We start from the raw sequence: 53,638 nt of genomic DNA, 5'->3' as shown, positions 1-53,638 counted from the left end.
GACGGATCAGATTGTAGGCAATCAGAGCTCCCCAGATTTCCTGATAGACGCCTTCGACTGTGCGGCTACGCAGGGTTAGTTCCATCCCCAGCATCGACTGCTTGAGTTCTCGGTAGCTGGTTTCAATCTGCCAGCGGCGCTCGTAACAGGCGACGATATCGGCCGGTTTGAAGCGTCGGCGATCGCTCAACGAGGTCAGCAATACGCGTTCGCGCCCGCGCGCATCGATGGTGCGAATTGCGCGCGCCTGCCAGAACTCAGGCAGTGCTGGACACTTCTTGCGCGCCGGAGCGGAGACGCGCATGCGCACGGTCGCATCCTCAGCGGTGCCCGCGATAACGTCCCAGCGAGTATTGGACTTGGCCGGAATCAGAAAGTGACGATTGCGGCCGTTCATCGCCAGGCCACACAAGATCTCAGCGGCCAAAAAGCCCTTGTCGAACACAGTGAGTGAATCGTCCGGCACCTGCGGCAGCAGGCTCTTGGCATACACCATTTCGTTGGTGTCGTAGCGGCCAAAGTTCATATCCGCGACCAGGTGGGTCGGAATGGAGGTCAGCGTGACCGCCCGGACCTGAGGATAGCTGGCGACCTTGCCGCTGGCATAGCCCTGGGCGCCAAAGTGCTCGCGGTTGGCAGGGCTGTCGGCAATACGCAGCGTAGTGCCATCCATCGCCCACAAGCTCAATCCTTTGAACCCGTGGTGGCCCACATCCTGCGTGCACCAGGCGCGCGCCGTGCGCTCAAATAGCCATGCGAGCGGCGCCTCGCCGATGCGCTGGCGCGCCTGCGCCACCGCGCTCTTGCTCACAAACGGACTTGCGTGGTCAGGCAGCGCCAAATCCAGGTTATCCAAGACCTCGCTGATCGACCAGTGCCGATACATCGCTAGCGCTATCACCAGCCATACCACCTGTTCGGCCGGCAGCCGGCGACGCCGAATGCTCGCTACACCAGTGGCCTGGACCGCCCGCTCGATCCACTCATACGGCAAATGCTCGGCTAGCCGGCTCGGATCGGCCGGCCGCTGCGCTTCGAGTAGAAAAGTCAGGTGGCTGGAAAGCATCGCGCCGTCAAGTTAACAGCGTGGCGCGTGGTTTACAACCACTTCTTACCGCTCAAAAACAAAAATGCCGTCCAGTCTTAACTGAACGGCATTAGCCGCCGAGCGGGGTTTTTGTTTGGCGCGGGTTTTAGAGTGTTTGCACTGCTGAAGTCGTGTGCTTTCCTGACCTCGCTTGACAATATGTAGTTGTCGGCGGCGATGACGGCCGCGAAACAAAAATTACTGACCGCGAGGCATGCATGAAACGAGTAACGATAACCGACAGGCGCGGCATATATCCGACGTACGATCAGATCGTCGAGGACGACGCGAACCCGTACATGCTGATCGACGAACACGTTGTCGCGAACGGCGGCAAGCCCTACAAGGTCGGCATGTCGATGTCGGCATACTACGGCCGTTTTTGGGTCGTGCAAAAAACCATCACCGAATAACGAGGAACCTCAGATGAAAACGCTGCTTACCGCAATCATCGCCGCCGCTACTATCGTCGCCGCCGCGCCCGTTCATGCCGGTCCGGTCTGTTATACGGAAGGCCGATATGCGGCGCTAGTGACACAAGGGCGCGATATTGGCATGCCCGAGCAAGAGGCTCACGACACTGCAAAAGATAAGTCCGCGCTAATCGCGATGATCTATCACGATGCGCAGTTGAAGAACTTCAGCCCGAGTGACACGCAGCTGATCGTCCAAAATCAGTGCGTTAAGAAACACGGCGCGAATTGGTGATCGACATGAAAACCGGTACTGCAAAAATCGTCACCGATTTGCGCGCTGAACTTCTCGAGATGAAGCGAATCGGGATGGACGTTCCCGGTAACGCGAACTGGTTCATCAGCGGGAATTGGCAAGAGTTGGAAGTGATGCGCGAAACGATGACGCTGTCTGAAGTCGCCGACTATGTCTGTGCGACGGCTCGAACGCTGCAACGCCCTAACTCGTAGAGTGTTTGCACTGCAGATAAGCCTGTCTCAGCAAGCGTAGTCACAGCAATATGAACTTGTCGGCGACGATCGCCGCTAAACAAACACACTTAGGAACCCTACCATGTCTAACCTGAACCTGAACGACGTCACGCTGAACGCAATCCGCTCGATCGTCGCCGAAGAAATCCGGCGCTATGCAGAAGAACAAGCCGCCGCGAAAGCTGCGCGTCCGAAGCAAAGCTTGAGGTTGACCGCCGAGGAAGCTGCGCAATATATGACCATCGATGAAGTCGCGGCGGTCACGGGCTACGGCGTGCCGTCGCTGCGCTCGATGGCGTCGAAGAAGATGACGCCGACGGCGTTCTCGATTCTGCCGGTCAAGGTCGGTACGCGCAGCCTGTACAACCGTGCAGACGTGCTCGCATCGCCGAAGGCGCAACAGTTCGGCGGCTTCATCGCGACGCCTAAGGAACTGCCGCCGACGCAAACGATGCTCGTCGATGGCAAGGGCGACGCGATCGGCGCGATCGGCGCATCGATTCAGAACGCGATCGACGCAGCCGTTAAAAAACCCACCGCGAAGAAAGCGGCGGCAACGAAGACCGTAGCGACGAAGTCGGCACCGGCAGCGAAGAAAGCCGCGCCTGTCGCGAAGAAAGCGCCCGCTAAGAAAGCAGCACCGGCCGCGAAGAAAGCGCCGGCGCGTAAGAAGGCCGCGTAAGCGGCACGGTATCGAACTTCAACTGTGAATGATGGATATGAAGATGAACAAGCTCTATGAGGTGAAGTGATCGCCATGAATCAACAAGTCGTTGCAACCAAAGTGCCCGACGATCGTCGGCTTGCCTTCCTGCCCGAAGCGTTCACGCCGCGCACGATGATGCGCGCCGAAGGGCTCGTCTACCATCAAGCGTGTCTGCTATCGAAGCAATACACCGGCGGCTATTGGGAGTTCTTCACGCTGTCGAACGGCGGGTTCTATCTGCGTCCGACCGGTCGCGAGCGCTTCGATGTGGCGATCGGTGGTAACGGCTACGAAGGCAGCGTTAGCGCCGACGCATTCGGCGTGATCGTCACGCTGTTCGTCTACGGCGCGCTCGTATGGATCGACGACGAAGCGCTGCGCGAGAAGTTCTCGAATCACTATCATCAGCTGCGCGCGTTTGCGATCGATCACGCCGAGCGTGAAGCGATACTGAGCGCGATCGACTAAGGACAAGTAATGGGCCGGATTTTTTTTGAGGGCCGCGCGCATGAGGTGCGCGGCGGTCTGGTCTACATGCGAAAGCTCGGCAAGTCGGGGGAATGGCATTGGGCGCGCGCGCCGCACACTTACCATCGCATAATCGCGGCCGTGCTCGATCTGCATCAGCAGCGTGAACCGGAAGGGGGTTGTGATGAAGCGAATCGCGATGAAACTTGCAGCGCGGCAAGCGGCGCGTCGACCGGCGCGCGAATCGCGCAAGCTCGTAAAGCAACTGATTGCAACGGCGCTTGAGGGGAACATCGAGGATGCGCTCGCGGCGCGGCGTGCGCTCGCCGGCGCGCCGCTCGACAGCAAGGCAGAACGGAAAATTTGAAAACTGACCAGAACACGCTACAGCCGATTCGCGGCCGCGCCGGTGCTAAACCGTCGCGGCCTTTTTGTTCGTCGCGCCAGCGGCGATTCCGGCGCGTTTTTGCGCTACTCGTCGTCTCTCTGGATATCGTCGCTACCGTCGCCTTCGCGTAGCTCGATCACGCCTTCGTCCTCGGACTCGAATACGTCCGACGCGCCCGCATCCAGAATCGTTTCATTGACGTTGTCGTAATCGACGATGACGCGGATAGGTTCATCGTTCTGATTCTCGATTTTCACTTTCATGGTCGCTCCATAGGTTGCACGGGTTGAGCGCGACCCAAATCGTCGATCGTCACGGTGTGTTGCTTGACCGACCCAGCCAACTCGTTCTCGACGGATGCGCGCGTCTCAAGTGTCTTGATGCGCTCGCCTATGCCGTCGATGCCGGCTACCAACCGGTTCAGGCGATCGCCCAGGGCCTCGATTCCGTCCTGCAGACGGTCGATCGAGCGCCGATCCTCGACGACCTGCCGGCCGTGTTCTTGGAGAGCGCGACCCAAATCGTCGATGGTCGCGGTGTGTTGCTTGACCGACCCAGCCAACTCGTTCTCGACGGATGCGCGCGTCTCAAGTGTCTTGACGCGCTCGCCTATGCCGTCGATGCCGGCTACCAACCGGTTCAGGCGATCGCCCAGGGCCTCGATTCCGTCCTGCAGACGGTCGATCGAGCGCCGATCCTCGACGACCTGCCGGCCGTGTTCTTGGAGAGCGCGACCCAAATCGTCGATGGTCGCGGTGTGTTGCTTGACCGACACAACCAACTCGTTCTCGACGGATGTGCGCGTCTCAAGTGTCTTGACGCGCTCGCCTATGCCGTCGATGCCGGCGACCAACCGGTCTAGCGCGCGGCGATCCTCGGCCGACTGTCGGTCTAGTGCCTCCTGCGTGCGGCGCAGACTATCAATGGACTCGGTATGGTCCTTCACAGGAAAACTCGTCACATTCACGACGGGTTCGCGCGCGCCGACCCTTTCGAGCGTATCGATGCGCGCGACGAGCGACGCACAACAGCTGTGGACGTGCAGTCGGATCGCGCGCGCGATGACCGCCAGCAGTTCATCGGGGATTCGGGTCGTGTCACGCATGGTCATTGTCTCCGTCGGTCATGCCGGCGAGGAGCTTGTCGAGCCAACGGGCCGCGCGTTGCTGGTCGGTTTCCGCTGTGGCTTCGTCGTCCTCGGCCTCGTTCCCGCTCTCGCTCGTGCTCGCGGGCTGACCGGCCACGGGTGCGGGATCGGGTTTCGCAAACGGCTTATTGCGATCGCGTTCGTCGAGCGCGGCGAGCGAGTAGTTCTGCTGCTGCATATAGGGCGTGTCACCGCCTTTCATCGGCCGCAGGTTCAGCTTCTTGCGCGCCTCGTTCGGCGCTGCGATGCCGCCGCCGACCGCATCGGACAGCGTCTTGACCATCGTTGCCGTATCCATGCGCAAGAGGCCGTCGAGGTCGAGTTCGGTGCGATACTCGGGCGGCAGCGCGAGACCTTCATCCATGCACAGTTCGAACGATTCGATCAGGGATTGAAGGCACTGCGAATAGTAGTTTTGCGACAGCGCTTCGATGTTGTTATAGGTCGGGGCCGCGCCAACGCCCACCATGTAGCCGGGAACGTGAAACACCGAGCACACGATTTCGCTCGTCATACGAAGCTGATCGACCAGCTGTGCATCGACCGCGGTCATCGTCAGCGGTTCGTATTTCAGGTTGTCGCCCAGGACTGCGATGCGGCCGCGATTGGATCCGCCATAGTTCTGTTCCCATCTATCTTTCAGGCGCTTGGCGGTCTCGTCGCTGATCGCGCCGGGTGCAACGAGAATGCCGCCCGGTTCCGCGCCGTTCTCGAAGAACGCGGCCGAGTCGTTGAGGATCGCCAGCCCTTGACGCGCGGCGAGCGCGCACGCGAACAGCGGCGACGTGCCAACAAGCGGATGAAACAGGCAGTTCATGCGGTCGTGAATGATTTCGCTGGCTGCCACGATGACCTGCTGATCGTTACGTTCTGGCACGATGCCCGCGAGTTGATCCACGTCCAGTTGATAGTAGATCGCGCCATCGTCGGTTACGAGCGGACGGCAGCGGCTCGCATCGAGCACGTACATCGCGACCACGACGCCGCGCGCGTCGCGCTCCTTCAGCACATAGGTGTTGCCGCGCGTCAGCTTGGACATGATCCAGTTTTCAATGAACTGGATATGGTTCTGGTAGCGGTTCGGTTTGCGCAGCACCGGCGAGAACGCGCTCGATTGGCCGCCGACCCAGATTTCGCCATCGGCTTTCATCAGGCGCACAGCCAGCTTGCCGATATCGGCGCTGATAAGCGTGATACACGCATAAACCGCGTGATAGGCCAATATCGTTTCGGGACGCAGTTCGACGTTGCTCTGCCACGCGCCGCCGAACGACTCGCGCACTATCAGCGGCCACCAGCCGCCAGAACCGAACGGACCTAGCGCGCCACTTCCCACGGTCTGACCATCCATCGGCACGGGCTTGACGCGCGACGCCCGCGTAACCGCGATATCGAAGCCCAGGAGTCGCATCGGTCATTCTCCGGTGTCGCCCGCGTCGTCGCCGCGGTCTTCGGTCGCGCGCACGTCGCGCCGTTTGTAGCCGCCGCTTTTGGACGTCTTTTTTCCGCTTTTCGTCTCTTTCGCTTCGTCGGCGGCGCTGTCGTCTTTCGGCGGCGGTTCGTTCGTCTCAGCGGGCGCGTTTTTAGCGCTTCTCGCGTCGCCGGACGTCTCTGCCTTTGTGCTAGGCTTCGCCGCCGCGCCGGCGCCGCCTGCGCGCTTCCGGCTCGTTTTCGCGCTCGGCGCGTCGGAGGGTTCCGGGATCGTGATCCGGCCAGCCGCGGCCAATAGCTTCGCGTCCTTGTCGGGCATGTCGATATCGTCGTCCGGGAAGTAAATTCTTTTCCCGTAGTTGAAGCGCATCTTCGCCTTGACTTTCATCGCGTCGTCTCCTGTCGCGTGATCGAAAAAAAGACACGGGGGAGGATTTGCCTCGCCCGTGTCTTTCAGGGTTGCGAGCTTCAGACTCAGCTGCGCGTGTTCGTCACCAGTCCATCATCCCGGTTGCGGTCCGTTTCATCTTCCGTGCCATCTTGAAGCGGAGCCGGAATGACAACGCCGCCATAGCGCGCGCCCGAGATATAGGCGACGGCCTGCGCACGCCGGCGTTGCCAGTTTATGAAACGCTCGGCGCGCAGCGCGATCATGTTGTTCTGCCAGAGGCTGACAAGCTGCGTGGCTCCCGCGACCGGCGCGCTATCGAGTTGCAGACTCGCTTCGCGCGACGCATCGAGCGCGACGCCGCCATCATCGGCCAGCAGGATTTCGCTCGGCAGCATCAGCACGATCATGGTCGTGGCCGGGTCGGCGACAGGATCGGCGCCGGCCGGATGATGCGGCACGTTCGAGGACACGACCACGGGCAGACCGAAGAACGTCCCGCCGTTCATGTTGATGGTCGGATACTCAGCCTGTCCAAGCGCGTTCGTCATCATGCCGATCGCCATAGCCATGATCGGGTCCATGATCCAGTACGCGCCGCGCACGCTCATGTTCGCCTGCACGAACATCGCGAACAGCGTCAGCACATCGGTGCGCAGATCATCGGCGGTGATGCCGCTCGCGGGAATATTCGGTGCGCCGTTCGTGATCGAGGCCGGATGGATGCCGACCACCGCCGCGATCGCCGGATCGATGAACTGGATATCAAGGAACTGCGCGATAGTCGCGATCATGTCGCGCTGAACGATCGCTTCCGCGGACGGGTTCGAGAAACGCACGAGTTCATCGGTCATCACGACGATACCGGCCGCCTTGCTGAAGCCGAGGGTGACGGTATTGAACGCAAGCGCGCTGACAGGCTTCGGCGCACCTTCGCCAACCCAGCTCGCCGACGAGCCGCTAACCTGCGCGGGCATCTTGATATTGAACGGCACGCGCCGGAAGCCGTTGATCTGGCCCATGATGGTTTCCGGGCGCAGCAGTTCGATGAACTCGCCGGTCATGTTCGCGTAATCGACGAGTGGCGCGGCCCAAGCGGGATCGGTCGTCGTGCCCGCGGCGACAGCAGCGCGCAGCACGGTTTCGACTTCCGGCGTCGAGTCATGCCAGCCGCGCGCGACTTCGACCGCCTGCATGAGATTGCCTTGCGAGCGCATCAGCGCGATCGCGTAGCGCGTGAACGCCGTACCTTTCGGCAGGTTGCGCTGGACCTGTACGCTACGCGCGGGACCGACCTGTACGCCACCGCCGCGCACCGCGCTCGCGCTGTTCGGATCGGTCACGATGATGGGCGTGGCCGAGCGCAGCGTTTGCGACTCGATCGACTTCAGCCGCTGGATATGACCGTCGATCGCCTTCAGATCATCTTGCAGCCCGTCGAATTCCTCTTGCTCGGCCGTGTCAAGCGTCGCGCCTTTCTCGGCCGATGCTTCCATGATTTCCACCATGCGCGCGCTCGCGGTGGCGCGGCGCGCTTCATAGGCCGCGATCTGTTCCTGAATTGAAAATTTCATTTCACGCTCCGGTGAATGGTTTGAATAACGAAGGGTTCGCGAGCGCGCGAGAGTGAATCATCGTGCAAGCGCACGATACGGGACGCAGGGCGTTCGATCGTCGAGGAGCCGTGGCCGGACGCGGCCCGTTCCGTGGCGTCGATGCTGCGCACTACGTTGATGGTGGCTTCGCCATTGGCGGGGATCGTGACGAGCGACAGTTCGAGCCATTCCCATGACAGGAACCGCAGGCCGCCGCCGTCGATATGCGAATATTCGAGCGGACGAAAGCCGATCGAGACCGCGCGAATCAGACCGAGCTTGACGGACTGCCATGCTTCGTCCAGGCGGTCTTTCAACGAGCCGGGCTCGTCGGTCTTCAGAATGCGCGCCTTGAACGGGATGCCGTCGGCTTGGGTCTTGGCAAACTCGACGTGTCCAACCGGCGCGTCGCTGCGGTGTTGCCAGAGCAGCGGCATCGGCAGCGCGTATTTCGCGCCGAGCGGTTCGACAATGTCTTCGTAGCGGTCGGGCGTCGGCGTGCTGGCGATGCCTTCGATATGCCGCGCGTCGTCGTCGATGCCTCGCACTTCGAGCAATGTAAAGGCGCGTTCCAGTTTCATGACGTTACCTCTCACAGAAAAAACATTTGATACTCAGGCTCGCGCTCGGTCTTGCCTTCGAGCAGCAAGGCGACAGCCATCGTCAGCGCCACCAGCCCGTCAATCCGACCGGCCGCCTTGCGCTTGTTGAAGATGCGGTTATTTTTCGCGTCGGTGTCGGTCACGGTCGACAACACGTTCCATCTCAGGCACGGGTTGAAAGCGACCCGCAGCTTGCGTTCGAAGATCAACTGTTCGAGCTGCTCGATCGAGCGCGGCATCCACAGCCCCGATTCGGCCGCTCTGAAAAAGCCCTGTCCATGCGGCACCAGCTTGATTGACAGGTTTTCGTCGTCGAGATCGCGTTCGAAGTACTTGATGCGGTACGGATCGAACGCGATCCCGCCGATGGCGAGTTCCGCATCGAGCGCCGCCAGCCGCCGAACCACATCGCAGTAATCGACCGCGCGACCCTTGCACGCGTGCAGCAAGCCCGCTTTTTCCCATGCCTCATACGGCACGCGGTCATGGTTGGCGCGTTCGCGCAGCGTGTCTTTCGGCGTCCAGAATTCGACGAGCGCATCGACACTGCCATCGTCCTGCTCGCACGCGATCGCGAGCGCGGTCAGATCGCGTGTTCCCGACAGGTCGAGCCCGCCCGCGATGCGCCGGCCCTTCATGCGTTCGACGAGCGCTTCGCGTTCGCGCGCGGCCGCGATGACCACATCGTTCCAACGCGAACCGCCGTCCTGTTCGCTGGTGGGCTGCGCGAGCGGCGGCGCACCGACCTCGCACTTGCACCACAAATCGGCGCTGATCCACGGGTCGGCGGCATCGACCCACTGACAGAAGTTCAGCCGGCGCACGGTCGATTCAAGCGACGGCATGCCGCGCGCCTGTCTAACCTGTTCGCGCAGGTAGTTATGTTCGATGGTGCTGCCAAGCGACGGATTCGCCTTGATCCAGCACGACTCGTCATCGAACGGTTCCTCGCCTTCGTCCAGGGCGCAGACATAAGCGAAGTACGCGTCGTCCTCGATCACGCCCGACGAGACGCGCGCGCCATACTCGTGCTGCTCATAGCAGACGGACGTGCGATCGAATCCCGAGTTCGTAATCATCAGGATCAGCGGCTGGCGACGTCCTTTCTTGCCGGCCCGCATAATGTTGATGACAGTCGGGCTCTTATGCTCGTGAACCTCGTCGATCAGCCCGCAATGCGGGCGCGGTCCGCTCTGGCCGCTCTCGTCCGAGGCGATCGGCCGAAAAAACGAACCGGTCTTGATGTAGGCGATATTCCAGACACGGTCATCGCGGCCGGACAGCGTCGTGCGCGATGCGAGCGCGGGCGACAGCTGCACCATCGCGACGGCATCGCGAAACAGCACCATCGCCTGATCGCGACGCGTGGCGGCCGCATAGACCTCGGCGCGCGCCTCGCCATCGGCCACCAGCATGTAGAGCCCGATCCCGGCCGCGAGCGGCGACTTCCCGCAACCCTTGCCGCCCTCGATGTAGACCTCGCGAAAGCGGCGGGTGCCGTCCTCGCGCTTCCAGCCGAATATCGAGCCCACGACGAACTGCTGCCACGGCAACAGATTGAACGGCTTGCCCTCGAACTCGCCGCCGTTCAAGTTCAGCACGTCATGAAAGAACGCGATCACGCGCTGCGCGGCCGCTCGATCCCACTTCAGACCGCGCGCGCGTGCGTACTTCAGATCGTTGATATGTCGCCGGCACGCGTCGCGAACGTGCGGACCCGCGACAGTCTTACCCGACACCACCGAGCGCGCGTAATCGCGCACCGTGTCAGAAGTACGTGTCGGCTTTGGTCCGGTGCTCTGGGTCATGCAGATCGACTTCGATCCGGGCGCGCGCGGCCGGCGTCATGCCGAACTCGTTGGCGAACCGATGCAGCAGCATCATCGAACGGTTGGCGACACCGACCAGCGGATTCTGGATCGCGTTGCCGTTCTTCGTCTTTATCATCAAGCCGGTGGTCAGCTTGTCGCGCGCCTTCATGCGGGCGAGCGCTTCTTCCGCCTCGCGCCAGCGCTGATAGGCCATGCAGTAGGCGGCCAGCACCGCGCCGTCGATCATCGTCAACACGCCTGACATGTGCAGTTCCGGCGTGATACGTTCCCACTCCTCGAGCGCGTAGCCGACGATATGCGGCGGCGGTTGCGGGATGCCGCGCCGCGGCTTGGGTTCTTTCTTCGGTAGCGGCCGTTTCTCGCGGTTGCCTTCAATGATGCGCAGCGCGGTCGGCTTACGGGGTTGCGGCATGGTGAACCTCGACTTCATCAAACATCGTCGCGTGTTCGAGCAGACCCCGGACGTGCAGCGCGATCGCCCGCATGAACAGCGGCGGGACGCAATTGCCAATCGCCGCCCATCGTTCCTCGAACGTGCCGCGCAGCACGAACTGATCGGGAAACGATGCGAGTCGCTTGGCTTCCGCAATCGTTATGCGCCGATGTTCGGTCGGATGGCAAGCCTCACATGCGCCGCCTGCGCCGCCGTTGCGCAGAATCGTCGGGCTCGGCTTGTCCGGATGAAGCCGATGCAGCCCGTAAAGCTGTTTGTTCGGGTGGTACTGATCGCCCGATTCGCCCGGCTTCATGTAGAACAGCAGCCGGTGCACGATCCGGTTCACGCCGAAACGCGCGAGCGCGCATTCGTCGGCCGAGTTGACGAGCCCGTGCCACGCCTCGCGCACGGTCGGCGCGATCGCGCACGGCGGCGGATGGCCGGCGACGACACCGCGCTCGATCGCCAGATCGTTGCGCACGCCGATGATAATCATGCGCGGGCGCATCTGCGGCACGCCGTAATGTCCCGCGACCAGAATGCGCGCGCTGGTCGTGTAGCCCGACTCTTTCAGTTCCTTGAGGATATCGGCGAAGATCAGGCGCATCTTGCCGATGACCATCCCGCGTACGTTTTCCATCACGAACGTCTTAGGCGCGAACGCGCGTAAGAGCCGCACGAACTCCTGAAAGAGTTGGTTGCGCCCGTCACCGAACACGCGCGCGCCCGCCGTCGAGAAACCTTGGCACGGTGGCGAGCCGTCGAAGACGTCGAGTTCGCCCGGCGCCAGACGTGCGATGCGTAGCGCGTCCTCGCTCGACAGCGCCGCGATATCGCCCAGGTACAGCGGCACGTGCGGGAAGTTCTCGCGGAACGACGCCGCCTGTTTCTCGTTCCATTCGACCGCGAGCCTTTCTTCAAAGCCCGCCATCGAATAGCCGAGCGACGAGCCGCCGCAACCCGCGAACGTCGAGACGACCGTCGGCGCGTTCGGCGCCCGCGGCGCGAGGTGCGCTTGCCATGCCTCGTTCAATCGGTCGGGATAAGCCATAGCCGTTACCTCGGGAACTCATACCCGCATTCCGGGCATTTGATGAAAGTGACCTTGCCGGCCGCCGACTCGTCGTATTCGACGCCCAGATCGGGCAGTTCACCGACCGTCATCGCGTCGATTTCGCCTACGGTGAAGCCGGTCAGCGAGAGGTCGAACTGGTCGCGCAACTCGGTCAACTCCACGCCCAACATTTCGCGATCCCACGATGCGTTCTCGGCCAGCCGGTTATCCGCGATCACGTACGCGCGGATCTTCGCTTCCGACCAGCCGCGCGCAACCATCACGGGAGCCTCTTCGAGACCTAGCCGCATACCGGCCATGACGCGGCCGTGACCGGCGATGATCGTGTCGTTCTCGCTGATCAGAATCGGCTGCGTCCAGCCCCACTCGGCCATCGAAGCCATGATCTGGCTGATCTGCGCGTCGGAATGCAGACGCGCGTTCCGCGCGTACGGGACGAGCAGCGCGAGCGGGCGACGTTCGATAGCGGCCGCGGGCCAAGGGACTGATTGTGGCGATTCTGGTGCGTCTGAAGGCGATTCCATCGCAGTTCCTTGCGCGTTGTCGGCGCGCCGCGCAATGCGCTGTGTCATTTGACCCCCTGTGTCGTGAAAAGCGGTCATAAAAATAAACCATCGCGCTAGGTGTCCGGCGGGCCTCGAAAAAGTTACGAAAGCGCCCCCGGGTCTAGTCTCCCGAGTGAACGCGCGTGCGGTTCGTCAGCGCTTTGTCGTCGGCGGCGAGACGGGCACGCCGTTGAGGTCGCAGCCCAGGGCGCGCAGCCCAAGATCGTCACGGGTCTTGGCCTCGTGACACGGCGAACAGAGCGATCGCAGGTTGGTCGGGTGGTCTGAGCCGCCTTTGAAAAGCGGAACGATGTGGTCGACCTCGTCGGCCTGCGTGACCAGACCCGCTTCGAGACACATCGCGCAGAGCGGATGCGACTGCAGCTGACGTGTGCGTATGCGCTGCCACGCACGGCCACGCGTGCGGGCCTGCTGGCGTTTGTCGAGCATCTCTGTCATCGCGTCACGGGTACCGCTAAAGAAATGCGCGCGAGCGCCGTTAACCGCGATAGCCGTAAGGCGCCCATCAATCGAGAGTCAAGACCAATATGAAAAAACTCGCCGTGTCGCTCGTCGTTGTTCTGGCCGCTTGCGACAGTGCTCCGCGGAGCGTTGCTCGTGGCCCTGATGGAGGTCGCACCTATTTCATCAACGAGGCTTCTCAGACGATCGCATTCAACAAAGCTGCGTCGGTTTGCCCTCAGGGTTATCACTTGGTCGGAAACCCGGAACGAACCAGCAGTCGATACCGCATGACGGTCGAATGCAAAGCTAGGAGCTAAAACCGCATGCTTAAGAATCTGGTTGCCTTCACCGCACTGGCGTGTGCGACCGGCAGCGCGTTCGCCGAAAACTGGGTGACTGTCGATCCAACCCCGAATCGCACGATCAGCGTCGACCTCGATACGATCGCGAGCGATGGGGTCTATCGGAAAGTGTGGGTGCGTTCCGACTGGCCCAACGGAGTCCCGAACGTACGGGGCGGCGAACGTGTTGGGCGAACAGTGATTCGCTATACCCTCAGATGCTCGGATCACGAGTTTTCGTCCGGTCAAATGGCCGTCTATGACCACAGCTTCAGGTTGATAGATACAGTCGAAGGCGCACCGAACAAGTTTGAAGAACCTGTACCGGGTTCATTCGCTGAAAAGATGATTAACGCGCACTGCGCAAGCAAGTAAATCGTCGTCTTCCGGACGCTAGTCATCGGGCACCTTTAAATCACTGTTTCGCTAGGAGGCGCTGGCTGGGGTAGCCCGCTGTGCTACTACGTCCGACCCTGTTCCAGCGTCTTCTAGCGGCGCGGTGACGAACTGACGTAACGATGCGCGTGCTTCATCTGTCATCTGCGACTTGATCCAGAAGCCGGCGTCGTTTTTGACCATGCCGGTCATACGCATCTCGCTTAGCGTCAGACAGCGGCGGGCGTCGGGACCCTCACGTACACCGACCGTGCCGACACGATGCTTCTCGAATGCGCCGTTGCTGTTGAACAGTTCGCCGCATTCGGTACATTGGTTCCGATCACCCGTCAGGGTTATCCCTTGCCGCATGTCACGCGCTTGCTGGATCGTCAGCATGTTTCCTCCTTAGCCACCGATCGGCCGGGCAAACGGGCGGTCAGCGGGATTGACGACACGGATCACATCGAAGCGAGTGTCATCGCCGATCATCACGGCGCAGTTCACCGTGGACGGCAGACGTTCTTTCAGCACATCGGCGATATGCAGCGCCTGATCGTGGGGCGCGTGCTCGGGAAGCTGAACGATCAGCAGATCGCCGGGATGCAGACTTGCGATCTGGATAGCGCTGACGGACGGATAGCCGAGCATCCTGTGCAACCACAGACCGAACGCCATATCCGCACCTCGAAAAAAAAAGTCCGCTGCCCTATAAAAGGAAGCGGACTCATTGCCGGAGCAGGCGCACGACACCTACTCTGCGCAAAGAGTAGGCAATTTGTCCCAGCAACGCAAGTGTGCGCGCTGGATACCGCACGCGTGGCGATTGCGGGCTGGACGCTGCGATCGCGCCGAGGCTTGCCGTAATTCCCGACAGCTTCCTCCCAAATCGCTCTTTCGCTTGACAAATTTTGCCGGACCTGAATGCCCCTGGTATATGCAAACTTTTTTCCCGCATCCTGACGTCCAAGCCTCAAGTTTCTTGTGCACGTGCCGATGTCCTATTGCACGTCGCTACCGGCGACATTTGAAGCCGCTAACAAGAGGATGGACGGATGGACGTATCTGCCGCAATTATCGATCAGCGCGTAACCGCTCTAATGGAGAAGGTCCGAGAGCCAGCACGCGAGCAACTCAACATGTACGAAGACGCAAAACTGAAGTCCTTGAGCTTCGTCTTCATGTGTGTGCAAACGTTGCTTCTTTTGGACGATGACGAAGCCTTCGACTGTCTGACCGAGGGCGGCAACGATTTTGGGGCCGACGCGCTGTATGCCAGCGAAGAGCAGGACGGCGAGTTCGTCGTGACCTTGTTCCAGGGCAAATACAAGCAAAATCTAGATGGCGATAGCGCATTCCCCGAGAATGGAGTCAAAGCTGCAATCAATGCGGTCCGCTACCTCTTCGACCCTGCCGCTGAGATCACGGTTAATAAAAGGCTGCTTGCAAAAGTCGAAGGTGTACGTTCGCGGATACGCGACGGTTTCATCCCGCAAATTCGAGTGATCCTGTGTAACAACGGTGTGACTTGGTCGAAAGAGGCACAAAGTCAGATAGATTTGCTCGGCGCCAGTGGCCAGGTGACGTGGGAACATGTCAACCACGATCGCTTGCTTTCTATCATGCAGGCGTCAAAGCCAGTAAACGATTCCCTTAAATTCACGGGCAAGGCTCTCGTCGAGGACTTCGACTTCAATCGGGTTCTGGTTGGCAAGGTGGCCGTAAGCGAAATCGCAGCACTGGTCGAACGACATGGCGACCGTCTTCTCGAAAGAAACATTCGTCGCTATCTAGGGCTGACGGGAAATCGTGTCAACGAGGGAATTAGGAATACTCTGACTCGCGACGATGACCGCTCCAATTTCTATTTTTACAACAACGGCATAACGTTGACCTGCTCGAAGTTCGAGTACAACGCGCTTCAGCAGAGCGATTACCAAGTGCGAATCGAGAACCTCCAGATTATCAATGGGGGGCAGACGTCCAACACTATCTTCCGGGCGATTCGCGCGATGAGTGAGCAGGAGCGCCAAGGAATCGAGAAAGCGACGGTCCTTGTGCGTCTGTATCAATTATCAGAAGCGCAAGCGGATTTCGTACAAAACATTACTTATGCGACCAACAGCCAGAATCCGGTTGACCTTCGCGACCTGAAATCGAACGACGCTACCCAGCTTCGGCTTGAGACAGACATAGCGCAGCTCGGATACTCGTATCGGCGCAAACGTAATGAAGCGTCAACTAGGCCCGACGATATTACGATTGGTACAGCTGCGGAAGCCGTTCTATCCGTTTGGTTGCGACGACCGCATCAGGCGAAGTTTTTCAGCCGTGAGCATTTCGGCAAGTTATATGACACCATCTTCTGCGGCGAACTGACCGGCGCGGAGGTCATCGTTTCGACATTGATTTATCGGATCGCTGAAAACAAGCGCAAGCGACCCGCACCCGATGCGCCGGACTTCGTACCCTACGCGTCATGCTTTCTAGCAATGAGAATGGGACAATACCTGCGGGTGCTCGTTGGTATCGGCGCCGACGTCGCGTTCGACCATAAAACATTCCCAGAGGCACGCCGTATTATCGAAGAGGAAGGAGAGACGCTTTTTGATAACTCTGTGTCGGACGTCAAGAAAGCTCTAGCGGGGTTATATAACCGCGAAGAGCATTCTCTTCAGCGTCTTGCAGGAACGTTCCGACGTGGCGATCTCATCGAGGAGCTTGCTCGCGTACCAGTTGCGTACGTCTAGCTCGAACGTAGTCTTTCATCGCGGACGCCTTTCGAAACACGGGCGTTCGCGCACGACGAGATAACCCGGCGAATGAACCCTTTACTTCGGAACGCGTCAGTGGCTCCTTCGGCGACCGGCCGTAGCGAAAACTGCGACGGGATCATGCACGATGCCAACGAACGGGAGCCGACGCGTTAGAGGTCGTCAAATCTGTTGACAATGGATTTCGAACCCGCGGGCAACGTATCGCACAAACCTTGCGAGACAAACGTCTGTTCAAGAACTTCAAGCGCCCGCTGCTCCAGTTCGTTCAAGGTCCGATCGAGTTCCGCTGCGCGGCGCGATAGGTCCGACTTGCTCGTATGTGTGCGCCGGGCGATCTCGCGCAGCGAAAGGCCGTCGCCACGGCGCGCCGGCAGATAGCGGCGCCAGAGCAGATCCCACAGTGGGTCGGCGAGCGGATCGGCTGCGGGTGCAGCGCGAGCAGGAGCAGATTTCGTGGCCGAGAGATACTCCACCAAGCCGGACACACCCATTTGCTTCTCGCTGGGGGTTTCGGAAAAGCGCGCGAAGACGGCGCACGCCTGGGCGGGCGACAGACGATCCAGCACGGCTTGACGTACGAGCGCGCATTGAGCGCGTGCTTCGAGCCAAGATAAACCGGAGAAATCAACCACGCGCGAAGGCTCTCCGATCAGGCGCTTCACCCAATCGGCGTGCATACGACTCCGTGAGGGCCCCAGACACGCGACCGTGACGAGCGCGCGGCGAGTCGCGCCGGCTTCGACCGCAGGCAGATCCGCCAGCCGGTAGCTAGTCGTCAGAGCCACGTTCACGTCCCGGAAGGTCTCACCGCGCATGGCCGTCGTCCGTCATTAGGCGGCGGGTTTAGCGTCGCCGTTATCGTTCTCACCGTCCTCGCGCTCGCGCTGATGCTCGTCCCGCTCGCGCTGGTTGTCGTCGCGCTGACGCTGATTGTCGTCACGCTGGCGCTGGTTGTCGTCACGCTGGCGCTGGTTGTCCTCCTGCTGCTTTTGCGTCTGATCGGGTTCCGGCTGCGTTCCGGGCTGCTGCTGCGCGGGTTGCTGGCCCTGCTGTTGAGGCGCGGTCGTCATGCGGTTTCTCCTTCCGTGGGCTGCGCGGGATTGCGCAAGGTCTGGTTTTCGGGCACAGCCGAGACGAGCGCGGCGCGCGCGATCCGCGCGATATAGCGGTTCATCTCGTTATCGGGCTGGCTGTTGCACATATCGACGATCAGGCGCAGCGCGTCGCGCAGACGTTCGTTGTCGTTCGCCAGATGATGGCGAATGGCGTTTAGTCGTACAGTCATCAGAAGTCCTTGTCGGTTCATGATTCGAATGGATCTTCGATCAAGGGTTGTAGCGGCATGCTGTCGAATAACGACTGCTGCGGCTTGATATAGGGGATACGTTCGATCGTTACTTCGACGCTCGCTTCGGGCTTCGGTTCGCCGCGCTCGGCGTGCAGCCGCCAGACGAAGCGATCGTCGATGAACACGTGACCCTTCATCGAATCGAGCAAAATTTTCAGGGCGTTGTCCAGGTCGCAGCAACGCACATCGTCTTCCCATTCGTCGCCTTGCTTGCGCACGCGCGAACGCGCATCGAGCGGCAGCTTCGGAAAGAGCTTCACGGTCAGCGCCACGCGTCCATAGATCGGTTCGCGAATTTTGGCGAGTTTCAGCAGCCAAGCGACTTCGCGTCTATACGCTTTGGCTTCAGCAGAGACGACCGTCTGGACGTGGCCGTTAACGATGTAGCTGCGCCAGTAGCGATTGGCCGATACCGGATACGGGAACGTCAGCGTCAGCGGCTTGTCGAGCGCGATCGCGGGCGCCAGATTGTGAACAGGCGCACGAACGGATGCGCGACGGGCGGCCATTATCACGCACTCCCAACCGGTTCGCGAGGCACAGCCGGCGAATGGAACACGGGAAGCGTCGCGCCAATGACCTTGAAGTGCACGAGACGCAGCAGCAGGACCGGCGTATCGTCGGGCGTGATGACCAACTCGCAGCGCGTCACGCCTTTGAGTTGTTCGCCGTTGACGAGCACGATGGGCGTGAGCCCCGATGACAGATCGAGCGTAACCATCATGCCGGTTCCCCTTGTCCGGTCCTGCGCTTTTTCGCGGGCACGTCGTTAATAAGTCCCGCGGCGTACGTCAGCTGCGCGCGCGCATAGCGTTTGATGTTCTGCTGACCGTATCGCGTACCTTTATCGGGCCACTTCGTGATTTCGGTGAGCGCGTCGAACAGTGCCTTTTCGAGCGGATTAAACATGGATGTCCTCCCGCAGCTTCGCCGCGTAATAGCCGATGTGCGAGGTGTGCGCAGGCAGTTCACCGAGCGCATGGAAGTACGGCGCGCTGACGTGATAGCGCGGGAACTTCTCGCGCAGGTGGGCGAACACGGTCTCCTTGTTGGCGACGCGTCCTTGTGCCATCAGCGCGCGAATCGCGGCGAAGATCATGCCGTTCTGATCGCACGAAAAGTGTTGCGGCATCAGCCACGCGCAATGACGGAGCGACTCGTTACGACGAAGCAGACACGCGAGCACGCGCCGTTCACCACGAGAGCGCAGATCGGTCTCATAGGACGGGAAGGCGTCACGGTCATTCATCGCTGTTCTCCGGTGATGATGCGATGAAGCTCGCGCGGTAGCTCGATGGTCAGATCGGCACCGGCCTCGAAGCGCGCATCGATCATCTGCGCCATGTGTTGCAGGCAGGTATAGCATCGACCCACGTCAGTGCTTAGCATGTCGAGCAAATGCGCATACGACAGCCGTTCCTGTTCGGTCAGCGGCAAGGACATATCGCGCAGCCGGTTCGCTGCGATACGGGCGAAGGTGCTCATGCTGCTTTCCCCGCGTCATCATCACCGGGCTCGCGCTGGCGTTGCGGTAGTTCGTCCTGGTAGATATGCGGACTCGGAACGCGAGATGGAAGCGGCGTATCGTCTCGACCATAGTTCGGTATCGCGATGATTTTTGCCTCGACCGATCCGAGTATCGCTCTGATGTGGTCGAGAGCTATCCGCGCAGTCGGCGTCATCTTCCACGCCTCGGTCAGCATCGGCGGCACGAAGGTCTGCTGCATGCGTCCGCGAAGACAGAGCCCACGAAAACGCGGCAAATCGATCGGACCGCCGTTATCGAGCAGCATGGCGGATGTGCCGTAGCGAATCGCCTTGCGGTCAAGATCGTCGAGACCTTCGAGCCACGTGTGATGCACGCTCGCCATGTCGCAACCGGCCCAATGCTTCAGAAAACGTTCGCCCCACGTCTCGTGCATTTTGTCGAACAAACGCTCGATATCCGCGAGCGTCAAGGCTTCGCGCTTAGCGGTCATGGCGTGCCTCGTCGTCGGTTGGCATGTCGATGGTGTGCTCGTCGTTGGCGAGTCGTTCGCGAGCGTCCTCGGCTTCGCGGCGTTCGCGAATTACGCGCATTTGCTCGGCCACGTCGAGATCGGCCATGCGTGCGGCTTGGTAGGCGGTGCGCGGTGGTGCGATCGTCGGCGCGGCGTGGGCGCGGCCGTTGGCGTAGAAGCCTTCCTCGATGCGGTTGAGCACGATGCCCAGGGCGTAGTTCGCCGTGAAGCCGTCAGGCTTCTGCTGCGCGGCGGTGGCAAGGCAGTCCGCGATCTGCTCGGACGTCGCGCCGGCGATCGCCGCTTCGACGATCCGCCGTTTCGCATCGGGAATGCCCCGAGCGTGCGCCTCGCGCATTGCCGTTTCGATCGCGACCACTTCGCTCGACGACGACGACGACGATGTCGGCGCGACCTCGCGCGCGTGCGCGGGAATGACCGTCTTCGTCTCGTCGAGCGAGGGTTTTGTTGTTTTCCCTTCCTTTCCTTTCCCTTCCCTTCCTTTCCCTTCCCCTCGTGACTTCCTAAGCGACTGCGGTAACGCGTTATTCACGCGTGATTGACGCGTGACCGACGCGTTCGCATTCGCTTGACTGGCAAGGCTCAATGCACGCGCTAAATCTTCATCGCTCGGCGCATCGAGTGTCGAAGGCGGTTCCTTGTTGTTAATCGCCTGATGCAGACGAAAAGTTGGGATAACGCCGAGTTTTTCACCGGCGCGCGACGAGTATTTAACGAGAAAGCCACGCGTGGCTAACGCGTCGAGCACGCGTGAAAAATCAACGTCATCGAATGGGAGGATCGCTGCTTTAAGCGTACGGGGCCGCCATTGAAAGCGGCCGTCACGATCGGCTTCAGTGAATAGACCGATGAACGAGAGGCGTAAGGGTAGCCCGGTCTCGTGCTCGGCATCGTAAAGCCCTTCATGGGTGAAGAGCTTCGGTTTGACGGTACGGATGCGGGCCATGATCTCAGTCCTGAACGCATCAGCGGGTGCTGTACGGCAGGTCGGCGATCTGGGTCGCGTTGAAGTGGCGAAGCTCGTCGCCCAAGGTCATCGGCGGCGTATGCTCGATGCGGCCCTTCATCCGCATATCACACCACCAGCCGAATACATTGGGCGAGCGATTCTGTTGCTCGCGCTCGTGAGCGTTAATCCATTGCTGCTGCCGGCGCGTGATCGTCGGGCGAAGTTCGGAATTCGGTTGCATGGTCAATTACTCCGCGGCATTATGCCGACCGTCGCGCGACGGGCCCAACGGCAAAAACTCTATTCCTCTTGGTCGCGCTCGCCAATACCCCGCAATGTCAATCGGCCCGTTAAAGAGACCTTTCTAAACACCGTTCAGGGCACGGTTGGGAAAGGTGACGACGGTCAAACCCTTGTCCAGCAAGGGAAAGGCTACTTAGGGTTAACGGCCGAGTGCAACTTTTGCCGAGTAAAAATATTTTTAGAACAGTTTTTAGGACGTGCGTACTAGCGATATGTCCATATAAGGATGAATTCGTGCACCGATCGTCTTTTTTCTAGGTGATTATACTTAGTTCGATCTGTAGCACTTTCTACAAACGAACGGTCATTCTCCTTACTAATACCTCTCTCGAAGGCAAATCCGTTGCACTTCTGCAAGGTGAAACTAATCTTCTGCTTTAACTTCTCTGTTACAAATCAATTTTTGGCAATGCAGCAAAAATGACAAAACCGCCCCTATCTTTTTAAAAGACGCGGGTCTACTTTGTAATCCCGCGTCCGATGAAGACGCTTATCAGGCTAATAAAGGAGCGCCGTTCGCGCGCTTGCTTTTCCGACCCAACCTTTAATCGCCACCTTCGCGCGGCGGGCTCGATTATTGGTGTTTCACTTGCATTAGCTTTTCTACTCTTATTGCCAAATGCATCGGGCGTTCTACATGGCGAACTCCTTTCCGACGCGAAGCGAATTGCATCTTGATAAGCGAATCTGCACAGCGCTCGATCGCGTCGGGCTGCGCACGGTCGCGGACATCGTCGGGCAGTCGTCGGACCAGCTGATGCACGTTCGCGGGCTCGGCTGGCGCTCGATCATGGAGATTGAAGTTGCGCTCGCGCTGTACGGCCTCGCGCTCAAACCTTCGGAGGACGAATGATGAATAAGGTTGACCGGGCCGTATGGCTCGCCGAACGTCAGCAGGGCCTCGGCGGTTCTGAATGCGCCGCCGCGCTCGGACTCGATCCCTGGGTGACGCGCCGCGAACTGTTCGAGCGCAAACGCAACCGTCTGCCCGAAACGCCCGATAACGATCGCATGGCGGCAGGCAGATTCATGGAAGGGGCGATCGCGGACTGGGCGGCCGAGAAGTACGGCATGACTTTGCGCCAGCGTCATCAAGCGCTCGTGCATCGGAGCTTTTCGTGGATGCGCGCGAACGTCGACCGTGTCGTGGTCGGCAAAAAGAACGGCGTCGAACTAAAGAACGTCGATCGTCTGATCGTCGAGCGTTCGGGCGAATGGGGCAAGGAAGGATCGGCCGATGTACCCGAGCGCCACTACCTGCAATGCCAGCACTACTTGGAAGTCACAAGGTTCGACGTGTGGACGCTGATCGCGTGCGTGGGCGGTAACGAACTGCGCCGCTATGAGATCCCGCGCGACGAAGAGATTATCGAAGAGATCGTCGATCGCGAGCGCGAATTCTGGGATTGCGTCGTGCGCGATGAACCGCCGCCGTTTGACTACGGCCATCAGAGCACTATCCCGCTACTCAAGAAACTGTATCCCGGCACGAACGGCGAGACGGTCGAACTGCCGCTCGATGCGCTTGGCTGGCATCAGGTCTTGGTCGATGCGGCCAAGAAGGTGAAGCAATACGAAGCGATCGCGAACGGCTGCAAGGCGCATCTGCTCGATCTGCTCGGCGAAGCTGCGATCGGCGCGTTACCAAACGTCGGCGGCGAGTATCGGCGCAAGGTCGTGAACCGGCGCGGCTTTACGGTCGAGCCGACTTCGTACATCGATTTCAGGTTCAAGTCCATCAAGGGAGACGAGCATGACGAATGACATGGTTCCGCGCAACGACGACAACATGCCGGCGAACTTCGGCCCGCAGAGCTATGAAGAACTGATGGACTTCGCGCGCATGGTCGCGGCCAGCGGCCTCGCGCCCAAGGACTATGACGGCAAGCCCGAGAAGTGCGCGGTCGCGATGCATTGGGGCAACGAACTTGGATTGAAGCCGCTTCAAAGTTTGCAGAACGTCGCGGTGGTCGGCAACCGCCCGACGCTATGGGGCGATGCCGTGCTCGCGCTGGTGACGTCCAGTCCGCTCTGCGTCGATGTGATCGAATGGCTCGAAGACGAAGACACACCTGAGATGACCGCCTATTGCACCGCCAAGCGCCACCACAAAGCCGACAAGACGGCTAGCTTCAGTGTCCAAGACGCGCAGACGGCCGGTCTGATCGGCAAGGACGTCTGGCAGAAGTATCCGAAGCGCATGCTTCAGATGCGCGCCCGTGGCTTCGCGCTGCGCGATCAGTTTCCCGATCTGCTGCGCGGTATACCGATGACCGAACTCGTGCGCGAAGCGATCGACATGGGCCGCGTCGAGGAAGTCGAGCCGGATACCGGCGAGATTCACCCGGCGGGTCCGCCGCCCAATCGTTCGACACGCGATCGCATCAAGTCGAAACTCAAGCCTGTGTCGCTCGCAACCGTCATCAAGGCGATCGACTCGGCGACGAGCGGCGACGCGCTCAAAGCGGCTGGCGAAATGGCCAAGCGCCTGAGCGACGACAAGGAAAAGGAACAGGCGCGTCAGCACTATCAGGCGAAGATCGATCGCGAGCGCGCCGCCGCGGCGGCGAAGAAAGGCGAGACGAATGGTACGCAAAACAATGCCACACAGAACGATGCAAGCAAGGGCGAGCCGATCGCGGTCACGTTCGCCGAAGTCGCCAGTTCGATGGAAGCGGCATTGCGCCGGCGCGACACCGACGCACTCGCGGCCGCGGCTGATCTGATCGCCCAGGTAAAGGACGATCAGCAGCAGAGCGAACTGCGCACGATGTTCGAGGGCTTCATGCACAAGCTTGAAGACGGGGGCGAAGCGGAGGCGACGACATGAGCCAGATGAACTCGCACGGACCGATCGAGGAAGGTCATCGCCAGACGATGCGCGAGACCGGCGCGATTCTGAGCGATGTGTTTCGCGGCTACGGCTTCGCGCTGTTCGTGTTCGAACTGAACGCGCCGGGGCGGTTCAACTATCTGTCCAACGCGAACGCCGATGACATGGTCAACGCGCTTCGCGCGTTCATCGAGGCGATGCAGCGCGACAGGGGGCAATCGTGATTCTCGGATCAAACGTGCTCGCGTCTGAGTTCGAGCGTTTTGCGAAAGCGAATATTCCGAGCGACGCGAGTCCAGGCCAGCACGCCGACATGCAGCGCGCGTTCTATTGCGGCGTGATCGTGCTGATGCGGCTACATGAGGTTGTCTGCCAGCTCAACAACGACCAGGCGGTCGAAGCGCTCGAGGAGCTACGCAACGAGGCGGATGCGTTCGCGATCGGGCAGTTCGTGACGGCGGCAATTTTCATGGGAGAGAGGTCGTGATCGACTTTCAACAAACCGAACTGCGCATCGTGCATGTGAACGTGAGGACGGAAGTCGCGGGCGACGATGAACGTCTCGCGATGGACTTACGTGTCGAAATGGACATGCCGAACACTTGCCTCGACAAGCTCGATGCAAACTTGCGACCGTCGCTCTATCGCGCGAACGGCGACGGCGACTTGCTCGGGAAAAACGCGCAGCACATGCCGCATCTGCGTTTTCCTGAACTCGGCCCGCTATCGTGGAACGGCAGTGTGTCGCCCGTCGCGCTGGTCCTGCACCTCGGCGCGAAGAAAAACGAACTGCGTCTCGTCGATGGCAAGCTCAACAAGTTGCGTCTCACACCGCACGAGGGCGGGACGTGCGGGCTCGTCTGGCGCCTGCAGGTTCATCCGAACGAAGACGAAGCGGCCAAAGTCATGACAGTGTTGAAACACACGATCAAGGGCACGCTCGATATCAGCGAGGCAACGATCGACGGAGGCGAGGAAGATGAATGACGATCATCAGAGGTTCTTCGATCCGCGCTCGCTGAGCAGCCAGCGGCCGCGCCGGATGCCGCTCCTCGCGCAGCTAACGATTGGGCTGCTTACAGCGCTCGTGATCGTTCTGCTGCTGCTCGCCATCACGTCCGCGTCGTGGGCTATCCTGCATCTGATTCATACCGCACCGTAGGCAGCACGACCATGGAAAAACGCGAACAGGAACGGCTCGACGACGGAACGCTCATGCATACCGTGATCGTCGGCGAGGAAGGCGATGGTTTCACGATCACGACCGATGACGGGCGGCCGGCGACGCTCGCGGTCATCGATCCAACGACCGGCGAAGTCATCGAGAGCGGTCACGATCTGGCCGAGGAAGTGTGGGACGTTGCGGTCGAAGCGTACCGCCGATTTCTGGTTGGAAAGAAAGCCCTGCGGGTCATGTCCGGACCCCAGGGCTTTTTCGCGGATCGAGAACCGGACTAAGCGCAGTAAGCGTTTTTTTCGGGACGTCGGTTGAAGTCGCTCTCCGGAGAGCGGAGAAAGCCGGCCATCTCCGGACGTCAAGTCCGACCCTTCACCGGGAATCAAGTGTCGGCTCCGCACCAGACAGCGGTCCTTCGTGCGCAGAACATTTCAGTCGCGCTTCCAATGAGCCCTGATTGCACAACCATTCTCGCCGTGGCTAGCCCGCCGACCCGTGATGGGAATTGTGGTGAAGATCTTCGTGCACTTCACCGCGCCCGCGCAGCAAGGCGCGCTATCATCCGATCCGCCATCGCGCGGTCGATGACTTCAAATGAGCGGCTCCTGCGCTCATAGGCATACATGTCGCCACTCGCAATATCGAACCACCAGCCGCTCAACACGAGTGCGCCCGCGGCGACTTGCTGGTGGACGATCGGGTATGTCATCAGATGCTCAAGCTGCACAAGGACGTTGAGTTGCGACAATTGATCGTGCGGTTTCAGCCTTTCATCGAGCGGACCTTCGTGTTCGAGGCGAAACGCTGCGTTGTTGGCGTGATACAGCCATTTATCTAAGTTCGGCGCTTTCAGCTTGGCGTTGCGTGTATACACGGCTTTCATCGCACCGCACTCGGAATGCCCGCACACAACAATATTCGAGACTTTCAACACCAGCACCGCGTACTCAATCGCGCTCGCCTCGGAAAGGTCGCCGGTAGAGACTCCTTCCGCAGTCGCCGGCGGAATCAGGTTGCCAACGTTGCGCATCGTGAACAGATCGCCCGGATGGGTCGAGGCAAGCAGGTCCGGGACAACCCGACTGTCCGAGCACGTGATGAAGAGGGCATCAGGTGTCTGCGCGAGCGCCAGTTTGGTAAACTGTTCCGCGTATTGCGGCAGCAGTTTCTCGCGGAATTCAACGATGCCCATTATGAGTTTGTCCATGTTTTTCCTCCGAAAGGGCTAGTCATGTGTTGTCGACGTGGCGGAGCCTCCCAGCCCCTGCGAGTCAGGGATACGGGCCAACGCCAGATCCTCGGGAAACGAGAACATCGAGACGATCGTGCGATCGAGCAGTGCCAACTCGACGCGTAATGCATCATGTCGATGTTCCGGTAGGCACTGGACGAGATTCTCAATCGCAGCACGCAAACGACGCGCGATTTGAATGCTGCCCGCGCCGTATTGTCTTATTTCGCGGAAACTAAGATGTACGAAGTCTTCCCAATTGGGCGTCCGTAGGATAACCCGAACCTGCCCTGACCTATCCACAATCTCCTCGATGTGCAGCGACCGTTGCCCCACCACGCGCAATAGTCGGTGCACCTGGTCGATAGCAAGCACGGCCGTGGTCGGATCGTTGATGGCCGCCGACAGCGCTTTGAGCGCAATATCGACCAGGATGCGAAACGCGAACATAGGATCCTGCTCCATCGTTCGTTCCGTCCCGAAAGCGACCAGTGTGCGTAGCCTTTCCTCATCGATTGCGCCAGAATTCCCGTACAAATAAAACATGGGTTCGCCCACAGCGACGAAATCACCGACTTGAGGTACAAATTCGATAACTGAGTCAGTGCGCCGCGCCTTGGCCACCAGCCTTTCCAAGTTCACGGCCAGAACGATGCCAGATTCGCCGCGGTGAAGGACAATGCGATTAGGTACGCCTCGCTCTTTATCACTTTCCAGCGGGATAGTTGCACCGCTAGTCGGAGCGGGATAAACGCTTTCTATGACCGCCATCCCGTGCTTCCCAACGCGTGCTACGAGGCTTACAGGACGCAGAGATTTCGCGGCGTAGTCAATCAGAAAGAGGAACGCGACGACTGAAGCGAATCCGAATATCGCTGCAATGAACACTTGAAGTTGGTGTACCTCGTTTTCACCCATCCAGCTCAGTGTTCTATCGGCGAACAGCATCGTGAAAACGAACAGTCCGGAGATGGTACGGATCACGTTATCGCGCAGCAGTGTGGTCGCGATTATCCGGGGAGTATACTGCCCGCCAGCGACCTGGATTGCGACGAGCAACGAACCAAACGTGAACACCAGAAACCCTAGGTCTGCGGAAACGATGTCACCGAGCAACGACCGCGCCCCAGTCATAGAAAGCCCAAGAAAGCCGGTTTTCGGATCCAGGATCGCTTGCCTGATCATCCATCTTCCTAGCATTTCGGTCAGAGGTTTTACCACGGCATAGATCGCGACTGCCATGAGCGGCACAGCCCACAGCGAGGATCTTAGGTAGCTCTTTAAGCTGTACCAGCGATTCCAGCCCATGTATGCTCTCCCCTAAGATCCATTTGCAGCAGAGACCAGAGTCTTCGCGGTTTGGCAAGCCGCATGCACATCTGTTGGCGCGTACGATGCATGGCAAGGACCGCTCGCTAGCCCTCGTTTTGACGGTAACGGCTTGCTCGGCATCTGTCACCATCCAGATCGTCCGCGCATCTGCAGGATCGTTCTTGTTACCGATGTCGAAGGCCTTAATGAACTTTGCGGGCATCAATTTAACTCTGTGCCCCATCTTGGACAGCGCGCTGGTCAGGCGCTGGGCTCCCGCGAGCTTCCATCCCGATTAGAGACACGGTGCGCAAATGCTCGAGACACGCCGACCGCTTGATCGACCTGTGCACGGTTTCGACCATAATTACGGCCACTGTCGTATAGTTCACTTTGGATCCTCTGGTTACCAGTGAAGACCTCGTGGTCTTCCAATGTCGGCACTCTGACGTGAGGATCCACCGCATGCGCACCTTCCAGCCTGGCGGCGCCGTTCATATAATTTCGCGCTTTGTCGGCGCATACCTTTTATCAAGCGAAAATCAACGAGGCTTGTACGAGAATTTCTGGCCGCCAACGCTTGCCTCATACATCAGCCCACCCTTGGCCACCGTGAATACAGCCATCCCTTTTCGATAGGCGCCTGTAGTTTTGGCATCTTTCTTGCCGCCGCTTACATTAGCAGACGTCCCCGCCGTGCCTGCCTGTGCGCCAGCTGCCGCAGTGATCGCGATCGCATTGGCATCTGCACCGAATTCAAAGTTGCCATTGGTGAATTCTTTGAGGGATCGTTCGTCCTGGAACAAGATGAGTTCACTGTACACTTGGCCGCCTAGTTGCAAGCCGACAGTGAGCTGAGTCATGGATGTATCGCCGATATATTTCCCTTTCTCATAGACGCGGCCCTTGCCGTGGGCACCGCCTATGCCGACCCCGGCCTTGCCAATCTTCGGAAACACAGCGTAGCCATAGGCACTGTGCAGAAGATTGCCGCTTTCTCCCGCGTTTTTGAACAGGTTGAGCGTGGCCGTATATTCGTCTGCAAGAGCGGCGGAAGTAGGCAACATCAAAAGGATTGTGAGCGTCAGTATCAGACGTTTGAGCATGATGTGTTCTCCATGGATTGATCGCATTGGCGCACTGCCGACCCACACCCACCCAAATCGGCGCTTTTAACTCCTGGTCCCCGTTCACACAATCGGTATGAATATCGGAACTGCACGACGCCGAGGACCTTCGTGTGAAGTCGGTCCGCACAAAAAGGCCCGCAGAAGCGGGCCCGGAAAGCCGCGAGTCACGGTTGCAAAGACGAAAGTCGTCCGTGAGCGGTCGACGCGCATCAGTGCTCTGAATTCGCGCCGTCTTTCAGTATAGGCTGCGTTTCTCGCCGGTGCGTAAAATTCCGTCGCCGATCGCGAGACCGGGAAGCTTTTTAACCAAACATAAGTCAGCCGCCCGGTCCGCGGGCGTATTTGAGGCCGGCGACGAAATCCATCACTTGCTGCACGCCTTGCCAGGTCTTCATCAGTTGCCCGCTGTAGCGCGAGAATTGCCTACTGTGCTTCTGTTTTAACGGCAACAAACCGCGCATCGGGCTGCTGATCAGCTGTCCAGATCGCCCGCGCGGCGGCGTCAGTCTTGTCACCCAAAACGAAGGGACGGCACCGAGCGCGGGGCAATGAGCCTCAAGTCGTGGTCGAGGTTCTTCAGTTGTCCAGCCCTGCAGCGTGCGGCCACCGGTCGTTTCGACCACAAACTACAAAGGCTCGCGCCTAGCGAAGAATTCAGTGACCTGGTTGCGTTTGAGTTTGATGCGCTGAATTGTCCTCGCATTGACTGGCACAGCAACTCCTCATGGTCCGCATGATAAGTGTGTCACAAATATTCCCTTACCCAGCGACGCCGCGGGAATTAGGTGACGTTTAAATGAATTAATTATTAAGCGGCTTGGGAGAACTGGTTGCGGGCGACCTCCATATTTGGAACACGGGCTGATTGGTGAATCGCGAGCCACGAAAACGTGGAAAATGTGTCGGTCCCGTTCACTAAAAATCGCTTGTATTGCTCGGAATATGTTCTTAAATTACGGGAGTGATGCTCGACACTTTTATTTTGCCGACGAGACAAAAGCACAAGAGGAAGTCCGTGTCAGCTCAAGATGCCGGGACTGCCGTGAAACGTGTGAGTCCAGCGATTGAAGTTGCGGTGATCTCATTCGCGATGGGCGCGGCCGCAGATCGATATGAACAAACGGATCACTGCGGCGCACAGTGGCAGTAATGATGAGATCGTGAAGATTCGGCTGCGCGTCGAGTCTTACGTATTAGATCCCCGCGTCGGCGCGAAGGAGCGCGAAGCGATCAAGGTGTTGAGCGCCTATCTTGATGCGAAACGTGAGTACACTTCGCGCGACGGATGGGCGACGGCGTGCCGCAATACCCGCTCGCTGCGCCGATAGCCTCGAGCGCGCATTCGTTACGCATCGCACTTCCCGCGACGCATACCGCGGCTACCACTTTCGCATCCGAAGCTGCAAGGCCAGAACGCACCGGGCGGTGCTTTCAGCTGTGTGATCAACGGTCGCTGCTCGCGGGCTTCGCGATGGTCGCCTACACGGCGCAATACGGCACGAGCGAAGTGACGACGTTCATCTGAGCAGCAACAGCGGCGTTTATCAGAAGGATAGCGGGAAATCCCGAGCACCGACGGAACGCGATCCCGATGGGTCGTCTGGCCGCGAGGACGAGCCCAATGGACCCTACATGTCGCATGTCGATCGCTCTAAAACGAGTCAAAGGAGTCGGCATGAATGCGAAGAAAACTCACCAGCTGTGTGTCGCGCTGATGGTGCTGCTCGCGCTGGATGCGATTGCGCAAAGCAAGCCGATACCGTATCCGGCGAAAGGCCAAAGCGCTCAGCAACAACAGAAGGACGACGGTGCGTGCTACAGCTGGGCAAAGAGCAACACGGGTATTGACCCCGCGACGGCTTCTGCAGCGCCCCCGCCGCAAAGCGGTCCGGCGGTGGGCGGCGGAGAACGCGTCCAGGGAGCCGCACGCGGTGCGGCGGGAGGCGCAGTAGTCGGGGCCATTGCGGGCGATGCGGGAAAGGGCGCGGCGGTCGGCGCGACAGCCGGCACTATGGTGGGCGGTTCACGCGCACGACAGAACCGTCGCGCGCAGCAGGCGAATACGCAAGCGCAATCACAGGGCGCGATGGACACGTACTACCGCGCTTATGCGGCCTGCATGCAGGGCCGTGGCTATACGATCAAGTGAAATTGCCCATTCATTCAACCCAGGAGCAACAATAATGAAGCGCATGAGCAGGAGCCTGTTTGTCGCAGCTTGTCTAGTGCTATCCGGAACCGCATGGACCGCCGAGCCCGAGACCAGCGTGAACGTCACAAAGAGCGAGAATGGAGCATCCGTGCAGGGCACCTCGAAGGTGACGGCTACCATCGTCGGCATCGACGCCGCCACGCGCACCGTCACGCTCAAGACGCGTTCCGGCAAGGTGATCGAGCTGGAGGTCACGGACGAGGTACGCAATTTCGACCAACTGGCTGTGGGCGATACCGTGAAGGTCGCCTATCACGAATCGCTGAGCCTGAGCCTGCTCGACAAGAAGAGCGAGGCGTCGCGGACTGAGAGCCAGTCCGCGGAACGCTCGGTTCCGGGCGCCAAGCCGGGAGGAACGGTCGGTCGCGAAGTGACGGTTATCGCGGACGTCGTCGCGGTGAATGCCAAGACGCAGATGGTGATGCTCAAGGGCCCCAAGGGCGACACGATCGATCTTCATGTCGAAGACCCCGAGCGTCTCAAGCGCATAAAGAAGGGCGATCAGATCAAAGCTGTCTACACCGAAGCATTGGCCGTATCTGTCGAACCGGCCACAATGAAGTAGAACGGGTGGGGATGATGCTTTGAGTCCGCCGTATAGACCTGGCTTTGCGCAGGTGCGCAGCGTCACTTTCCGGAGGTCGCGAGATCTTCCTCGATGAAGCGCAGAATTGCTTCAGTCAGCGCCTCACGAGGATATGCGTTCTGCGTGACGAACAGCGCGGCGATTGTGCTGTGCGTTCTGGCAATGGGCACGGCCAGCGCCCAGTGGTCGGCATTCATAAAGGCGAGCAGCGCGCTTCCCGGTACGATTTGATCGTAGAAGATGACTTGGCTATCGTTGCGCGCATCGATTTGCGAAAGTTTGTCGTAGCTCGATTTGAGTATCGACGATATGCGTTCCGGCTGGGGAAACGTTACGAGCGAGAAATAGCGTAGCTCTTTTGGTAGGGGATGCTGCGCCATCCAGCCCTGGCGTGTCGCCGGACGCAGGCTTTCTACGGCGCCGCCGTCGCCCGACGTACAGGTCGCGCTGGGAAAGTACCGCAGCATGTCGGCCTGATACTGCTCTGCATCGTTGGCGAGCGCCGATCCGCCAACCGCGCCCGCCGCGCTCACGACGGCCGCCACTCGGCTTCGGATCTCCGGATACTCGACAACAGCCTGCAGGATGTCGGCGGCGCCCTTTGAGTAACCGACCAGCACGAGTACACCTGGCTCGCTGGACAGTTGCATCGCCAGAATGGCGTCGCGGATCTGACGTGCGTTGTTCTTCGAACTCGACAGGCCATCGACGTTGAGCATGATGGCGTCGTATCCAAATTGCTGCACGTGTTTCGCGACGGCGTTCTGCGAATTCAACCACGGCTTGAAACAGTCATAACCGATGCCGGGAACCACTGCCGCGATGAGGTGACGCTTCGATTCACCCAGATCCACAGGCGCGCCGATGCCAGCGGGCTCGGTACCGACGCGTGTCAGTGCGTCTTCACAGGGACGGTAGTCGGGAAGCGCCTTGCCGTGTGCTTCGAGCACCGCGCAGAATGTCTCGCGAAAGCGTGACCGCTTGTCCAGCACACCCGCTTGAGATGCGGGAACGAGCGCGAGCGGAGGCGTATTCGTCGTGTAGGGGACGAGCGGCTTCGTTGCGCACGCCACGAGCGCAACGCAGGCAAGGGCGGCCACGAGACGGGCGACGCCTCTGCGTGGCCTCATGACGGAGCTATTCGCCGGCATCGCCCTGCTCCTCGCGTGCACCGGTTTTGCGCTGCTCAAGGTAAGGCACCCAGTCTAGAATTTGCACGTTGGTGAAGTTGAGCGGGCGGGTGGCGAAGAACATGACGGCACGCAGCCCATTGGTGTAATACGACGCGCCGTTCAGCGTTGCTCGCGGGTTTGCGGGCGGCGCCGCCCCTACGCCGTACACGAAGCCGAGCTGCTCCAGACCACCCGAATACATCATGTCCTGGATCAGAAAGTTGCGCGCCTCGTCGACGTCGCCATGCAACGCGGGGCTTGCCGCATCGTGATGCGCGAAGCGGCCGCCGATGGGCCGTCCACATTGCGCCAGATACACCCAGCTGCCGTTGAACCGGATGGGCGCGAGCCATGCGCGCAACGTAGTGGAAGGCGCGCCCGCTTGCGCTTCCTTGCGCAGGACGACGTCGGGTCTGCGTCCAAACAGCGCTTGCGCAAGGTCCGTGTCACGCAATTCTCGACGATAGCCGCGCCGAACCATTGCAGTGCCTATATCGCCCAGGGTACCAATAATAATCACGTTCAGCGGGTCCGCTTCGGTCGTGCCTTTTGCGTCCGTGGCGCAACACGGCATGCGTTCGAGCGCCGCACGTAACGAAGCAAGATCGTGATAGTCGGTGATTGCTGACTCGGAATACCGGAACGGTGTCAGCGCGAAGCGCGCGTCTCCGGCGTCGTTCGGTACCGGCACGAACACGGAGAAAGGGATCAGCGTTTTGCTGCCGAACAAATCGATATTGACCAATTTGATCTGCCGGTCCTGGTTGGTGAACAGGAACCCGGTACGCGTTTCGCCAGCGGGGATGGGATTTCTGAATCCCAGTTTGTCCAGGTGATCGTCGATACTTTCGTTCGTCGCACCTCCGAGCAGCGTGTGCATGGACCACGCTACTTCGAGCGGCGAGAAGTAATCCGGATCGGTTCCGGAGTGCAGCAACCACAAGTTCTGCGACGTCCGGTTCTCGACTTCCACCCACACCGGCTGGATGTTGGCCTTGGTCATATCTGCGCCGAACATGCGCTTGCTGTCGTCGGTGCTTAGCACGGCCACGCTTACATTCGCGTCCTGCTTCGTTGCGCTCACCGCACGCTCGCGCAGCGGCGCGTCGTCGATGCTGGTCGGCGCCGTCCAGGTCGCGCAGCCCGCGAGAATCGGCGCGAGGACAACGCAGCCGGAGGCACGCCTCAACCCCTGTCGCAGCGCCGCCGATACGCTCATCGTTTTGCTCCCGAGGGGTGCGCGTTGAGCCGGGCGGCCGCCTCCCACGGAAAGAATTCGATTTCGGAGAGCGACGTCGGCTGCCGGTCGAACACGAGCACCGTTCGATAGCCGTCGGTGTAATACGGATCCGTCGTGAGATTCTGACGCGTTGTGCCCTGCGGGGCGGCGCCGACGCCCCGAGCGAATCCGATCTTCTGCAGGTTCTGGGAGTACGCCATGTCCTCCGCGAGCGCCGTGCGCGCCTCGTCGACATCCGGGTCAATCTTGTGCGTCGTGAATGTCGGCGAGTGCCACGTAAGCCGCACGCCAATGTCTCGGCTGATCTGTCCGACCCACACAGGCTTGCCCCGGTAGCGCATCGGGCTTAGCCAGAGCCGCAAGTGATTGCGCTGGTGAATCGTGTCGCGTGCTTTTTGCAGCGCAAGATCCTGCGCGCGGCCGAAGAGATACAGATCGCTCACCGGCGCATTGATGTAACGCTCGCCGGAGAGCGCGGACGTGACTGTCTTCGTGATTGCGCCCGACCATTTCTCTTCGGTTGGAGTCCAGCCGCGCCGCACGAGTGCGGGAAACGCATCATCGAGGCCACCCACGATGACGAGATTGAGCGGATCGCCATTTTTCGAACCGTCCTCGTTGGTCGCGCAACAGGGTAGTGCTTCGAGCGCCGAGCGGAAGGCGTCATCGTCCGTGTAATCGACGATTCTTTCAGGCGGATAGATCTCGCGGCGAAACACGGCGCTGACATGATAATCGGCATGGAAGCCAGGCACGACCATCAGGATCGAGAATGTCTTTGCGCCACCGCTCGCAACGAGATCGAGCTGAACGAGCTTCGCACCTTCACGGAGGTTCGTGAGCACGAATCCGGATACGGTTTGCCCAGGCAGGACCGGGTTGTGAAAGGCGAGACGGCGAAAGCGCTGGTCGAGTTCGTCCTTGGTAACGAGGGCCTTGCTGTCAGCAAACGCTTCGGCCGCTTCGGAGGCCGGGAAGAAGTTTGGATCGAGGCCTGGCGACATCAGGAAATAGCTGACCGGATCGTCGTTCTGCACCTCGATCCAAACGGGCTGAATTCCTTTTTGCGCTAATGGCGCGCCATAGACCGCCACGCTGTCTTCGGCCGAAAGCACCGAAGCGTAAACCCTGAGACCGCCTTCCGTGCGGCTCGTGGCACGGCTCTTATAGTTCAGAGCGCTGTCGTTCTGCGGTGTAGTGGCGCAACTGCACAGGAACAAGGCGATAACAACTGCACTCAGCAGTCGATTCACGATGCGGTTCATCGCGTCACCTCTTTTCCGCGAGTCGGGGGGCTCTCAGCGGGCTAGTGTGAATTGATATTCGCTCTGCCAAGGTTTTTCGTGATGCGTATGGATTATAGTGTCCGGGCCGGCGCGCGTCACTATTAACGAGCGCCAGGAGCAGCGCTTCGTATGAACGGAGTCACCGACCTCCGGGTGGACTTGTCAAGGGCACAATTCGCACGCCTTTGGTGGAAAACCAAACGCATACCGCCTATATTGCATGAAAAGATGAGCGCCTGCCCGCCCCCGTTTTCATACCATCAACCTGGAAGAATTCAGCAGTCGTCTAAAAGCCACGAGCTCTGTGCACCGCGGGACTGTCTGACCTATTACAACAGTCAGATTGTTCAAGGACGTTGATGACGGCAGCCACGCTTTCGGTTGGTCGACATATCGCGTGACGGTCTACTGCATTGGTAAAACAGACGGCTCCGCCCGAGTGCGACCGGCTTCTTCCGGTTTCGCTCAAAGCCCGCGCCGGCTTGATTAAAACGAAGAGAGCGAGAACTCGGGCCAGGTGTTCCGATTATGAGCTTTGTCGTGTAGACGCTGGCGGCGAACGGAATTGCTTTCTGCGGTCGCTGCTGCAACACAACGAAACGAGCGCTACGAACGCGAAATCAGCGGCCGGCTTTCATTGGCAAGCCATATGTGCTGCTGGTTCTTCAATTCGAATCGCCCCGTTTATGCTGATGGGCGACCATGAGGCAACGCGCGTACATCTGCGCGGATTTGTTGTCGCCTTAGCCGAGAAAGGGGAGCGCTATTCAAGTGCAACGTTGCGCAATAACCAGAAAGCACTATGTCCACGGAGCAGGTAGCGGCTTCTTCACGGCCGATCGCATTCCTGGAAAACGCAGTGAACGCGCATCAGGCGATCATGCGAACACATTGTCCAGAAGCGTGCGAACAGCCGTCGTTCCGAACTTTTGCGCATGTCAACCAGAGCCTACGATAAGGCGATGGAAATGGAAATTCAACAGGAGGGTGATAAAAATGAAATTGCTACCGCTTCTCGTCGTAACCATTGCCGTGTCAGCCTGTGCAACTCAACCCATGCCTCCGAGCGCGCAATCGGTCGGGGAAAGTCAACAGTCGGTCGCGGCAGTCTCGCAATGCATCGCTCAGAGATGGGCGAATCAGTCACAGCAACAAGTGATATCGCAAGTGATCGTGGCGAACAATCAGGCGATGGACGTCTATGTTCCGGGCCAGCGGCCGCCGGATGGCGCAGCCGCGCTCGTGCGGCCGTCCTGGACAGGCAACAGCAAAACGTGGGTGGGCTTTCGCCCGGGTGCCGGAGGTAGCGGCGACGCCGGCGGCGCTGTTGGCAGCTGCCTCTAGCCAGTGCGTCAGCCGACGCGTCTTCGTTTCTCTATGAGCAGCAACTCCAGACGCTTCAAATCTCAATCTTGCACAGTTCGATCGAGGAGAGTCTCATGAATCGTCGCACCTTCTTTTCGCTCACTGCTATCGCCCTCGCCAGCTCGCTGGCCGCTTGTGGCTCGACCTCGACGCCGACCGAAGCAGCCAGCAAGCGCAAGGAAATCGATGCCGGCGTCGATGGCGCCCTCAACAAGCTCTACAGTTCGACACCGGGCGCGCAGGCGCAAGCCGCCAAGGCCAAGGGTATCCTGGTCTTTCCGTCGGTGCTTGCCGCAGGCCTGGTGGTCGGCGGCGAGTACGGCGAAGGCGCGCTCCGTCAGGCAGGCACGTCCGTCGGCTACTACAAGACCAGTACCGCTTCCTTTGGCCTGCAGATTGGCGCCCAGTCCAAGGCGGTGATCATGATGTTCATGACCCAGGACGCGCTCGAAAAATTCCGCACGAGCGATAAGGGTTGGACAGCGGGCGTGGATGGCTCGGTAGCGGTGGCCAAGACCGGCGCCAACGGTGCGCTCGACACGGCAACGACGAATGCGCCGATTGTTGGGTTCGTGCTGACGAACTCCGGCCTGATGGCCAATCTCAGCTTCGAAGGAACAAAAGTTAGCAAGCTCGATATCTGATAGCCGAACGGCTATACGGTGCGTCGAATCAACGGTGAGGATCGGGTGCGATGGGGTGAACGCAGGAAAGCGCCCTACCGCACCCTCCCTCGGCATGTATTTCTCGCGGTGCACTTCTACGGCGGCAGATTGCATGCGCTTTAACGACAATGGAGCGTGGCGCCTTCAACGCGGGGCTCAAGCCTAAATTGGATGAGGCGGGTAGCAACGCGACGGTGCGCGTCGATGAACGTTGTATGTTGCTGCCGACGCCAAAATGAACTTGTTGCCGATGGGCTACCGACGCATCAAAGCATCGCCTGCCGGGGGCGGCGTGGATGGATTGAACACGTCGTCATTTGGTCCTTTTGGAACTGACCGGCCCAAGCGGACGATTTCATCGCGCCGCATTTAACGGGACTCGACGAGATGAACGACAGCTGCACTCTGGGAACGGTCACATCCGCAGGAAGTTGGTGAATGTCGCTTTGGGGTATGCGTCGACTAGCCGGTCCGTAATCAAGAAGCGGGTGATAGCGGAGGCTGAGCGGGCGCGGGTTTTTCATGCATGCCTCGCACGGTGAGACATGACCGTAAAAGATGGCTCTCAGGGAGCCTGCGGACTAGCCGTAAAGCCGTTGACCTGTGCGCCGGGCGTCATGGGCACCCAATGAGAGCTCGCGCGGTTGGTTGGCCACGAGCACAAAGGTCAGGTCGTAAGAGAACGTTGCCGATCGCGTGGGCCTCGACTTGCAGCAGCGCGTTGCAGAGGTGATGGGGATAGCGTCAGCGGCCTATAAGGCTAGCAGTCAGTTTGCAGCCAGGTTGGATCGAATTTGTGGGAGCGCTTTGCCATGAGACGTAGCACCAGCGCCAAGCTTATGCGCAGCGCCGTGTAACGGCGGCGGTCGGGCGCTTGATTGTTGCTACAACACCTTCGGAAAAAGCGCAGGCGGGGCGGTGGGCGCGGCTATGGGGCAAGGTGGCGGCTACGCGTTATTGAACTAGGCGGTGTTTCGTGCCGCTGCCCCTCGCGTCCGGCAATCCGCGGTTCGCGGCGTTGCTGAGTGACCAGCGCTGACCGATGGGAGCGCAGGGTGACCAAAAGTTCCTCCATGCCCTTGGCATAGCACTTAAGCATGCGCTCGTTCGTCGTCTGCTCGAATTAGCGAGACGCCTTGAGCCACGGAGGCGCGGCGATACTCCGGCCCGGAATCGGCTTGCGGCCATGCGGCGAGTCGCCTATAACAGTTACGGGCCTCACCCAGCTTTGTCGCTGAACGAAGAACGGGAGCGAGACATGAACCTCGAGACCGTACGTGCTTTCATCATGACGCGTGGCGTCGATTTCGCGATCATGCTGGTCGGCGCCATCGCAGTGTGGATCGTCGGCCGCTGGCTCATCAATCTCGTCATTCGCGCGTTGCGGAAACTTCTTGCACGCAACGGCCGAGTCGATCCCACACTCGCGCACTACCTCGGCTCGATCCTCGGCGTCATTCTCAATCTGCTGCTCGTTCTTGCGATCCTTCAGATCTTCGGGGTTCAGACCACCTCCTTCGCTGCGCTGCTCGCTGGCCTGGGCCTCGCGATCGGCACCGCATGGGGAGGACTGTTGGCGCACTTTGCGGCGGGCGTGTTCATGCAGGTGTTACGGCCGTTCAAAGTGGGCGACTTCGTAACGGCCGGCGGCGTCACAGGCACCGTCACCGAACTCGGCCTGTTCGGCACGACGATCACCACGCCCGACAACGTCGCGGCGATTGTCGGCAACAACAAGATCTTTTCCGACACAATCCTGAACTTCAGCCTGCTGCCGCATCGGCGAGTCGAGCTGACCGCAAAAGTCGCGAATGGCGTCGATGTACTCGATGCAATCGCGCGATTAAAAGCTGCGGTCGCGCGAATCCCAAACGTCACGGAGTCGCCCGCGCCGGACGTCGAAGTGCTCTCCTTCACACCGGAAGGACCGCTACTCTGCGTGCGGCCGTACACCAACACAGAGAGCTACTGGCAGGTCTATTTCGACACCAATCGCGCGATCATAGCGACCTTCGAAGAAGCGGGATATCCTACGCCGGACACGCCCGTTGTACGGCGGGTGGCTCCGGATCCGCACATCACGCAAATGCCGCCGCTACCGCTGCACGGCGATCGCGCCGCCTAAGAGTGTCTCACGCGCCGAGCTCCCGGGACTGCCGGAAAGCTCCGACCGGTCCGTTAAGCACTACCTGGCCGGTACCAGGTTTGACAGCACTCCCGTGCCTGCGCCCCAAGCCGTTCCATTCGTTGGTAACGTAGGCATTTCTCCCGTACCGGATCATGGTTTCGCCGCGATCCGTGCTGCGGCGAAACCTGGAGCGCCGGGCAATGATGCCCAGACACAATCCAGCGCTGCAACGCAGCCAGAAAACTCCCATGACCCCGGCGAGGCGGCGCCTGCTGGCCATCGGCCTGGTCGCTCTGTCGGCCGCCTCCGGCTGGCTGATGATGATCGTGGTCGAACCCGCTTTCCAGCGCACCATCGTGATGACCAGTGGCGCGGACAACGGCATTTATCGCGGCTTTGCGGATCGCTACGCGCCCATCTTAAAGCGTGCGGGCATCAAGCTGGATATACGCGGTTCTTCCGGCTCGGTGGAAAATTACGAACGATTGAGGGAGCCGAAGAGCGTCTACGACGTCGGTTTCATCCAGTCGGGAACCGTGAGTCCGAAAGAGACCGACAAACTGCAGACCATTGCCGCTGTGTCGTATGAACCCATCTGGGTGTTCTATCGTGGCGAGACTGCGGTTGACCAGCTCTCGCAATTGCGCGGCAAAAGAATTTCGATGGGCGTGCCCGGCAGTGGCCTGCTCAACGTCGCGCAGTTGCTGCTCGGCTATAGCGGCGTCACGAGCCAGAATTCCACACTACTGCAAATGGATGCGCCCGCGGCTTATCAGCGGCTCGAAACCGGGCAAATCGACGCTGCTTTCTTCATTGGGCGGCCGGACGCCGAGATGCAGAAGACGCTGCTGAACAGCAGTCTCAAGTTGATGAGTTTCTCGCAGGCCGATGCGCTGGTTCAAAAAATCCCGTCGCTTGCAAAAATCGTCTTACCGCGCGCATCAACGAGTATCGCCGAAGACCTACCGCGCACCGACGTCACGCTGCTCGCGGCAACAGCGCTGCTCGTATCGAAAGACACAATGCATCCGGCGCTCATCTATATGCTGCTCGACGCGGCGCGCATCGTCCACGGTCATGAACATTACTTCACGCCGCTTGGCACGTTTCCGAACACGAACACCGAAGAATTCCCGATCTCCGATGAGAGCGTTCGCTACTTCAAATCCGGCCAGCCATTCCTGTACCGCAATCTGCCGTTCTGGCTCGCGAGTCTGATCGAACGACGGCTGTTGATCCTCGTGCCGTTCGCGGCGCTCCTCATCGGTCTGCTTCAGGCATTGCCGCGCATGGTCGAGACTCGGATGAGAAAGCGGCTCGTGGTTTGGTATCGCGAGATCAAAGCACTCGAAGATGAAGTGTGGAACAGCACCGAGCCGACCCGCTTGCAAATTGCACAATGGAGCGACGAGATCGAGAGCATCGACGCGAACGCGAGCCGGATACGGATTCCGTATCGGTATTTTCAGGATGTCTATGCTCTGAAACAGGCGATCGGGGTCGTGCGGGACCGGATAGCGCATGTGGCGCAGAGAGCGAAGGGTTAGAGGCACGTCGCCCACGCGATCTTCCACGCCATCGACATGACGCTGTTGAGCAGCGTCCCTTAGGAGCAGGCGGCAACTAGAAGGGACTGTTCCCAGCCCGCCACCTTCGATAATGCTGTGCCAATGGCGCGCGCTGACCTATCGTGATAGTGAGAGCCTGATAAAGACATGCGCGCAGACGCGTTTGAGGAGACCCGGGGGGGGGTAGACATGAAAGCGAAGGTCGCAGGTCTGGCCGCCTGCCTTATTGCATTGGCCAGCGCAACGGCGGCGAATGCCGCATTCCGGTACGACGAACTCTGGGGCTATGTCGCGCCGTCGATGGCTCAGTCCGGGGCATCCACGTCGAATCCCAGGTCGTCTGTCTATGACGAAGTGCTGGTCGAGAAAGGCGTTAATCCGGCTTCCGAAAAAGGGCAGCTGATTCTCGCGTGGATCGTGCGCATCAACAGCGATCCGGCGGTCGCCGGCAACGTCCAGCGCAAGAGTGATCTCATGCTGAACCCGGGCGCCCGCGCCGAGGCATTGGCCGACGGACTCGGACGCATGGCGCCCGCACTGCGTCTGCAGTACGTCGCGCTGATCGCCAAGGTGCTTGACACCCTCGTTCCTCCCGACTGCTTCGGCCTAAACGAGATGGACGCGGTGATTGATCGAGTCTCGCTAGACGCGATGTCCGACGCGGATATCGACGGATACTTCCGCATGCTGCTGGCAGCGCTTCGCGCGGCGCAAACCGGGACCACGCTCGACACACCGAGCCCGCAGCAATATGCGCAGGCGGAGACAAGCCTCAAGCTCTCGCTGCTTCGTGAGCTGGACTATGCTCCCGGCAATGTCGCGCGCTATTCGGCCTTTTCCGCCAATCCGCGAAGCGTGCCTCCCGTCGACGCATGCTGGGCGATGCGGGTGACCATGCACGCCATACTTGCGATGCCTGACCCCGAGCGGGACGTCGTGTTGCGGCAAACGGTCCAGTCGCGGCCTGCCACGCCTGCGCCAGCTCATTGAGCGAACGGGTGGGGATTGTGATCGCCATTGCCTACCATACTCTTTGCTCGGTGTGATGCGCCGAATGTGATGGCGAACGTGACGGAACGATCACGAGCGATGTCCTACAGTGGACACGGCATTCAATGTGAAGGCGCCTCGGGCGACGTTCACGGCTATGCGTTTCATCATGAGGCCGTGAATAATCTCACCTGCCGCTAGGCGCACTATCGCGACATCGCGACGCCGCACGACTGGTAAATGGTGCAAGCTCAGCAGATCACGGCCGCCGCAAGTCCATGTCACCGGCTCGCGTCCCTTCTGATCCGACGACGCGAATCCCGTCACGACATCCTTCGGCGCGCCGACCGGCTTGCCATTCTGGAAGGACATGTACGAGACCACATAACCGCTCAGCGGCGAGCGGGCCCAGCTACCGTGCTCCCCGATGAACGCGCCGCCCCGATACTGCGCTGGCAGCTTATCGCATTAAACGTCACATCCTTTCTGACCTTCGCTTTGCGTTTTCTGGTGTCGCGAAGTACATAGACCAGCTCACGATGAGCCGCTAACAACTCCCGCGTGGCCGCGTGAACCATGGCCAGCCAGTTCCCATTGTGTAGTTACGATGGTGCGTCGACGCGTTCAATCCCGCGCCGACCGAGGCACCTCGTGTGCGGCGAGTTCCTGATCGCTTTGCGCGAGTCGAGCAAGCCGGGCGATCGTTGCTGGTTTTGCGCGGGTTCAATTGTCCGCTGTACCTTCGAAAGCCGGCCTCGAGAGAAGCGCATGTCGGATGGCTGAATTGGGTCGGCTAGAGACGGTCGCATCGAAGGCTAGGATCGGTCGCACAAAAACAAACGCCGCGCTCATAGGTCTGAGCGCGGCGTCTGGCGAAGCTCCACTGAACGGTATTACGGACTAAGCTGCGACCGCTGTCACCGCCGGTTTGCGGGCGCGCGGCTGGCGACGCGGCTTCAATGCCTGATGCTTCGGATCATCGACGATGACTTCGCTATGCCACGCGCCGGTCTTCCGATCGATACGAAAGCCGCGGATCACGTCATGCTTGGAGGTCAGCCGTAGTTCTATCAGTTCTTCGCCGCGTTCCGTGACCGGCTTGATATCGATTCGCTTGAACGTGTCGAGCACGAGTTGACGCGCTTGCGTGCGGGCAGTCGTATCGAGTTTCGTAATGTCATCGCGTAGTTCTAACCATCGATCAGCCATCGCGGGCCTAGTCGTTCGATCGAGGGCGACCAGTTCGAACTCATGCTTGGCCACGTTCGCCTGTTTCGTTCGCAGTTGCGCTTCGAGTTCCTTGAGCTTCGTCACGAGCGAAGGTAGCTCGCCGCCCGATATCGCGATCGCGTCGTTGATGCGATCGATCTGCGCCTTCGTCTTTTCGACTTCGCCACGCGCGAGCACCAGCAGACCGTTGAGGTTGCGCGCGATATCGTCGTTCTCGACGAACAGCGAGGTCAGCTTGATCTGATCGCTGCAATAGTCCATGATTGCGCGTTCCACGGGAACGATCGATACACTACCGATCCCGCATCGCTTCGTTTTGTCCGATTGCGTCGCGCTCGTGCAATAGAGTCGACGATGACCGTCCTGCGGTAGTCCGTCCTCGCGTAACGATCGTCCCTTGAGAATGTTTTGATTCGCGATCGCGCTGCGGCATTTCATGCAGTAGGTCAGTCTCATCCCTGTGAGAAAGCTGACGATCTCGGAGCGTGTACCGGCTGTTCGTCCGCGTTGCGTGCGCAGCGCCTGCAGTTCGACGAATTCGGCTTCAGTCATCAATGCCGGATAGTAGTTGGGCATCGGATAGTCCTGTCCTTCGATCTGGATGACCTTCTCGCCGATCAGTGCGCGATTCTGGATGATCTCGTGCAGCCGCATAGTATTAGCCAATCCGCCTTTTTTGACCTTGCCATTAACGATACGATCGGGCGGTAAATGGATGCCAGCGGCTGTTAATTGATCGAAACAGCAGCGCATGGAATAGCCTTGACGAAAGAAGCCGATCAGGGCCAATAGGGGCGTTTTGAACGGCTCCCAGAATCGATATTCGTTGGCCTCGTTATCGTATTCGACCCAACCCGGATCCTTGCCGACGGCGACACGCTTGCGCTCGTTTTTCTCGATCCAGTTCGTCGCGCGCGTGCGGGCGGCTGCGCGGATACGTTTCGCTCGACTCGCGATCTCGGTGCGCGCCTGTACCATGAGCATGATCGAGAACATGAGATCGAACGGGTTTTCGTTGATCCCGTCCTGACTGTATTCGCGCTTGTCGGCCATCGTCACGACCGTAATCCCGCGACTTATGATCGAGAGCAGTTGCGTGAGCGCGCTGATGACCGTCGCGCGCGACATGCGGTCCATCGATTCGACAATCAGCACCGAACCGGGCGGGACATGACCGGCTTCGACCTCGCGCAAAAATTCGCCGAATGCGCCTTTGGTTACGTGATCCTCGTGATAGGCGGATCGTCCCTCGTCGCGTAGCATCAGACTGCGATCGAGTTCCATGCCATGCTCGTGCGCCCAGGTCAGGGCGTATTCTTCCTGTCGCTGGATACTCGTTCCGGATTTCTGCCTGATATTGCTGAAGCGCAGATAGCTATAAACGCGCGCCGCCGCGCTGGATCGCGCCGGCGTCGCTTTCTTTCTGGCCCGTGCCATCTCGAATTCTCCGTCTCGTGCGAATATAGATTAGTCTATATTCCGTTCGATACGGTACCTCGAACAGGAAATAGCCGATGAAGAAAATGCCTGCGCCCAGCCCGTACACGGATTCGCTGAACTTCAGGTCGTTGAGCATCTGCAGCTTCGCGAATCCGACGTTGACGCGATCCAGATAGGCCGCGACGTAGCAGATGAAAAGAAAGGGCAGCAGACGCAAGGTCACTTTCGCGTACGTCGCGTTTTCGAACTGGGCGGTGGCTGTCGGGCTGTCTGGGTGCATCGTGAAAGTCTCCTGAACGTGCGGCTTCGTGCCGCTACTGGCTTTGCTGGAGCGCATTGTTCCGTGCCAGCAAGAGACTGTCGAGACGTCGAGCCACTGGTCCTACCACTTATTTTTCCCGTGCCAGATGTGCTTCGTGCTTGAATCAATGGCGGTGCGGCCGCCCGGGTTTCCGCACGTTTGTACGCCCGACGGGCGGTACGAGATTACGCCCAGCCTTTGAGCCGCAAGGTCGCGCGCACCAGACGCTGCTCTTCCGCCTCGATTTCCCGCATGCAGGCGGTCGTCGTCGAGATATGCGTGCTGGCGGCCTTGCGCGCCTGCTCCGGCTGTTTGCCGAGAACGGCCTTGTAGAGGCGTGCGTGCTGTTTGTCGATGACGCGCTTTTGCGCCTCGCGAGGATAGAGGTTATTGACCGAAGCGAAGACCGAGCTGAGCAGCAGATCCGTGAGCGAGCTCAGCCTGTGTACGAGCACCGGATTGTGCGACGCCTCGCAGATCGAGAGATGGAAGTTATAGTCGAGCCGCGCGCGGGTCGATTCGCCCACCTCGCTTTCGTTCGCGGCGAGCATCTCTTCGTATCGGCGGGTGATGAGGGCGAAATCCGCCTGCGTGCCGCGCAGCGCCGCCAGACGCGCCGATTCGGCCTCGAGCATTTCGCGCACTTCGAAGATGTCGTAGAGGGTGCGCGGCTGCGAGCCGAGCAGATGCATCATCGGCGTGAGTGCGGGTTGCGTGGTCAGCGCGGCGACGAACGATCCGCGTCCGTGCGACGTTTCGATGATGCCGCGCGTGCGCAGCACCCTGAGCCCCTCTCGCACCGCCGATCGTGACACGCCGAGTTTCGCCGTGAGCCGTCGCTCGGAAGGCAGCGCCTGGCCCGGCTTGAGCACGCCGTCGACGATCAGTCCTTCGATGCGTCCGGCGACGGCATCCGCGATCTGTAATGCATCTTCCTGGTTGTCTTCGAGCATGGCACCCTCACTGGTCCGACCACTTGCAGGAGAATCCTAGCATTGTCGACGTCGGTGTGAAGGCTCGGCCGTTCGGTACGAACAGATCAAAAAAAACGGCTCGCCGCAAAACAATGGCGAGCCGCAAGAGGGATCGGTCAATAACTACAGCGTGGGCAGATTAGCATTGCTTCGATGCGCGAAATCGCATCGGAAAGATGCCGTAAGGAAAGCGCGCCTTACTGTGTGCGGGAGACCACCATGCGGTCCACCAGCGCATCCAGCTTCTGCCGCGCGCTCGCGAAACGATCGATGTTCAGACCATTGGTGTCGTAACGCGCGGTCACGAGAATCTGCCCTTGCCGCACGAGTGTCAGATCGATGGCCGACAGATACGACACCGGCTCGCTGCTGAACGCGTGCCGGTCCCAACTGGTCGTCGCGCCATAGACGAGCATCGCCTCGCAACCGGGCGGTGACGTGCCGGGGTTGTAGACCGCCGAATCCACGCCGCGCCGGCGCAAGGCGACTTGCAGCACCGGCACGAAGTCGCCGGTCGCGACGGTCTGATTCAGTTCGATGCAGACAGATTGCAGCGTGGCGGGCGGGCCCGTCACCGAAGTCGGCGACGAATAGTTCGACGCAACCGTGAAGCCCGCCTGCACCAGCGAGCCAGCCGCATCGGCGGCCGTGATCAACGTCCATGTGCAGCCGGAGAGCGCACCTGCGACGACAGCAAGGAGCGCGCGAGAAGCGAGCGTTCTGAACATGCGCTTGCCGTCATCCGCGTTCAGGACTCAGCGGACGATGCGCAGGCGCATCGTGTTCGGCGTTTCGATCGTCGCGGTCATCGTGGTCACACGCTTGCCGTTCGCGTCGCGCAGCGCGAAGTGCTGGCGCGTGGACGTGTTCACGTCGTGACGGACGTCGGGAAAGCAGGCGGCAATGTCCGCGCCCAACTCCTGCAGCGGGTCGGCAAGGACGCCGTCCGGGCCCCAATGCGCTCGCCAGCGGCAATCATAGACGTGCGCGCTGCCGCGGCATGCTCCCTGGCCCGGCGAAGCGGGCGGCATCAGCGCGCGACCCTTGGCGAGCGTATCGAACGAGGGTGCATCGACGATGGTCTTCAACGCGGAACAGACGTCGGGGAGATCTTCGGCGGATGCGGACAGCACGGGCGCAAAAAGCGCTACGGCAACGAGCGCGCGGCGCACGGAGAAAAGTCGGAGGCGGATTGTAGGTTGAGCTTGCATGACCTGGCGTAGTGTCGAAGGAAGGAGGGCGTCATGTCGAGAGCGGACATCACGCATCGAGATCTTCCCGCGATGCACCGCGATTCGATATGCGGAGCAAAGCGCCAATCGTGCAAGTTATTTCCAGCTATTAATTCGCGCGCGCGACTCCATCATACGAACAAGGAGACAATGCCGCCGATGGTCACGGCCGCCGCCATCCATTTGCCCGCGGTGTAAAAGCCGTTCGTGTCGGTTGCCTGCATCTCGGGGCGTTCGAGGCCGAGTGCGCCATACGCGAGTGATTTCACCGACGATGGCGCGTCGGCTTCTTGAGTGACGTCAGCGGGGCGTTGGGGAGAAAGCGCATCGTCGCGCGTGTAAGTGGTCGTGGACGCACTGTTGATCTGCATCGTTGCCCTCGTCGCAATCCGGTCTGCAAAGCCGCGATAACGGCCGCTTCGCGCGCGGGCTTGAACGCAAGCGCCTTTCCGTTTCTTACCGCCGATGGATTTACATCGGATGGTTCTGCACGAAATCCTTGTACGCCCAGTAGGCGGCTTTCTTCGTCGTGCCGTCGCCCTCGAGAAGACCGTAGGCGCCTTCGCCATCGTCATAGAGCTGAAAGGCCTGAATCGACTGGATGTTGTACTTCGACGCGACGCTCGCGAATTGCGCCATCATCAGGTTGCCCGTCATGTAAGTCGCGATCTGGTCGTAAGAGCCCAAGTCCGGGCGCACGCCGAACTCGTTGATCCAGATCGGCTTGCCCATGTCGTGGAGTAACTGGAGCACGTCATGACATCCCGTTCCCCCGCAGGCGTGCGTGATGTCGCCTTCGTTCGAATACCAGTGCCACGAAGTGACGTCCCAGCCCACGGCCGGATGACCCCAGGTGCCATCGGGTTGCGAGCCGTCGGCGAGCATCTGAAAGAAGGCGGTGTGCATCCACGTGCCGCCCAGCACGATCTTCGCCGAGCCGTCGACGGACTTCACGCCCGCGATCAGGCCGCGGATCGCGCCGCGTGCGAGCGTGTAGGACCAGTTGTCGTATTGATACCAGACGGTGCCGTCGACATTACCGATGAGCGCCTTCGCCTCCAGCTCGTTGCCGACCTCGTAGTACTTGTAGGGATAGCTGCTCGCGGTTTGCTGGCCGAGCGTGAATCCTGCATTGTAGGCGTCGTCCTCGCTGTTGTAGTTGAGGTTCATGAGCATCACGGGATACATCGTGATGCCGGCTTGTTCCATCGTCTTCGCGACGCCCGCGACCATCTTCGCCGATGTCTGGCTGTACACGTCATTGCGATAGATCGTTGCGCCCAGATCCTGCAATTGCGAAAGCTGCGTCTGCACGCTCGTGAAGTCGTATGCGCCGCCGTTGCTGTTATGGCCGTTCGCGCCGTAGAAGATCGAGCCGCTGCCGCTTGCGGCTTTCGCGGTCGATTTGGGTGATGCGGCGCGCTTGCTCGCCGCGGCGGTGTCGGCGGGGCTGTCGCTGCCGCCGCAGGCGGCAAGCATCATACTTGCGACGATCGCTGCTGCGATGGAATGGGAGAAGGCGGGAATGGATGAGTTCTGCATATCAAGTAGTACGACTAACGGAGACGCGAGCATCGATCACGTATTCGATATGGTCGAGAAGCGTCGTTAGTGATCCGAATGACTGCCTGAAGATGAGTTGCTGCATTGGGCGCACATCAGTGCGCCACAACAGTCAAGGCAGTACAGATTGTCTGAAGCAAAATCCGAGTGCACCATCGACATGCAATCGGATAGCGGGAGCGCGGCGCCATGCGTGGCAAGCGCTCGATGATGACAGGCTCGACTCGGCGTTGCCTGTCCTCGGTAACATATGCGGCGACTGCGTCTCGGGCGCGTCAAAATTTCTGACGATAGCGCGAGTTACTTGCAACCCCGCGCCTGTATCGCGGGGGGTAAATCAGCGAGGAAAGGTTACTTTGTTCTGATGTAGATGTAAACCGGGCAGCAGAAAAAACATCTTGCTCATAGCAAGATTTAGATTGCTTGCTTCTGCTTATCGTCGCTCCTGGCGCATTGGTTTCTACCGGTGGAAGATTCCCGGTTACGTCGTACCACCGACGCAGGCGCGAAATAGCGCGCGATGCAAAGGACATAGGTAATCAAAGCCGAGACGGTGTACATTGCCGATCGCTCCATGAAAAACAGAAGGAGCACGGCAATCGCGAGAAGCAGCATCTCGGCACGAGGCGCTATAGCGGACTGTTGCACATCGGGTCGCTCCAGCGCGGTGCCGAGAAGAATCACCAGAGGGATCAGCGCGACGACCATGTGAATCGGCTCGAGGATCGGCGCGGCGAGCAGCATCGTGATGCAGGCAAGCGCGTAGTCCATGCGCCTCTCGCGACTGCGGCGGAGCACGAGATAGCATGCGAACACACAGATGATCGCGGCGAAGATCGTCGATGTTGCGTGAAGCGTTGCCTCGGACGCGGGCATGCCGAGCTTCTCCGATATCGTCTGCAGGGCGCCACGGACCGAGCTATTGCCGGGCAGGCCGCCCGCACTCAGGATCTGCGTCTGCGCCCGCCCGATCTCGACGGTCAGGTAGTCCCAGATCACGCGAAAGCCGAGCCGGCTTGCGGTGAAGAGCGTGATTGCGATGGCGCAGACGCCCGTCGATATCACCGTGCGCCATTCACGCCGCAACAGAAGCAGGCCGACGACCGCGAGCGGCGTCACCTTGAATACGACTGCGAACGCGAGAAAGAGACCCGCCAGCCAGCGATTGCCACGTTCGATCAGGAAGAACGACGTCGCGAGCAGAAAGAACAGAAGCTGATTCGATTGCCCGAGATACGCGTCATGCAGCACGGGAAAGCTCAACAGGGTCACCGCGATAAGCAGCGCCGTCACGCGCCTGTCTTCACCGCGATAGGCCATCTTTGCAAGCAGGATCGCGCCGACGATGCACAGTACGACGGACATCGCGACCCAGACGAGTTTTGCAGTGAACGACGGAAGCAATGCGAATGGAGAAAAGATCACTGCGAACTGCGGCGGATAACAGTAGATGAGGATATCGTCCAGATTCGCGCCGAGTTTCGACAGATACGCAACGAGATGCTCGTTGTTATAGATGAGCGACGGATCGTGCGGCGCGTTCAGCACGGTGCTGAACGCGTAATAGTAGAAGTTGAAATCGCTGAAGGCCCGTGGGTGATCGGACACATAGGTCAGCGTATAGTGATAGATGATGACCATGCGGATTGCGAGAAACCCTGCGGCGACCAGCATGAGCAGAGCTGCAATGATCCGCACATTGTCAGCGGATCTGGCGCCAGTCCGAGCGTTCAGCATGGACGTTCTCCCGTGTGTCGGCTATCGCGTTGTAGGGGCGCTCGACTAAGAGTCTCAGGATCGATCAGCCATTCGTCGTACAGTAACAAATATTTCGGCGGATCTTACGGTCTACGAATCGTGACAGCATCACCGGGGCGGCGTCAATCGCGTTTTGCGCGCCGCAGCGGCGAAATCATTTTTGAAAATGGTGACGCGCATTTGTTTTTATGAGTCGGCGCGGCTTGCGGGAATTTATTAAGTCGTTATGGACGCGCCGCGCACGCTGCGCCGTTTCCGCACCGCGATGAAGCAGCGCAGACGGCGCAGTTCCCTGCCTCACTTTTCCGTGGCGACTTTGTCCTGCGTCCGCGCGGCGAAGTCCGACGCATCGTGGCGCTCGTGCAACTGCATCGAAGGCTCGCCGAAAGTCCGGTTGACCATGCGGCCGCGCTGCACGGCGGGACGCGCGCCGATCACGTCGGCCCAGCGTCGCACGTGCGTGTATTCCTGAACGGAAAGGAACTCGGCCGCGTCATACAGCCAGCCGTTCACGAGCCCGCCATACCACGGAAAGATCGCGATATCGGCGATCGTGTAGGCATCGCCGGCAATATAAGCGCTGTCGGCGAGACGCTTGTCGAGCACGTCGAGTTGACGCTTCACCTCCATCGCGAAGCGGTCGATCGGATACTCCATCTTGCTCGGCGCATACGCATAGAAGTGCCCGAAGCCGCCGCCGAGATACGGCGCACTGCCCATCTGCCAGAAGAGCCACGACAGGCATTCGGCACGCGTTGCCGGGTCCGTCGGCACCAACGCGCCGAACTTTTCCGCGAGATAGAGCAGGATCGCGCCGGATTCGAACACACGCACGGGTGTCGCGCCGCTGCGATCCACGAGCGCCGGTATCTTCGAATTCGGATTGACTTCGACGAAGCCACTGCCGAACTGTTCGCCTTCGCCGATGCGGATGAGCCAGGCATCGTACTCGGCGCCGCGATGGCCGAGCGCGAGCAGTTCTTCGAGCATCACGGTGACCTTCACGCCATTGGGCGTCGCCAGCGAATAGAGCTGCAGCGGATGACGGCCGACCGGCAACGCCTTCTCATGCGTCGGCCCGGAGATCGGCCGATTGATGCTGGCAAAGCGTCCGCCGCTTTCCTTGCTCCATGTCCACACGGCCGGCGGCACGTATTCGGGCAATGCGCTCATGCTTCACGCTCCTCGTTGCAATTGGATTGAATTCGCCCGAGGTTAGCAGTTCGACCGCAAACGTGCTCGACCGGGCCTTGGACAATCCGCGCTGCATGCCACGAGGAGAAACGAATGAGCCAGCGTCCATCGCGCAACCGTTCAGCCCTAGCGTGGCGCCGCCGCAGTTGCGGCCGGAAGCGACGGCACGTTCGACGATAGAGCGGGCATGCCGAAGCGTCATCGGCCCGCTTCGCGCTTTTCCTGTTCTTCGACCGTAAGTATGGCTTCGGGCATCGCGTCGAGGCGCGCTTTCGGAATGGGCACGCCGCTTTCGTCCGAAAGACCATAGGTGCCTTCCGCGATCTTCTGCAATGCGCGCTCGATATCGCCGATGCGCCGATCGTTCACATCGCGCAATGCCTGATTCGCGATGTCCTGCTCCATGCGCTGAGCATCGTCCTCGTACTCTTCTGCTTCCGAACCGCGCTCTTCCTGCAAGCGACGCTCGGCCGCGATACCGCCTTCTTCGTTGCCGAGCAGTTCGCGCTTCAGCGTGAGCAGGCGTTCTCGCTGCGTCGCGATGAAGTCGTCGCTCAAGCCGCTTTGTTGATTGGCCATGGTCATGCTCCATGAAACGGATGGTTGAAAGCGGGGCGGCCGATAGTGCCGCCACGCTCCATGCAGGCGATCAGTGTTCGCTCTTCGCGGATTCCTTCTTGCCTTCGCCCTTCGCCGCGTTTTTCTTTGCGGCGGGCCGGCCTTTCTTTTCCTTCGGTTGCGCCTGTGCGTCCAGCCTGGTGAACTTGACCTTATCGGTTTCCTTGTCGAAGCTCACGTTGACCGTGTCGCCTGACTTGAGCTTGTCGCCGAGGATTTCCTTCGCGAGACGCGTCTCCAGTTCCTGACGAATCTGGCGTTTCAGTTCACGCGCGCCGAACTCAGGCCGATAACCGACATCGGCGAGATGATCGATGACCGAATCATCGACCTTGAGCGTGATGTCCTGCGCCGCGGCGGTGCGCGTGACGCGATCGAGCTGGATCTCGACGATCGAGCGGATCACCTCGCGCGAGAGCCCATGAAACACGATGATTTCGTCGATGCGATTGAGAAACTCGGGACGAAAGTGGCCTTTCAGCACGTCCATCAGTTTCGCGCGCATCGCCTTCTCAGATTCGCGGTCCTTCTCGCTCTTCTCGAGATTGTCCATGATGATGGACGCGCCGAGATTGCTCGTCGCGATGATGATCGTGTTGCTGAAATCGACCACGCGGCCCTTGCCATCGGTGAGGCGGCCATCGTCGAAAACCTGCAGCAGCACGTTGTTCACATCGGGATGCGCTTTTTCGATTTCATCGAGCAGGATCACGCTATACGGACGGCGGCGCACGCGCTCGGTCAACTGACCGCCTTCGTCATAACCGACGTACCCCGGCGGCGCGCCGATGAGTCTCGCCACGGCATGCCGCTCCATATACTCCGACATGTCGATGCGAATCACCGCCTGTTCGTCGCCGAACACGGTTTCCGCGAGCGCCTTTGCGAGTTCGGTCTTGCCGACGCCGGTCGGGCCGAGGAAGAGGAACGTCGCGATCGGCCGATGTATCTGGCCCATGCCCGCGCGCGACAGGCGCACCGCATCGCTGACGGCGACCACGGCTTCGTCTTGCCCGACGACGCGCTCGCGCAGCTTGTTTTCCATGTCGAGCAGCTTCTGACGCTCTTCCTGCGTGAGTTCGGTAACGGGAATGCCCGTGAGACGCGACACGACTTCCGCCACCGATGCGACGGTCACTTCGAGCGTCTCCGATCCGGTCTTGCGCTGCCACGCTTCGGTCAGTTCATCGAGCTTCGCCTGCTTCTCGTTG

At 60.0% G+C, this 53,638-nt stretch carries 66 protein-coding genes and 2 pseudogenes (2 of these 68 only partly in view); 24 read left to right on the top strand and 44 right to left on the bottom strand.

Features of this window, described 5'->3' with window-relative positions:
- On the bottom strand, positions 1–1,066 hold the 5' portion of the coding sequence (locus tag NCR38_RS22425; protein ID WP_250477644.1) for an IS4 family transposase. 263 nt of this gene lie to the left of the window's left edge; only the first 1,066 of its 1,329 coding nucleotides appear in the window; the start codon lies at positions 1,064–1,066; the stop codon falls past the left edge of the window.
- A 239-nt stretch (positions 1,067–1,305) separates the two neighbouring features.
- Between NCR38_RS22425 and NCR38_RS22420 the strand changes: the two genes are divergently transcribed.
- The 6 genes from NCR38_RS22420 (at position 1,306) to NCR38_RS22395 (ending at position 3,490) form a co-directional block, all read left to right on the top strand.
- Positions 1,306–1,500 carry a hypothetical protein gene (locus tag NCR38_RS22420; RefSeq protein ID WP_250477643.1) on the top strand — a complete coding sequence of 65 codons (195 nt, stop codon included), beginning with the start codon at positions 1,306–1,308 and terminating at the stop codon, positions 1,498–1,500.
- 13 nt (positions 1,501–1,513) lie between these two features.
- Positions 1,514–1,795, top strand: coding sequence for a hypothetical protein (locus NCR38_RS22415; RefSeq protein ID WP_250477642.1), 282 nt, complete (start codon positions 1,514–1,516; stop codon positions 1,793–1,795).
- Between the two features lie 5 nt (positions 1,796–1,800).
- Positions 1,801–2,010, top strand: a complete 210-nt coding sequence (locus NCR38_RS22410) for a hypothetical protein (RefSeq protein WP_250477641.1) — start codon at positions 1,801–1,803, stop codon at positions 2,008–2,010.
- 103 nt (positions 2,011–2,113) lie between these two features.
- Positions 2,114–2,713, top strand: coding sequence for a helix-turn-helix domain-containing protein (locus NCR38_RS22405; protein WP_250477640.1), 600 nt, complete (start codon positions 2,114–2,116; stop codon positions 2,711–2,713).
- 75 nt (positions 2,714–2,788) lie between these two features.
- On the top strand, positions 2,789–3,205 hold the full coding sequence (locus NCR38_RS22400) for an antirestriction protein (RefSeq protein WP_250477639.1): 417 nt from the start codon (positions 2,789–2,791) through the stop codon (positions 3,203–3,205).
- Between the two features lie 9 nt (positions 3,206–3,214).
- Complete coding sequence (locus NCR38_RS22395; RefSeq protein ID WP_250477638.1) at positions 3,215–3,490, top strand: hypothetical protein; 276 nt, start codon at positions 3,215–3,217, stop codon at positions 3,488–3,490.
- Between the two features lie 186 nt (positions 3,491–3,676).
- On the opposite strand, the gene NCR38_RS22390 is transcribed toward NCR38_RS22395, so the two are convergent.
- The 11 genes from NCR38_RS22390 to NCR38_RS22340 form a co-directional block, all read right to left on the bottom strand.
- Positions 3,677–3,856 (bottom strand): hypothetical protein, encoded by a 180-nt coding sequence (locus NCR38_RS22390; protein ID WP_250477637.1) that lies wholly within the window; start codon positions 3,854–3,856, stop codon positions 3,677–3,679.
- Positions 3,853–4,698, bottom strand: coding sequence for a hypothetical protein (locus NCR38_RS22385; protein WP_250477636.1), 846 nt, complete (start codon positions 4,696–4,698; stop codon positions 3,853–3,855). The genes NCR38_RS22390 and NCR38_RS22385 overlap by 4 nt, the downstream gene beginning before the upstream one ends.
- Positions 4,691–6,151, bottom strand: a complete 1,461-nt coding sequence (locus NCR38_RS22380) for a phage portal protein (protein WP_250477635.1) — start codon at positions 6,149–6,151, stop codon at positions 4,691–4,693. Before NCR38_RS22380 ends, NCR38_RS22385 begins: the two co-directional genes overlap by 8 nt.
- Positions 6,152–6,154: 3 nt before the next feature.
- Positions 6,155–6,559, bottom strand: coding sequence for a hypothetical protein (locus NCR38_RS22375; protein ID WP_250477634.1), 405 nt, complete (start codon positions 6,557–6,559; stop codon positions 6,155–6,157).
- A gap of 86 nt (positions 6,560–6,645) precedes the next feature.
- Positions 6,646–8,133, bottom strand: a complete 1,488-nt coding sequence (locus NCR38_RS22370) for a phage major capsid protein (RefSeq protein ID WP_250477633.1) — start codon at positions 8,131–8,133, stop codon at positions 6,646–6,648.
- Positions 8,130–8,735 (bottom strand): HK97 family phage prohead protease, encoded by a 606-nt coding sequence (locus tag NCR38_RS22365; protein WP_250477632.1) that lies wholly within the window; start codon positions 8,733–8,735, stop codon positions 8,130–8,132. The genes NCR38_RS22370 and NCR38_RS22365 overlap by 4 nt, the downstream gene beginning before the upstream one ends.
- An 11-nt stretch (positions 8,736–8,746) precedes the next feature.
- Entirely contained in the window at positions 8,747–10,564 is a 1,818-nt protein-coding gene (locus NCR38_RS22360; protein WP_250477631.1) for a terminase large subunit, read from the bottom strand.
- Positions 10,524–11,000: a phage terminase small subunit P27 family gene (locus NCR38_RS22355; protein WP_250477630.1), complete on the bottom strand. Its 477-nt coding sequence runs from the start codon at positions 10,998–11,000 to the stop codon at positions 10,524–10,526. The genes NCR38_RS22360 and NCR38_RS22355 overlap by 41 nt, the downstream gene beginning before the upstream one ends.
- Positions 10,984–12,075 carry a DNA cytosine methyltransferase gene (locus NCR38_RS22350; protein WP_250477629.1) on the bottom strand — a complete coding sequence of 364 codons (1,092 nt, stop codon included), beginning with the start codon at positions 12,073–12,075 and terminating at the stop codon, positions 10,984–10,986. Before NCR38_RS22350 ends, NCR38_RS22355 begins: the two co-directional genes overlap by 17 nt.
- A 5-nt stretch (positions 12,076–12,080) precedes the next feature.
- Positions 12,081–12,623: a ParB/Srx family N-terminal domain-containing protein gene (locus tag NCR38_RS22345; protein ID WP_250477628.1), complete on the bottom strand. Its 543-nt coding sequence runs from the start codon at positions 12,621–12,623 to the stop codon at positions 12,081–12,083.
- 174 nt (positions 12,624–12,797) lie between these two features.
- Positions 12,798–13,094, bottom strand: coding sequence for an HNH endonuclease (locus tag NCR38_RS22340; protein WP_250477627.1), 297 nt, complete (start codon positions 13,092–13,094; stop codon positions 12,798–12,800).
- 338 nt (positions 13,095–13,432) lie between these two features.
- Here NCR38_RS22340 and NCR38_RS22335 point away from each other — a divergent pair, with 338 nt between their 5' ends.
- On the top strand, positions 13,433–13,825 hold the full coding sequence (locus NCR38_RS22335) for a surface-adhesin E family protein (RefSeq protein ID WP_250477626.1): 393 nt from the start codon (positions 13,433–13,435) through the stop codon (positions 13,823–13,825).
- Positions 13,826–13,876: 51 nt separating this feature from the next.
- Here the strand turns inward: NCR38_RS22335 and NCR38_RS22330 are convergent, their stop codons facing one another.
- Entirely contained in the window at positions 13,877–14,224 is a 348-nt protein-coding gene (locus NCR38_RS22330; protein WP_250477625.1) for a hypothetical protein, read from the bottom strand.
- Between the two features lie 9 nt (positions 14,225–14,233).
- Positions 14,234–14,503 (bottom strand): hypothetical protein, encoded by a 270-nt coding sequence (locus NCR38_RS22325; protein WP_250477624.1) that lies wholly within the window; start codon positions 14,501–14,503, stop codon positions 14,234–14,236.
- A 377-nt stretch (positions 14,504–14,880) separates the two neighbouring features.
- Between NCR38_RS22325 and NCR38_RS22320 the strand changes: the two genes are divergently transcribed.
- Positions 14,881–16,575, top strand: a complete 1,695-nt coding sequence (locus NCR38_RS22320) for an AIPR family protein (protein ID WP_250477623.1) — start codon at positions 14,881–14,883, stop codon at positions 16,573–16,575.
- A gap of 176 nt (positions 16,576–16,751) precedes the next feature.
- Here the strand turns inward: NCR38_RS22320 and NCR38_RS22315 are convergent, their stop codons facing one another.
- The 11 genes from NCR38_RS22315 to NCR38_RS22265 are packed head-to-tail and all read right to left on the bottom strand — an operon-like array spanning position 16,752 to position 21,161.
- Positions 16,752–17,417: a hypothetical protein gene (locus tag NCR38_RS22315; RefSeq protein ID WP_250477622.1), complete on the bottom strand. Its 666-nt coding sequence runs from the start codon at positions 17,415–17,417 to the stop codon at positions 16,752–16,754.
- A 15-nt stretch (positions 17,418–17,432) separates the two neighbouring features.
- Complete coding sequence (locus NCR38_RS22310) at positions 17,433–17,672, bottom strand: hypothetical protein (protein ID WP_250477621.1); 240 nt, start codon at positions 17,670–17,672, stop codon at positions 17,433–17,435.
- Complete coding sequence (locus tag NCR38_RS22305) at positions 17,669–17,887, bottom strand: hypothetical protein (RefSeq protein ID WP_250477620.1); 219 nt, start codon at positions 17,885–17,887, stop codon at positions 17,669–17,671. Before NCR38_RS22305 ends, NCR38_RS22310 begins: the two co-directional genes overlap by 4 nt.
- Positions 17,888–17,904: 17 nt before the next feature.
- A complete protein-coding gene (locus NCR38_RS22300) occupies positions 17,905–18,459 on the bottom strand; it encodes a RusA family crossover junction endodeoxyribonuclease (RefSeq protein ID WP_250477619.1) in 555 nt (184 codons plus the stop codon).
- Between the two features lie 2 nt (positions 18,460–18,461).
- Positions 18,462–18,674 carry a hypothetical protein gene (locus tag NCR38_RS22295; RefSeq protein WP_250477618.1) on the bottom strand — a complete coding sequence of 71 codons (213 nt, stop codon included), beginning with the start codon at positions 18,672–18,674 and terminating at the stop codon, positions 18,462–18,464.
- Complete coding sequence (locus NCR38_RS22290) at positions 18,671–18,859, bottom strand: hypothetical protein (protein ID WP_250477617.1); 189 nt, start codon at positions 18,857–18,859, stop codon at positions 18,671–18,673. The genes NCR38_RS22295 and NCR38_RS22290 overlap by 4 nt, the downstream gene beginning before the upstream one ends.
- On the bottom strand, positions 18,852–19,199 hold the full coding sequence (locus NCR38_RS22285; RefSeq protein ID WP_250477616.1) for a DnaB-like helicase N-terminal domain-containing protein: 348 nt from the start codon (positions 19,197–19,199) through the stop codon (positions 18,852–18,854). Before NCR38_RS22285 ends, NCR38_RS22290 begins: the two co-directional genes overlap by 8 nt.
- A complete protein-coding gene (locus NCR38_RS22280) occupies positions 19,196–19,435 on the bottom strand; it encodes a hypothetical protein (RefSeq protein ID WP_250477615.1) in 240 nt (79 codons plus the stop codon). The genes NCR38_RS22285 and NCR38_RS22280 overlap by 4 nt, the downstream gene beginning before the upstream one ends.
- Positions 19,432–19,929, bottom strand: coding sequence for a hypothetical protein (locus tag NCR38_RS22275; protein WP_250477614.1), 498 nt, complete (start codon positions 19,927–19,929; stop codon positions 19,432–19,434). Before NCR38_RS22275 ends, NCR38_RS22280 begins: the two co-directional genes overlap by 4 nt.
- Entirely contained in the window at positions 19,919–20,917 is a 999-nt protein-coding gene (locus tag NCR38_RS22270; protein WP_250477613.1) for a hypothetical protein, read from the bottom strand. The genes NCR38_RS22275 and NCR38_RS22270 overlap by 11 nt, the downstream gene beginning before the upstream one ends.
- Before the next feature lie 19 nt (positions 20,918–20,936).
- Entirely contained in the window at positions 20,937–21,161 is a 225-nt protein-coding gene (locus tag NCR38_RS22265) for a hypothetical protein (RefSeq protein ID WP_250477612.1), read from the bottom strand.
- Between the two features lie 699 nt (positions 21,162–21,860).
- On the opposite strand from NCR38_RS22265, the gene NCR38_RS22260 reads away from it, so the two are divergent.
- Genes NCR38_RS22260 through NCR38_RS22225 form a run of 8 tightly spaced genes read left to right on the top strand, consistent with a single transcriptional unit; the run spans position 21,861 to position 25,514 of the window.
- Positions 21,861–22,076 (top strand): DNA-directed RNA polymerase subunit alpha C-terminal domain-containing protein, encoded by a 216-nt coding sequence (locus tag NCR38_RS22260; protein WP_250477611.1) that lies wholly within the window; start codon positions 21,861–21,863, stop codon positions 22,074–22,076.
- Positions 22,073–22,987 (top strand): YqaJ viral recombinase family protein, encoded by a 915-nt coding sequence (locus NCR38_RS22255; protein ID WP_250477610.1) that lies wholly within the window; start codon positions 22,073–22,075, stop codon positions 22,985–22,987. The genes NCR38_RS22260 and NCR38_RS22255 overlap by 4 nt, the downstream gene beginning before the upstream one ends.
- Positions 22,977–24,053 (top strand): hypothetical protein, encoded by a 1,077-nt coding sequence (locus tag NCR38_RS22250; RefSeq protein ID WP_250477609.1) that lies wholly within the window; start codon positions 22,977–22,979, stop codon positions 24,051–24,053. The genes NCR38_RS22255 and NCR38_RS22250 overlap by 11 nt, the downstream gene beginning before the upstream one ends.
- On the top strand, positions 24,050–24,280 hold the full coding sequence (locus tag NCR38_RS22245) for a hypothetical protein (RefSeq protein WP_250477608.1): 231 nt from the start codon (positions 24,050–24,052) through the stop codon (positions 24,278–24,280). The genes NCR38_RS22250 and NCR38_RS22245 overlap by 4 nt, the downstream gene beginning before the upstream one ends.
- Positions 24,277–24,543 (top strand): hypothetical protein, encoded by a 267-nt coding sequence (locus tag NCR38_RS22240; RefSeq protein ID WP_250477607.1) that lies wholly within the window; start codon positions 24,277–24,279, stop codon positions 24,541–24,543. The genes NCR38_RS22245 and NCR38_RS22240 overlap by 4 nt, the downstream gene beginning before the upstream one ends.
- Positions 24,540–25,043, top strand: coding sequence for a hypothetical protein (locus NCR38_RS22235; RefSeq protein WP_250477606.1), 504 nt, complete (start codon positions 24,540–24,542; stop codon positions 25,041–25,043). The genes NCR38_RS22240 and NCR38_RS22235 overlap by 4 nt, the downstream gene beginning before the upstream one ends.
- A complete protein-coding gene (locus tag NCR38_RS22230; protein WP_250477605.1) occupies positions 25,036–25,218 on the top strand; it encodes a hypothetical protein in 183 nt (60 codons plus the stop codon). The genes NCR38_RS22235 and NCR38_RS22230 overlap by 8 nt, the downstream gene beginning before the upstream one ends.
- Before the next feature lie 11 nt (positions 25,219–25,229).
- Positions 25,230–25,514 carry a hypothetical protein gene (locus tag NCR38_RS22225; protein WP_250477604.1) on the top strand — a complete coding sequence of 95 codons (285 nt, stop codon included), beginning with the start codon at positions 25,230–25,232 and terminating at the stop codon, positions 25,512–25,514.
- 248 nt (positions 25,515–25,762) lie between these two features.
- Here the strand turns inward: NCR38_RS22225 and NCR38_RS22220 are convergent, their stop codons facing one another.
- From NCR38_RS22220 to NCR38_RS34510, 4 genes are all read right to left on the bottom strand, one after another.
- A complete protein-coding gene (locus NCR38_RS22220) occupies positions 25,763–26,440 on the bottom strand; it encodes a carbonic anhydrase (protein WP_250477603.1) in 678 nt (225 codons plus the stop codon).
- Between the two features lie 18 nt (positions 26,441–26,458).
- Positions 26,459–27,772 carry a DUF2254 domain-containing protein gene (locus NCR38_RS22215; RefSeq protein ID WP_250477602.1) on the bottom strand — a complete coding sequence of 438 codons (1,314 nt, stop codon included), beginning with the start codon at positions 27,770–27,772 and terminating at the stop codon, positions 26,459–26,461.
- A gap of 545 nt (positions 27,773–28,317) precedes the next feature.
- Positions 28,318–28,881, bottom strand: a complete 564-nt coding sequence (locus NCR38_RS22210) for a YSC84-related protein (RefSeq protein ID WP_250477601.1) — start codon at positions 28,879–28,881, stop codon at positions 28,318–28,320.
- Positions 28,882–29,222: 341 nt separating this feature from the next.
- Positions 29,223–29,528, bottom strand: coding sequence for a hypothetical protein (locus tag NCR38_RS34510; protein WP_409241436.1), 306 nt, complete (start codon positions 29,526–29,528; stop codon positions 29,223–29,225).
- A 489-nt stretch (positions 29,529–30,017) separates the two neighbouring features.
- Between NCR38_RS34510 and NCR38_RS22200 the strand changes: the two genes are divergently transcribed.
- From NCR38_RS22200 to NCR38_RS22190, 3 genes are all read left to right on the top strand, one after another.
- The gene (locus tag NCR38_RS22200) at positions 30,018–30,233 is read left to right on the top strand and encodes a DUF2950 family protein (RefSeq protein WP_061118584.1); all 216 of its coding nucleotides are present in this window, start codon (positions 30,018–30,020) and stop codon (positions 30,231–30,233) included.
- A 347-nt stretch (positions 30,234–30,580) separates the two neighbouring features.
- Positions 30,581–31,054 (top strand): glycine zipper family protein, encoded by a 474-nt coding sequence (locus NCR38_RS22195; RefSeq protein ID WP_250477600.1) that lies wholly within the window; start codon positions 30,581–30,583, stop codon positions 31,052–31,054.
- A gap of 34 nt (positions 31,055–31,088) precedes the next feature.
- Positions 31,089–31,682 (top strand): hypothetical protein, encoded by a 594-nt coding sequence (locus NCR38_RS22190; protein WP_061118581.1) that lies wholly within the window; start codon positions 31,089–31,091, stop codon positions 31,680–31,682.
- 62 nt (positions 31,683–31,744) lie between these two features.
- Here NCR38_RS22190 and NCR38_RS22185 read toward each other — a convergent pair whose 3' ends face one another.
- From NCR38_RS22185 to NCR38_RS22175, 3 genes are read right to left on the bottom strand one after another with little or no spacing between them, the layout of a single operon-like run.
- Positions 31,745–32,833 carry a hypothetical protein gene (locus NCR38_RS22185; RefSeq protein ID WP_284502461.1) on the bottom strand — a complete coding sequence of 363 codons (1,089 nt, stop codon included), beginning with the start codon at positions 32,831–32,833 and terminating at the stop codon, positions 31,745–31,747.
- A 7-nt stretch (positions 32,834–32,840) separates the two neighbouring features.
- Positions 32,841–34,094, bottom strand: a complete 1,254-nt coding sequence (locus NCR38_RS22180; protein ID WP_250477598.1) for an LssY C-terminal domain-containing protein — start codon at positions 34,092–34,094, stop codon at positions 32,841–32,843.
- Complete coding sequence (locus tag NCR38_RS22175) at positions 34,091–35,380, bottom strand: LssY C-terminal domain-containing protein (RefSeq protein ID WP_061118578.1); 1,290 nt, start codon at positions 35,378–35,380, stop codon at positions 34,091–34,093. The genes NCR38_RS22180 and NCR38_RS22175 overlap by 4 nt, the downstream gene beginning before the upstream one ends.
- Positions 35,381–36,397: 1,017 nt before the next feature.
- Here NCR38_RS22175 and NCR38_RS22170 point away from each other — a divergent pair.
- The 5 genes from NCR38_RS22170 to NCR38_RS22150 all read left to right on the top strand — a co-directional run bounded on the left by NCR38_RS22170 (position 36,398) and on the right by NCR38_RS22150 (position 42,117).
- The gene (locus NCR38_RS22170) at positions 36,398–36,745 is read left to right on the top strand and encodes a hypothetical protein (RefSeq protein WP_061167848.1); all 348 of its coding nucleotides are present in this window, start codon (positions 36,398–36,400) and stop codon (positions 36,743–36,745) included.
- 95 nt (positions 36,746–36,840) lie between these two features.
- Positions 36,841–37,410, top strand: coding sequence for a YSC84-related protein (locus tag NCR38_RS22165; protein ID WP_061168043.1), 570 nt, complete (start codon positions 36,841–36,843; stop codon positions 37,408–37,410).
- Between the two features lie 1,279 nt (positions 37,411–38,689).
- Positions 38,690–39,556 (top strand): mechanosensitive ion channel family protein, encoded by an 867-nt coding sequence (locus NCR38_RS22160; RefSeq protein WP_061118576.1) that lies wholly within the window; start codon positions 38,690–38,692, stop codon positions 39,554–39,556.
- Between the two features lie 251 nt (positions 39,557–39,807).
- Positions 39,808–41,106, top strand: coding sequence for a TAXI family TRAP transporter solute-binding subunit (locus tag NCR38_RS22155; RefSeq protein WP_250477652.1), 1,299 nt, complete (start codon positions 39,808–39,810; stop codon positions 41,104–41,106).
- Positions 41,107–41,316: 210 nt separating this feature from the next.
- Positions 41,317–42,117: a hypothetical protein gene (locus NCR38_RS22150; protein ID WP_250477597.1), complete on the top strand. Its 801-nt coding sequence runs from the start codon at positions 41,317–41,319 to the stop codon at positions 42,115–42,117.
- A gap of 297 nt (positions 42,118–42,414) precedes the next feature.
- On the opposite strand, the pseudogene NCR38_RS22145 reads toward NCR38_RS22150, so the two are convergent.
- The 12 genes and pseudogenes from NCR38_RS22145 to NCR38_RS22090 form a co-directional block, all read right to left on the bottom strand.
- Positions 42,415–42,576, bottom strand: a pseudogene (locus NCR38_RS22145) (sorbosone dehydrogenase family protein); the annotation flags it as partial.
- A gap of 441 nt (positions 42,577–43,017) precedes the next feature.
- Positions 43,018–44,784 carry a recombinase family protein gene (locus NCR38_RS22140; RefSeq protein WP_250477596.1) on the bottom strand — a complete coding sequence of 589 codons (1,767 nt, stop codon included), beginning with the start codon at positions 44,782–44,784 and terminating at the stop codon, positions 43,018–43,020.
- Positions 44,785–44,836: 52 nt separating this feature from the next.
- Positions 44,837–45,067: pseudogene (locus NCR38_RS22135) on the bottom strand (MFS transporter); the annotation flags it as partial.
- 206 nt (positions 45,068–45,273) lie between these two features.
- Positions 45,274–46,041: a transcriptional regulator GlcC gene (gene glcC / locus NCR38_RS22130; RefSeq protein WP_250477595.1), complete on the bottom strand. Its 768-nt coding sequence runs from the start codon at positions 46,039–46,041 to the stop codon at positions 45,274–45,276.
- A gap of 218 nt (positions 46,042–46,259) precedes the next feature.
- Entirely contained in the window at positions 46,260–46,790 is a 531-nt protein-coding gene (locus tag NCR38_RS22125) for a hypothetical protein (protein ID WP_061118930.1), read from the bottom strand.
- 27 nt (positions 46,791–46,817) lie between these two features.
- Complete coding sequence (locus tag NCR38_RS22120; protein ID WP_250477594.1) at positions 46,818–47,273, bottom strand: hypothetical protein; 456 nt, start codon at positions 47,271–47,273, stop codon at positions 46,818–46,820.
- A gap of 152 nt (positions 47,274–47,425) precedes the next feature.
- Positions 47,426–47,665 (bottom strand): hypothetical protein, encoded by a 240-nt coding sequence (locus NCR38_RS22115; protein ID WP_250477593.1) that lies wholly within the window; start codon positions 47,663–47,665, stop codon positions 47,426–47,428.
- A 100-nt stretch (positions 47,666–47,765) separates the two neighbouring features.
- On the bottom strand, positions 47,766–48,776 hold the full coding sequence (locus NCR38_RS22110) for a lipopolysaccharide biosynthesis protein (RefSeq protein WP_086961178.1): 1,011 nt from the start codon (positions 48,774–48,776) through the stop codon (positions 47,766–47,768).
- A gap of 495 nt (positions 48,777–49,271) precedes the next feature.
- Positions 49,272–50,531, bottom strand: a complete 1,260-nt coding sequence (locus tag NCR38_RS22105; RefSeq protein WP_086961180.1) for a glycosyltransferase family 87 protein — start codon at positions 50,529–50,531, stop codon at positions 49,272–49,274.
- A 381-nt stretch (positions 50,532–50,912) separates the two neighbouring features.
- Complete coding sequence (yghU, locus tag NCR38_RS22100; RefSeq protein ID WP_061118934.1) at positions 50,913–51,788, bottom strand: glutathione-dependent disulfide-bond oxidoreductase; 876 nt, start codon at positions 51,786–51,788, stop codon at positions 50,913–50,915.
- Between the two features lie 219 nt (positions 51,789–52,007).
- Entirely contained in the window at positions 52,008–52,388 is a 381-nt protein-coding gene (locus NCR38_RS22095; RefSeq protein ID WP_061118935.1) for a hypothetical protein, read from the bottom strand.
- Between the two features lie 70 nt (positions 52,389–52,458).
- Positions 52,459–53,638 carry the 3' end of an ATP-dependent Clp protease ATP-binding subunit gene (locus NCR38_RS22090; protein WP_061118936.1) on the bottom strand. 1,598 nt of this gene lie beyond the right edge of the window, so only the last 1,180 of its 2,778 coding nucleotides appear in the window; its start codon lies beyond the right edge, outside the window; the stop codon is at positions 52,459–52,461.

Source organism: Caballeronia sp. INML1 (assembly GCF_023631085.1).
GTDB classification, from domain to species: Bacteria; Pseudomonadota; Gammaproteobacteria; order Burkholderiales; family Burkholderiaceae; genus Caballeronia; species Caballeronia turbans.
Note: the sequence above shows the minus strand (reverse complement) of the source record. Positions and strands in the feature narration are given on the sequence as shown.

Excerpts from the sequence above, each read along its gene's own strand:
- NCR38_RS22175 (WP_061118578.1), bottom strand. The coding sequence starts at position 35,380 with ATGAACCGCATCGTGAATCGACTGCTGAGTGCAGTTGTTATCGCCTTG.
- NCR38_RS22310 (WP_250477621.1), bottom strand. The coding sequence starts at position 17,672 with ATGACGACCGCGCCTCAACAGCAGGGCCAGCAACCCGCGCAGCAGCAG.
- NCR38_RS22180 (WP_250477598.1), bottom strand. The coding sequence starts at position 34,094 with ATGAGCGTATCGGCGGCGCTGCGACAGGGGTTGAGGCGTGCCTCCGGC.
- NCR38_RS22290 (WP_250477617.1), bottom strand. The coding sequence starts at position 18,859 with ATGTTTAATCCGCTCGAAAAGGCACTGTTCGACGCGCTCACCGAAATC.
- NCR38_RS22255 (WP_250477610.1), top strand. The coding sequence starts at position 22,073 with ATGATGAATAAGGTTGACCGGGCCGTATGGCTCGCCGAACGTCAGCAG.
- NCR38_RS22140 (WP_250477596.1), bottom strand. The coding sequence starts at position 44,784 with ATGGCACGGGCCAGAAAGAAAGCGACGCCGGCGCGATCCAGCGCGGCG.
- NCR38_RS22220 (WP_250477603.1), bottom strand. The coding sequence starts at position 26,440 with ATGGACAAACTCATAATGGGCATCGTTGAATTCCGCGAGAAACTGCTG.
- NCR38_RS22410 (WP_250477641.1), top strand. The coding sequence starts at position 1,801 with ATGAAAACCGGTACTGCAAAAATCGTCACCGATTTGCGCGCTGAACTT.
- NCR38_RS22405 (WP_250477640.1), top strand. The coding sequence starts at position 2,114 with ATGTCTAACCTGAACCTGAACGACGTCACGCTGAACGCAATCCGCTCG.
- NCR38_RS22110 (WP_086961178.1), bottom strand. The coding sequence starts at position 48,776 with ATGATGCTTGCCGCCTGCGGCGGCAGCGACAGCCCCGCCGACACCGCC.
- NCR38_RS22230 (WP_250477605.1), top strand. The coding sequence starts at position 25,036 with ATGAATGACGATCATCAGAGGTTCTTCGATCCGCGCTCGCTGAGCAGC.
- NCR38_RS22115 (WP_250477593.1), bottom strand. The coding sequence starts at position 47,665 with ATGCAGATCAACAGTGCGTCCACGACCACTTACACGCGCGACGATGCG.
- NCR38_RS22350 (WP_250477629.1), bottom strand. The coding sequence starts at position 12,075 with ATGGCTTATCCCGACCGATTGAACGAGGCATGGCAAGCGCACCTCGCG.
- NCR38_RS22190 (WP_061118581.1), top strand. The coding sequence starts at position 31,089 with ATGAAGCGCATGAGCAGGAGCCTGTTTGTCGCAGCTTGTCTAGTGCTA.
- NCR38_RS22280 (WP_250477615.1), bottom strand. The coding sequence starts at position 19,435 with ATGAGCACCTTCGCCCGTATCGCAGCGAACCGGCTGCGCGATATGTCC.
- NCR38_RS22150 (WP_250477597.1), top strand. The coding sequence starts at position 41,317 with ATGAAAGCGAAGGTCGCAGGTCTGGCCGCCTGCCTTATTGCATTGGCC.
- NCR38_RS22415 (WP_250477642.1), top strand. The coding sequence starts at position 1,514 with ATGAAAACGCTGCTTACCGCAATCATCGCCGCCGCTACTATCGTCGCC.
- NCR38_RS22360 (WP_250477631.1), bottom strand. The coding sequence starts at position 10,564 with ATGACCCAGAGCACCGGACCAAAGCCGACACGTACTTCTGACACGGTG.
- NCR38_RS22095 (WP_061118935.1), bottom strand. The coding sequence starts at position 52,388 with ATGGCCAATCAACAAAGCGGCTTGAGCGACGACTTCATCGCGACGCAG.
- NCR38_RS22200 (WP_061118584.1), top strand. The coding sequence starts at position 30,018 with ATGAACAAACGGATCACTGCGGCGCACAGTGGCAGTAATGATGAGATC.
- NCR38_RS22195 (WP_250477600.1), top strand. The coding sequence starts at position 30,581 with ATGAATGCGAAGAAAACTCACCAGCTGTGTGTCGCGCTGATGGTGCTG.
- NCR38_RS22400 (WP_250477639.1), top strand. The coding sequence starts at position 2,789 with ATGAATCAACAAGTCGTTGCAACCAAAGTGCCCGACGATCGTCGGCTT.
- NCR38_RS22395 (WP_250477638.1), top strand. The coding sequence starts at position 3,215 with ATGGGCCGGATTTTTTTTGAGGGCCGCGCGCATGAGGTGCGCGGCGGT.
- NCR38_RS22275 (WP_250477614.1), bottom strand. The coding sequence starts at position 19,929 with ATGACCGCTAAGCGCGAAGCCTTGACGCTCGCGGATATCGAGCGTTTG.
- NCR38_RS22365 (WP_250477632.1), bottom strand. The coding sequence starts at position 8,735 with ATGAAACTGGAACGCGCCTTTACATTGCTCGAAGTGCGAGGCATCGAC.
- NCR38_RS22375 (WP_250477634.1), bottom strand. The coding sequence starts at position 6,559 with ATGAAAGTCAAGGCGAAGATGCGCTTCAACTACGGGAAAAGAATTTAC.
- NCR38_RS22125 (WP_061118930.1), bottom strand. The coding sequence starts at position 46,790 with ATGTTCAGAACGCTCGCTTCTCGCGCGCTCCTTGCTGTCGTCGCAGGT.
- NCR38_RS22105 (WP_086961180.1), bottom strand. The coding sequence starts at position 50,531 with ATGCTGGTCGCCGCAGGGTTTCTCGCAATCCGCATGGTCATCATCTAT.
- NCR38_RS22120 (WP_250477594.1), bottom strand. The coding sequence starts at position 47,273 with ATGCAAGCTCAACCTACAATCCGCCTCCGACTTTTCTCCGTGCGCCGC.
- NCR38_RS22185 (WP_284502461.1), bottom strand. The coding sequence starts at position 32,833 with ATGAGGCCACGCAGAGGCGTCGCCCGTCTCGTGGCCGCCCTTGCCTGC.
- NCR38_RS22270 (WP_250477613.1), bottom strand. The coding sequence starts at position 20,917 with ATGGCCCGCATCCGTACCGTCAAACCGAAGCTCTTCACCCATGAAGGG.
- NCR38_RS22210 (WP_250477601.1), bottom strand. The coding sequence starts at position 28,881 with ATGCTCAAACGTCTGATACTGACGCTCACAATCCTTTTGATGTTGCCT.
- NCR38_RS22345 (WP_250477628.1), bottom strand. The coding sequence starts at position 12,623 with ATGGAATCGCCTTCAGACGCACCAGAATCGCCACAATCAGTCCCTTGG.
- NCR38_RS22320 (WP_250477623.1), top strand. The coding sequence starts at position 14,881 with ATGGACGTATCTGCCGCAATTATCGATCAGCGCGTAACCGCTCTAATG.
- NCR38_RS22160 (WP_061118576.1), top strand. The coding sequence starts at position 38,690 with ATGAACCTCGAGACCGTACGTGCTTTCATCATGACGCGTGGCGTCGAT.
- glcC (WP_250477595.1), bottom strand. The coding sequence starts at position 46,041 with ATGCTCGAAGACAACCAGGAAGATGCATTACAGATCGCGGATGCCGTC.
- NCR38_RS22315 (WP_250477622.1), bottom strand. The coding sequence starts at position 17,417 with ATGCGCGGTGAGACCTTCCGGGACGTGAACGTGGCTCTGACGACTAGC.
- NCR38_RS22420 (WP_250477643.1), top strand. The coding sequence starts at position 1,306 with ATGAAACGAGTAACGATAACCGACAGGCGCGGCATATATCCGACGTAC.
- NCR38_RS22225 (WP_250477604.1), top strand. The coding sequence starts at position 25,230 with ATGGAAAAACGCGAACAGGAACGGCTCGACGACGGAACGCTCATGCAT.
- NCR38_RS22390 (WP_250477637.1), bottom strand. The coding sequence starts at position 3,856 with ATGAAAGTGAAAATCGAGAATCAGAACGATGAACCTATCCGCGTCATC.
- NCR38_RS22215 (WP_250477602.1), bottom strand. The coding sequence starts at position 27,772 with ATGGGCTGGAATCGCTGGTACAGCTTAAAGAGCTACCTAAGATCCTCG.
- NCR38_RS22380 (WP_250477635.1), bottom strand. The coding sequence starts at position 6,151 with ATGCGACTCCTGGGCTTCGATATCGCGGTTACGCGGGCGTCGCGCGTC.
- NCR38_RS22370 (WP_250477633.1), bottom strand. The coding sequence starts at position 8,133 with ATGAAATTTTCAATTCAGGAACAGATCGCGGCCTATGAAGCGCGCCGC.
- NCR38_RS22260 (WP_250477611.1), top strand. The coding sequence starts at position 21,861 with ATGGCGAACTCCTTTCCGACGCGAAGCGAATTGCATCTTGATAAGCGA.
- NCR38_RS22165 (WP_061168043.1), top strand. The coding sequence starts at position 36,841 with ATGAATCGTCGCACCTTCTTTTCGCTCACTGCTATCGCCCTCGCCAGC.
- NCR38_RS22295 (WP_250477618.1), bottom strand. The coding sequence starts at position 18,674 with ATGATGGTTACGCTCGATCTGTCATCGGGGCTCACGCCCATCGTGCTC.
- NCR38_RS22335 (WP_250477626.1), top strand. The coding sequence starts at position 13,433 with ATGCTTAAGAATCTGGTTGCCTTCACCGCACTGGCGTGTGCGACCGGC.
- NCR38_RS22325 (WP_250477624.1), bottom strand. The coding sequence starts at position 14,503 with ATGGCGTTCGGTCTGTGGTTGCACAGGATGCTCGGCTATCCGTCCGTC.
- NCR38_RS22330 (WP_250477625.1), bottom strand. The coding sequence starts at position 14,224 with ATGCTGACGATCCAGCAAGCGCGTGACATGCGGCAAGGGATAACCCTG.
- NCR38_RS22300 (WP_250477619.1), bottom strand. The coding sequence starts at position 18,459 with ATGGCCGCCCGTCGCGCATCCGTTCGTGCGCCTGTTCACAATCTGGCG.
- NCR38_RS22245 (WP_250477608.1), top strand. The coding sequence starts at position 24,050 with ATGAGCCAGATGAACTCGCACGGACCGATCGAGGAAGGTCATCGCCAG.
- yghU (WP_061118934.1), bottom strand. The coding sequence starts at position 51,788 with ATGAGCGCATTGCCCGAATACGTGCCGCCGGCCGTGTGGACATGGAGC.
- NCR38_RS22170 (WP_061167848.1), top strand. The coding sequence starts at position 36,398 with ATGAAATTGCTACCGCTTCTCGTCGTAACCATTGCCGTGTCAGCCTGT.
- NCR38_RS22385 (WP_250477636.1), bottom strand. The coding sequence starts at position 4,698 with ATGCGTGACACGACCCGAATCCCCGATGAACTGCTGGCGGTCATCGCG.
- NCR38_RS22355 (WP_250477630.1), bottom strand. The coding sequence starts at position 11,000 with ATGCCGCAACCCCGTAAGCCGACCGCGCTGCGCATCATTGAAGGCAAC.
- NCR38_RS22340 (WP_250477627.1), bottom strand. The coding sequence starts at position 13,094 with ATGCTCGACAAACGCCAGCAGGCCCGCACGCGTGGCCGTGCGTGGCAG.
- NCR38_RS22250 (WP_250477609.1), top strand. The coding sequence starts at position 22,977 with ATGACGAATGACATGGTTCCGCGCAACGACGACAACATGCCGGCGAAC.
- NCR38_RS22285 (WP_250477616.1), bottom strand. The coding sequence starts at position 19,199 with ATGAATGACCGTGACGCCTTCCCGTCCTATGAGACCGATCTGCGCTCT.
- NCR38_RS22155 (WP_250477652.1), top strand. The coding sequence starts at position 39,808 with ATGACCCCGGCGAGGCGGCGCCTGCTGGCCATCGGCCTGGTCGCTCTG.
- NCR38_RS22305 (WP_250477620.1), bottom strand. The coding sequence starts at position 17,887 with ATGACTGTACGACTAAACGCCATTCGCCATCATCTGGCGAACGACAAC.
- NCR38_RS22265 (WP_250477612.1), bottom strand. The coding sequence starts at position 21,161 with ATGCAACCGAATTCCGAACTTCGCCCGACGATCACGCGCCGGCAGCAG.